A 57671-nucleotide genomic window follows, 5' to 3' on the forward strand; every position below is an offset into this window, starting at 1 on the left:
GTGCAGGAAAGCGGCAGCGTGGAGCTGATTACGTGTGCAGCCACTCATGCCTTTCTTCCGTTTGTCGAAACAGAGGAAGCTATCAGGGCTCAGCTCCAGATAGGCATCGATACGCACGAGCGCGTTCTCGGGCGACGTCCGAATGGCATTTGGCTTCCTGAGTGCGGATATACCCCAGGTGTGGATCGACTGTTAAAGGAGGCAGGACTTCACTTCTTTTTCGTAGACAGCCACACAATCAACCATGCGACTCCAACTCCACGAAGAGGCTTGTATGCACCGCTGTTTACTCCACATGATGTAGCTGCCTTTGCTCGCGATGAGGTAGCATCCCGTCAGGTTTGGAGCTCATTTGATGGCTATCCGGGCGATTACGATTATCGGGAGTATTACCGTGATATCGGATTTGATCGGGAAATGGACTACATTGAGCCTTATATTCATCCAGCTGGAATCCGCGTACATACAGGCCTGAAATATTATCGGATCACTGGACCAAACGAACATAAGGATTGGTATGAGCCTGAATGGGCGCGTGAAAAAGCAGCGTCTCATGCGGGACATTTTTTGTACCATCGAGAACGACAGATAGAGGAAGCGTCTGCCTGGATGGACCAAAAGCCATTGGTCGTCGCCACTTATGATGCCGAGCTGTTTGGGCATTGGTGGTATGAAGGTCCACAATTTCTGGATTACCTCTTGCGAAAGACGGTTTGTGATTCCAAGCACGTGACATTAATAACGCCCTCCGAATATTTGGCACGCTATCCCAATCAGGATCGGGCCCATCTACCCATGTCTACGTGGGGACGAAATGGCTATGGAGAAGTGTGGTTAAATGAGCGGAATAGCTGGATTTATCGTCATCTGCATCAGGCAGAAAGAGACCTGATTGAAGCTATTTCCAGTCTGTATGAAACGTGTGTGCCGGATGCCAGCAGCAATCAAGTCAAGAGTCGTTGTCTCAAGCAGGCTGCGCGGGAGCTGATGCTGGCGCAGAGCAGTGACTGGGCATTCATTTTAGACGGTCAAACGGTTGTCGAATACGCAGTTCGCCGTATCCACAATCATTTGGTGAGGCTTCGAGAATTGCTTGCGCTGTTTTATCAAGAGCAGCCCGATGAGGAGCGCCTAGTCGAAATGGAAGCAGCCTATCCATTGTTTCCTGGCCTTGATGAGACGTACTATTTGCCGAATCGTGCGCATAGAGTGAACGTATCGCGTCAAATGGTAGCGGCAAGCCAATCCCAGCAACCGGAGAGAAGCGTACTGGTGCTGAGCTGGGAGTTTCCGCCTCATGTAGTAGGAGGACTTGGTCGGGCCGTTTATGATCTGTCCCGTCATCTGGTCAGTCAGGGAATTGAGGTGCATGTTCTGACAGGCGCGGCTGATTCAGTGGCAAAACAGGAGCAAATGGACGGTGTGCACGTGCACAGACTCCCGACGTATGTCCCGAGTGAGCGGGAAGACTTCATGCAATGGGTGTTCCAGCTAAATCTCGCGATGGTGGATGCAGTAGAGGCGCTCATGCAAAATGGACTCAGAGCAGATGTAATCCACGCACACGATTGGCTAGTTGGTTGGGCAGCCATAGAGCTGAAGCAAAGGCTTTCTATACCGCTAGTCACCACGATTCATGCCTTGGAGCATGGTCGACACCAAGGCATTCATACTCCGCTGCAACATCGCATTCACGAGTGCGAGCGGATACTGACGGAGGCTTCGGATCGTGTCATTGTTTGCAGTCACTATATGGGAAATGAGGTCAAGAAGCTCTTTCATGTAGCGTCTGAAAAACTCACAGTTATCCATAACGGTGTCGAAGCAAAAATGGCATACGAAGTCGAAAATCAAGAACTCAGACAACAATTATCACTTGGCGATGGGCCTATCCTTTTTTTCGTCGGACGCTTGGTTCGTGAAAAAGGAGCTCATTTATTAGTAGAAGCAGTGGCGCGACTTATTCATGCTTATCCTGCCCTGCAGCTCGTTATTGCAGGAAGAGGACCGATCCTGGAGGATTTGAGGCAGACAGCTGCACAAATGGGAGTCACCCACCACGTACGTTTTTTAGGCTTTGTCGATGACGAACGCCGAGATCAATTGTTTCACCTGGCAGACGTTGCTGTTTTTCCGAGCTTGTATGAGCCGTTTGGCATCGTGGCACTCGAAGCGATGTCTTTTGGTACGCCGCTCGTAGTCGCAGACACCGGAGGCTTACGAGAAATTGTACGGCATGGAGAAAACGGGGCAACCGTTTATGCGGGTGATGTGGAATCCTTGGTCAATCAATTGCACTGGATGCTGGGAAACCCCGACAAGCGTCTTCAAATGGCGGCAGCTGCAAGAAACGATGTACTGGAGCATTATGACTGGACGATGCTTGCACAACAGACTATCGAGCAATATCGCTTGCTGACGAAGTCTTCACATGAGGTAGGAGTCGGATCAACTTAGGAAATGTAGACGATGAAGGAGGAACTAAGAAAGATGAAGGCAGTAATCATGGCTGGCGGTAAAGGTACCCGTCTACGTCCGTTAACATCCCATACTCCAAAACCAATGGTGCCATTGTTAAACCGTCCTTGCATGGAGTACACGATTGATCTTCTGAAAAAACACGGAATTACAGAGATTGCAGTGACACTCCAATATCTGCCTGATGTCATTCGCAATACATTTGGCGATGGTTCTCGCTACGGCGTATCGCTCGTATATTTTGAAGAGACGACTCCGCTTGGAACAGCAGGCAGTGTAAAAAACTGCGCAGATTTCCTGGATGAGCGGTTTATTGTTATTAGTGGAGACACCCTGACCGATATTCATTTGTCAGACGCTATTCGCTATCACGATCAAAATAACGCTCTTGCTACGCTGATCATGACGAAGGTAGAGACGCCACTGGAATTTGGCGTGGTGATGACCGATGAGAGTGGACGAATTACCCGTTTTGTAGAGAAACCGAGCTGGGCGGAAGTGTTTAGTGATACCGTCAACACTGGCATGTACGTATGCGAGCCGGAAGTCCTCTCTTATATATCCGAAGATCGAGAAGTCGATTTCAGCAAGGAAGTGTTTCCGCTCTTTTTACAGGAAGAAAAACCACTCTATGGCTACTTGGCTGAAGGGTATTGGTCGGATATCGGTTCATTAGAAGTATATCGTCAGGCACAATTTGATTTGTTGGATGGTCGCGTAAATCTGGAGATCAAGGCACAGGAGATCGCCCCGCGAATTTTTCTTGAAAACCATGTACGCGTTGATTCCTCTGTCCGACTGGAAGGGCCTGTATACATTAGTGAGAATGTTCATTTGCAAAACGGGGTAGCAGTAGGCCCGTATTCTGTGCTAGGTGCGAATACAAGCGTCGCTACAGGGACTAAATTATCGCAGGCAATCGTCTGGGAAAATACCGTCATTGGAAAAAAAGCAGAGATCAATGGAGCGACACTTTGCCGCAATATCCGCGTTGGTGAATGCGTCATACTCGGCGAGGGTGCAGTTATTGGGGATCATTGCAAAATCGGTTCCAAATCCGTTGTCAAAGCCGGTGTAAAAATTTGGCCAGATAAAGAAGTAGAGGAGAGTGCGACGGTCCATACTTCCCTCATCTACGGAACCCGCCAAACCAAAAATTTGTTCGGTACAAATGGCATTAAAGGGATCGGGAATGTCGAGATCACCACCGAGTTTGTCACTCGACTGGCCGCAGCCTACGCTTATTTGCTCAGACCAGGCAGCAAAATTGCTCTTTCTGCATGCTCGCATCCTTTTGCACAGCTGCTCAAGCATAGCATGATGACAAGTCTATGCTCTTCTGGAATCGACACCGTTGATTTTGGCATGGGGAATGCTCCCTTGATGAGGTATGGTGTACGGGGTTTGCAATGCATTGGTGGTATTCACCTGTACATGGCTGAGCCGCTGGAAGAAAAAGAGATAGTCATTCAGTTTATCGATCATGCAGGTTTGCCGATTTCACGAGACATGGAGCGAAAGATTGAAAATGCCTACTGGCAAGAAACGTACGTACGGAGCCTGCATCATTTGGGAGAATTGCATGTAGAGCACCAAGTGCAGGAGGCCTATTTGCGAGCGATGGCAGAGCAAATAGATGTCGCGCGTATCCAGCGCCAACGATTCCACCTTTTGATAGATTGCGAGACTCGCTTTATGCCGGCCTTTTTGACACCGTTCTTTCAGGCTCTAGGGATAACGGTCGTGTACGGACCGATTCAAGAAGGTGTAAGCAAGAACGGGGCAGATCTGGGGATTCGACTTGATAAAAACGCAGAGCAGTTCTCTTTGTTCACAGAACAGGGACAAAAACTGTCAGCCGAACAGCTTTTAGCTTTGCAGCTTTTAGCGTGCAGTGGACATCACAAGCGTATTGGTTTGCCAGTAAGCGCCCCGATGGAGCTGGAGCATTTGGCGCAGCTTTTGCAGCTGGAGGTCGTTCGGACAAAGGTTGCCCCACGCTCCATGATGGAGGTTTCTGTAGAGGAACGCTTTCATCCCATGTTTGATGCGGTGTACAGCCTGATGAGAATTCTCTCTTATTTGTCGCGGGAAGAAAAAACGATGAGTGTGCTGCTTGAGCTTTTGCCAGCATGCCATATGGAGAAAAAAACGGTATTTTGCCCGTGGTCGTCCAAAGGAAAAGTGATGCGCAAGGTGCTGGAGGAAAATAAAGGGAAGCTATTAGAGCTGGTTGACGGGATCAAGGTCTACGACGTCAACGGATGGGTTCTGATCTTGCCGGATTCGGAAGATTCACATGTGAAAGTCATTTCCCAGGGAGCTACTGCAGAAACGGCAGCTACGCTTGCTTCTTCCTATGCTAGACGGATTGCAGAATATCAATAATGGCTATTTGGCGTGAGCCTGCGAAAAGGACGTGAGGGTATGCCGAGACCACTCGTCGTAGGGAACGGAAGACTGCTGATCAATTTTGATGACAGGCTTCATATGCGCGATTTGTACTATCCGTATGTCGGACAGTTGAACCATGTAGGCGGACACTTTAGCAAGCTGGGCGTATGGGTGCAGGGGCGTTTTTCCTGGGTCGATGAGGACGGCTGGAATCGCAAGCTCGGATACGGGCGGGAGTCGCTGGTTACCGATGTTCATGCCCGTCATGAGCATCTGGGATTGTCTCTTCATATAGCAGATGGGGTACACCAGCGAGACCCGATCTATTTGAAAAAGGTTCGTGTCCACAATCTTGCGAGTGAAGCGCGTGAAGTGCGTTTATTTTTCAACCATGATTTCAGTTTGAATGAAACAGAGGTAGGCGATACAGCCGTTTACGATCCGATACTGCAAACCGTGTACCACTACAAGCGAAACGTGTACATCATGATCAACGGGAAGACGCCAGAAGGTGGAATCGATCAATTCAGTACAGGAATCAAGCGTTTTAACTATGCAGAGGGGACATGGCGTGATGCGGAGGATGGCCTATTGTCGGGTAATCCCATTGCACAAGGCTCCGTGGATAGTACGGTGTCATTTCGCTTGATGCTGCAGCCACTGGAAGAAAAAACGCTATCTTACTGGATGTGTGTCGGGGATTCCTATGAAGCTGTGAAAGCGTTGAATCAGTATGTGCTCGATAGTGATCCGGAGCGTTTGCTAAGCAGAGTCGCAGTATATTGGCAGCGCTGGGTAAACAAGGAGCAGCGAGATTTTGCCGACCTACCAGCCGAGGTTGTGGATTTGTATAAGAGTAGTCTGCTCCTCGTCCGTACGCAAATTGATCAAAACGGTGCCATTCTCGCCGCCAATGATTCCGATATTCTGCAATACAACCGCGATCATTACAGCTATATGTGGCCGCGTGATGGTGCTTTAATCGCAAGTAGCATGGCCAAGGCAGGATACACTGGAGTCGTCGCACCGTTCTTCCGCTTTTGCGCTAATGCTCTAAACGAGGAAGGGTATTTGCTACACAAGTACAATCCTGATGGCTCGGTCGGATCGAGCTGGCATCCGTACATCGTCGATGGTGAGGTTCAACTGCCCATCCAAGAGGATGAGACGGCTCTGGTGCTGCATGCCTTGTGGGAGCAGTACAAGAGTGGTAAGCAGATTGAGGATTGTCAGGCCCTGTATCCTACGCTGGTTCGTCCTGCTGCTCGCTTCCTGCTCGAGTATGTGCACCCTGAATTGCAACTGCCGAAGCCCAGCTATGACCTATGGGAAGAGCGGAGGGGGATTTTTACCTTCACCTGCGCGACTGTTTTTGCTGGACTTAAAGCGGCTGCCCGTTTTGCCCAGCTGTTCGGAGATGATCGCCGTTACAGACGCTACGATGAAGGGGCAGAGCGAATCCGTACTGCCATGATCAAGCATTTGTACGATCCGGAAATAGGTCGATTCCTGCGCGGGATTTATGTCCGTCCGAACGGGAAGATCGAGAAGGATTTCACGGTAGAAAGCAGCTTGTTTGCCTTGTTTGCACTGGATGTACTCCCGGCAGATGATCCACGTGTCATCAGCACGATGGAGGCAGTAAAACGGGGCCTACGTGTGGATACGGAAGTGGGTGGCTTCGCTCGTTACCAAGGTGATTACTATTTCAAAAAATCACATGATACAGCAAAGGTTCCCGGAAATCCATGGATCATTTGCACGCTGTGGGTAGCAGATTGGGAGATCGCCATTGCGAAATCGAGAGAAGAGCTAGAGGAGCCAAAGCGCAGGCTGTCGTGGGTAGTTCGCCACGCATTACAGAGCGGCGCCCTTTCGGAACAGCTGGATCCATATACAGGAGCTCCCGTGTCAGTTGCCCCCTTGACATGGTCACATGCTACGTATGTTGCTACTATTTTACGTTATTTGGAGAAGGTGAACGAGTTACGGTAACGAGAGGAGAGCTGAGGAGATGAAAGCAATCCGTTTTGGAACGGACGGCTGGCGCGACATCATGGCAGACGGGTTTACGATGGAAAACGTACGCATCGTCGCACAGGCTATTGCCAGTTATACAAAGGAAACAGGACAGCAGGATGAGCCCATTTTGGTCGGGCATGACACGAGGTTTTTAGGTCGGCGATTTGCGGAGGAGATTGTTTCTGTCCTGACGGGCAACGGGATTCGGACCTATTTGGTCAACGAAGCGGCGCCTACTCCAGCGGTTGCCTTTGGTGTCAAGCACTTCGCTGCGAGTGGTGCCGTGATGGTAACAGCCAGTCACAATCCTCCCGAATATAATGGAATCAAGTACATTCCGGAATATGCAGGACCTGCTACACCAGCGATTACGAAACGTCTGGAAGAATGGATTCAAAAAATTGGGAAGTCCGGTGAAGTAATCACGACATCATTGGCAGAAGCCGTCAACCGAAAGCTGATGCAGGTTATTGTCCTGCGTCCCCATTATGAGGCGCATTTACGTCGTATGATCAATATGGATGTGCTCAAGTCGTCCTCCCTGCACGTAGTCGTAGACGCTATGCATGGCTCTGGAATGGGCTATGTCAGTGGTCTTTTGGCAGAGGCAGGTGTCAATACAGTCGGCATCAGAGAAACACCAGACGCAGCCTTCGGAGGCGACCTGCCCGAGCCGAATGATCAGCATTTAACCTTGCTAAAAAAAGAGGTTGTGAACCGACAAGCAACGCTGGGGCTTGCCAATGATGGGGATGCCGACCGTTTTGGAGCTGTAGACCGCTTTGGCAGGTATATCCCCCCTAACGACGTGTTGGTCCTCTTAACGTATCATTTGAAGAAAAATCGAAAGCTCTCAGGCAGGATTGTCCGAACGGTTGCAACGACGCATTTGTTGGACCGAATGGCAGAAAGGTACGGACTGGAGCTGGTAGAGACCCCCGTTGGGTTCAAGTATATTGGGGAACAGATGAGAAAAGGGGACGTTCTGATCGGGGGAGAGGAAAGTGGTGGAGCAAGCATACTCGGCCATATCCCCGAAAAGGACGGCGTGCTGATCAATCTATTGCTAGCTGAAATGTGCGCATCTGAAGGTAAAGAGATCGACCGAATTTTGCGGGATGTCTATGATGAGTTCGGCGAATTGTTCCATACGCGTCTCGATATGCGCCTGCAGGAAAAGCAGCAGTGGATTGAGCAAATAGTTACCTCGCCCCCTGAGCATGTGGGACCTTACCGCGTGCAAGGCGTCAATCGCATGGATGGCATCAAGCTGCTGCTTGAGGAGGGACACTGGGTACTGATTCGACCTTCGGGAACGGAGCCGCTTGTGCGTATTTATTGCGAAGCGACCCATGCTACTGCGCTGGACAAAATCAAGGAAGCCATCCGTGAATGGTTTCAGGAAATCAATGTATGACAGAGGAGAGAACCTGCCTTTATGGTGAGGTTCTCTTTTGCTGCAAGCTGATTGCCACAGGTGTTTGTAAAGTGTTTGATTTGGGGGTTTTTTATAAAAAAACATTTTGCTAGAATCAATATATGTGTGAAGTCGGTATCTAGATGAGAGATGAGGAACTATGCGTATAGACCAACAAGTATTGCAGTCTTTTTTACAAGAAGTAAAGGTAGAAAGCCAGTCGCCAGATGACCCGGTTGTTGTTCTCCATACACCCTATCCGTGGGAGCTGGTGGGAACTGGAAATTACGCTGCTGTCTTCGCTCATCCTGACTACCCGCCTGTAGTTATTAAGCTGTATGCTCCAGGACGTCCTGGCTGGGAAAATGAAATCGAAGTGTATCGCAAGTTGGGGGAGACGCGCTCGTTCCCCATATGCTACGATTCGGGAGAAGGCTATTTGGTGATTAAGCGTATGAATGGCATATCGCTGTTTGATTGTGTGCGTTTTGGCATCCCAATCCCCCCAAGAGTGATCGAAGACGTAGAAGAAGCGCTGGAGGAGGCGCGCAAAAAAGGCTTGTTTCCACACGATGTTCATGGGAAAAACGTCTTAATGAATCAGGGACGAGGCTATCTGATCGACGTGTCAGACTACTACAAAAACATTCCAGATAGTAAGTGGCGTGATTTACGGAAGGCATATTACAAGGTATACCTGCCTTTTTTAAAGGATCGAGGATGGAAAATTCCTCTGTGGGTACTGGATGGGGTACGCAAAGGATACCGTTTGTATAAAAAAGCATGGCGCTTGTTCCGATAACCTTACTCTGGTAAAATGAACATTTGACAAATGTGATTGCTAGGCTGATCGAGTCAGATGAAGGAGGATATTCCATTGTTGTATTATCTCATTGCTGCAGTCATTATTGCGCTTGATCAGTGGACCAAGCATCTCGTATTGAATTACATGGAGCGAGGAGAATCAATTCCGTTGATCGCTGATGTATTTCATCTCACCTCACATCGAAATATGGGAGCAGCCTTTGGTATTTTGCAAAACCAACGCTGGCTGTTTATCGTCATTACAGTCGCTGTAGTCGTCGGAATCGTGTTCTCCCTGATTCGCATTGGAAAAAAACAACCACGCGCTTCCCTCGCACTGTCATTGGTACTGGGTGGAGCCATTGGAAACTTTATTGATCGTGCCACTACTGGCCAGGTTGTTGACTTTCTCGATTTCACCTTGATCCATTTTCCGATTTTCAACGTGGCTGATATGGCGATTACAATCGGGGTAGGCCTTTTGCTTCTCGACGTTCTGCTAGATGGTAAGAAAAAAGACCGGTAATGGAAGAGTCTGTTTTCGTTGATACTAACGAGCAGATGCTTACATAGTTACCTAATGAGGAGACAAGCATGAACGACACGCAATTATTTGAACGTTATGATTGGAATGTAGAGCCCGCCGATGTAAGTGAGCGGATCGACAAATATATTACCCTGCAAAATGAAGACTGGTCGCGCTCGCAAGTCCAAGCCTGGATCAAGGAAGGGCGCGTAACAGTTAACGGCGAACCAATCAAAAACAATTACAAGCTACAAGCTGAGGATGAGGTTACCCTGCGTGTTCCGCCGCCAAAGGAAATGACGATCGAACCAGAGCCAATGCCTCTAGAAATCGTCTATGAGGACAGTGACGTCGTCGTTGTGAACAAGCAGAGAGGTCTGGTTGTCCATCCGGCACCAGGCCACTACAGTGGTACACTCGTGAACGGCTTGCTGGCGCACTGCAAGGATTTATCAGGAATTAATGGTGTGCTGCGTCCTGGAGTTGTCCATCGTATTGACAAGGATACATCGGGCTTGTTGATGGTTGCTAAAAATGACAAGGCACATGTCGGACTGGCTGAACAACTGAAAGAGCATACTGTGGATCGCAAATACGTGGCGATAGTTCATGGGGTTATTCCGCATGAAATGGGAACCATTGATGCCCCTATCGGTCGCGACCCGAAAAATAGACAGCAAATGGCCGTCGTATTTGAGAACAGCAAGCCAGCGATTACTCATTTTGTTGTGCTGGAACGCTTCAAGGAGCATACTCTTGTTGAGCTCAAGCTGGAAACGGGACGTACACACCAAATTCGTGTGCATATGAAATATATTGGCTATCCACTTGCAGGTGATCCCAAGTACGGACCAAAAGATACACTTGATCTGGACGGACAAGCCTTGCATGCGAAGACACTTGGCTTTACCCATCCGCGGACAGGCGAGCGGTTGGAATTTGAGGCGCCGATGCCTAAAGAATTGGTTGATACGATGCAATTCCTACGACAATAATAAAGCTGGAGGAATCGTAAATGCTTAAGCGGTTAGCTCATGTGACGTTGTATGTCCACGATTGTGAGGAAGCGCTCCAGTTTTACACAGAAAAACTCGGTTTTCAAAAACGGATGGATTCCAAAATGGATGACGGCTCTCGGTGGCTTACCATCGGGTTGCCTGATCAAGAGCTGGAAATCGTGTTGCATGATCCTACGCACTGGCACCGGGAAGACGTAGCACAAGCCATGCTCCAGCAGGTAGGCAAAAATCCAATGTGGGTATGGCAAACCGAGGATTTTCAAGGTACGTATGAGACCTTCCAGCAGCGTGGGGTGAAGTTTATCAGTGAACCTCATGAGGTGATGTACGGAAAGGAAGTCATTTTTGAGGACCTGTACGGAAATCGTTTTTTGCTACTGCAACCGACAACGATGTGAGGCTTACATAATGAGTATGTGAACGGAAAACGCTAGTAGAGAGCAAAGAGCTTTCTTCTGGCGTTTTTTACAATGAGGAAGTAGGGAGGAAATGACAGATGCATAAGGGATGGAGCAGACTTATTAGCATAGCCAGTACGTTTGCCATGCTGATTGCAGGGGGTAGCCAGGTTATGGCTGCTGAGATTGGGAATATACCAGAGCGAGTAAACAAGAACGTGAGCGTTCCAGCGAACATTGCTTTCACTAGTCACCAGCAGCTTTATTTACTGGATGGAAGCAAACAGGATGTAGCTCCCAAACAAATTACGACGAAAGGATTCGCAGAGATCGTTGATTGGTCGCATGATGGAAAGTGGCTGTTGTACCTCCAATACAAAGGAAATGACAATTACTCGACGCCTGGCTATTTGTGGGCGGTAAAAAGCGATGGGAGCGGGGCCATCCAAGTAGACGAAAGCCCCGTCATGGAAAAACCGAAATGGTCGCCAAAAGCAAACACATTCGCCTATACAATCAACATCGGAAGCAATGAAATGCCGACTTCGCAGCTTGTCCTCAAAACCATTTCAGATAGTGGTCAGCTCGCACTGCAAAGTAAAACGATAGCAGATATCATTGATTTTACATGGATGCCTGATGGTGAAAAGCTGCTGGTCTCCACGCCAGCAGAGAAGGATCGGGCGATGACACTTGTAATTCAAAGCCTTGCGGGAAAACCGCTAGCTACCTATCCTGTTGCTAAGCCACCAAAAGTGGAGGAAGGGATTTATCCTTGGGCTCCCGAAGGCTTGACTGTATCTCCTGATGGTACACGCGTTGCTTTTTTTGTTCGCTATAACTCCGGTTCCCTGTCAGCAGATGGCGTACCGATCCAGTTATTTAATTTGACACAGCCAAATCAGCTTCCAATAGAGCTTGGAACAGGTCTGGCGTATCCAGAATGGCTGGCCTGGTCACCCGATAGTAAATATCTCGCATTTATAGAGGGAGCTGAACGTATTGCCACGATGAACAAACATCTGAATCTGGCAGATCGCGGGGGCAAGGTCATGCCAGCCAGTCAAAAAGAATGGGTGGATACACTACCTGTCTGGACAAGCAAAGAACAAGGTGCGCTCTACTTCGCGCGTGGAAAGGGCACTGAGTATGCCTATGATCCGAAAAAAGTGATGGTGCCCGGTCAACGTATATGGATGTGGACAGGAAATGGTGAGCAAAAGCAGGTGACACAGGGAACCGAGCAGACTGCTGATTACTACGCGATACCTTCCAAGGATGGTACACAGCTGTTGTTCATGAGAATGAATACAGCACAGAGTGGGTCATTGTATTTGAAGCAAGGAAATAAGGAAGTTGAGCTTATCAAAGGCATCACAGGAGACATCGGATATTACGCCAATTATTTGCCACCGTGGATTCGTGTCTATTGGAATAGTTAGATTTCTTTTGATTCCATTGACACCTGTCTTGTTCCATGACATAATTCAACATGACGAATGGAACCTTTAAATCCAGTCCAGTGAGGCTGGCAAGGGCACGGAAGAGACATGGTAGCAGTAAGAGGGGGAATCCTCCGACAGCTAACCTTGTCCAAACGGCTTCTTGTCTCCTGACAAGGAGCCGTTTTTCTATAAGTCCACTGTTCCCGTCGAGGAGGGAAAAGCAGATGATCAACAAAAGTGTCATCATGGATGAAGCAGCAATTCGCCGGGCGCTCACACGAATTGCACACGAAATTATTGAACGAAACAAGGGTGTCGAGGACTGTATCATTGTCGGCATCAAAACCAGAGGGATTTATTTGGCACAACGTCTGGTGGAAAGAATCGAAATGATCGAGAATGTGAAAGTACCAGTCGGTGAGCTGGATATTACATTCTACCGTGACGACTTGCAGCACAAGTCAGAAGATGCCGTCTTGCAGGGCTCGTCCCTCCCATCCCAAATTACGGGTAAAACGGTTATTCTCGTAGATGATGTACTTTACACCGGACGTACGGTACGAGCTGCGCTTGACGCACTTATTGACAACGGACGTCCGCGGATGATCCAACTGGCTGTACTGGTCGATCGCGGCCATCGCGAGCTACCCATCAGACCCGATTTCGTAGGAAAAAATGTTCCGACAGCCCGCACTGAAATTGTCGATGTGCAGCTGGATGAGGTTGACGTGATGGATATCGTATCGATCCGGCAGCTCCTGTAAAAATTGAATGATTCCTCTTTAAAAACGATCCCGTGAGGTCGGCAAGAGGCAGGAAACTTCCCACTTGATGATGGAGAAGCTAGCCTCTTTGTGCCCACACAAAGAGGCTTTTTGTATGAACGAAAGAAAACAGTAGCACAGGGGGAACATAGGGTCATGAGCCAAAAAAACTTTGTAGACGTAGACGAAACTCCACATATATCTCGATTGCTGCCACTTAGCATCCAGCATCTGTTCGCCATGTTTGGTTCGACTGTACTCGTACCGATCCTGACTGGACTGGATGTAGCCACTGCCCTGTTCACGAGCGGTATTGGAACGCTGCTGTTCCTGTGGATTACAAAAGGAAAAATACCGAATTACCTCGGTTCCTCATTCGCCTTCATCGGACCAATCATTGCGGTAACAGCATCACATGGTGTAGGAACGGCGCTTCTGGGCTGCTTCCTCTCCGGGATTGTGTACATCATCGTCGCGGCGATAGTGAAGAAGGCTGGAGTCAAGTGGCTTGACAAGGTACTGCCTCCCGTCGTAATCGCATCGGTTATCGTAGTAATCGGACTCAGTCTTGCAGGCGTAGCAGTAGATATGGCAACGAAAGTGACCGTAGACGGTCAATCACAAATGTCGCTTACATCCATAGAAATCTCACTGGTTACCATGATCGTGACCATTCTTGCAGCGGTTATGCTGCGCGGGTTCTTCGGACTGATTCCAATTCTGATCGGAATTATCGTAGGGTATGTGTACACCCTCTTGCGCCACCCTGGCTTGATCGACTTTCAAAAGGTAGCTGACGCGCCTGTGTTCGTAAGCTTTGGAGAAATGTTCAGTACTCACTTCAAGTTCGGTGCAGTAGCAGAAGTCATCACGCAGCCATCTGCTTGGATCGCAGCACTGGTTATCGCTCCGGTAGCGTTTGTAACACTCGCTGAGCACTTGGGTCACCTGCTCGTAACGAGCAAGGTTATGGACCGCGATTTGATGAAAAATCCGGGTCTGCACCGCAGCTTGCTCGGTGATGGTATTGCTACATCACTGGCTGCCTTTATCGGGGGACCACCAGCTACGACGTATGGAGAAAACATCGGCGTACTCGCCATCACACGGGTTTACAGCCGAGTGGTGATCGCACTGGCAGCAGTAATGGCCATCTTGTTCGCCTTCATCGGCAAAATTAGCACGCTGTTGATGAGCATTCCGACCCCGGTCTTGGGTGGAGTCTCCATCATCCTGTTCGGAATTATCGCAGCACAGGGTCTGCGGATGTATGTTGAAAACAAAGTAGACTTTGCCAATAAACGCAACATGATCGTCGCCGCAGCGATTCTGGTTACAGGAATCGGCGGATATAAAATCAGCTTCGCGGGCTCAGGAGTCTTAAGCGATTTAACCATCGACAATATCGCCTTCTCTACCTTCCTCGGCATCATCCTGCATGTGATTCTGCCAGGCAAGGAGTCAGCGATGGGAGAGGCAAACCGCGAGCAGGAACAAAATACAGAAACAGCTTGATACGTTCCTCATTCCTTTAAATCCAGTCCCGAGAGGCTGGCAAGGCATAGAACGCTGTTTAACGACGCCAAAAATCGGCGGACTACACAGCTTCTTGTCTCGCTTGCCCTCTCATCGGCAACGCGATTCAAGAAGCTTTTTCTTTCGACCTGGAGCGAATGAAATCTTTCCGCTTAAACGCGGTCGCTCCACCGTGAACAAGCCTCGGTAGAGGTTTTCTTATAAATCAGAGAAAACGGAGGAATGCAAGATGAACAACATGGCGCACCTGATTGGCTTGAAAGATTTAACCAAAGAGCAGATGATTCGACTGCTGGACCGTGCAGATTACTGGGCGAATCGCCCTGCCGAGCAAGCAACTATTTTGCACGGGCGCTTTGTGGCAAATCTGTTCTTTGAAGCAAGCACCAGAACCCGCTTCTCTTTTGAAGTAGCCCAAAAGAGACTGGGAGCCCACGTGTTAAACTTCATACCTGAAACCTCCTCTGCTGTAAAAGGTGAGACGGTGTATGACACCATCCGCACGCTGGAAGCGATGGGAGTGGAGGCAGCTGTCATCCGCACGAAAAAAGAAGGTTTGCTGCAAGAGCTGGCAGAAACAGTCGACATGAAGCTGATCAATGCAGGCGACGGAACAAATGAGCACCCGACACAATGTTTGCTCGACCTGTTGACGATGAAAAGACAGTTCGGCAAGCTGGCAGGACTCACCGTCTCGATTATCGGCGACCTGCGGCACAGCCGCGTGCTTGGCTCACATTTGCACGCGATGCCGAAGCTCGGTATCAATCTGCTTCTCTCTGGACCGACCAGCATGATGCCGGCTCACGTGCCCGATGGCGTGAAAATCGTCAGCATGGAAGAAGCAGTTCAGACGGCGGATGTTGTCATGATGCTTCGTGTTCAACTGGAGCGCCACGCTGAATCACTCTACATTTCCAAGGAAGAGTATCATCAGGCACATGGACTGACACTGGAACGAGCAAAAATGATGAAGGCTGGCGCGGTGATTATGCATCCGGCACCAGTGAATCGTGGCGTAGAGATTCATACAGACTTGGTAGAGAGCGAGACATCACTGATTCAAAGACAGGTAACCAACGGAGTGGCAGCACGCATGGCAGTACTAGAAACTTTGCTGAAAGGGAGCGAAATGACATGGGAACCATCCTTGGCAACGGCAACATACTAAATCAAGCGGGAGAGCTTATCCCGGTAGAAATATTGGTTGAAGAGGGACAAATCAAAGCAATTGGCGAGGCGATAACGCGAGAAGGACACGAATGGATCGACTGCAAAGGCGGCATGATCAGCGCAGGACTCATCGACGTGCACGTTCATTTGCGCGAGCCTGGATTTGAACATAAAGAAACAATCGAAACAGGAGCAAAGGCAGCTGTAAAAGGGGGCTTTACAACCATCTCCTGCATGCCTAATACGCGCCCATCCATTGATAGCGTGGAGACAGTGAAGTACATTTTGGACAAAGCACGCGAGGCTGGTATGGCACGTGTGATTCCATACGGCGCGATTACGATTCGCCAATTGGGGAAAGAACTGACCGACTTTGCTGGATTGAAGGAAGCAGGAATTTTTGCCCTGACAGATGACGGAGTAGGAGTACAAGCTACTGGCATGATGAAAACAGCGATGAAAGCAGCGGCTGAGCTCGGAATCTCGATCGTTGCTCACTGCGAGGATGAAGACTTGTTGATCCCGGGTGCTGCTTTGCACGATGGAGTTGTAGCTGCCCGTCATGGACTGCCTGGTATCCCATCTGAATCGGAATCCATCCACGTAGGACGCGACATCTTGCTGGCAGAACAAACAGGTGTCCACTACCATGTATGTCACATCAGTGCAAAAGAATCTGTCCGTCTTGTACGGGATGGCAAACGTGCAGGAGTGAACGTTACATGCGAAGTGACACCACACCATCTGCTCTTGTGTGACGAGGATATTCCAGACAATCTCGATACAAACTGGAAAATGAATCCGCCGCTTCGCTCCCGTGAGGATCGCGCTGCGCTCATCGCAGGACTGAAGGATGGCACGATTGACATGATTGCAACTGACCATGCACCTCATACAGCAGAAGAAAAAGCAAACGGCATCAACCGCGCACCGTTTGGCATCGTCGGACTGGAGACAGCTTTCCCGCTGCTCTACACTCATCTCGTTCAAACGGGTGAGCTGACACTGAAAACACTGGTTGAGCTGCTTACGATTAAACCTGCCGCTGCTTTCGGACTGCCATACGGTCGTTTGGAAGTAGGAGCACCTGCAGACTTGACTGTTATTGATCTGGAAACAGAAAAAACGATCGATCCGACCACCTTTGCGAGCAAAGGAACCAATACACCGTTCACTGGCTGGACATGCAAGGGCTGGCCAACCCTGACACTGGTAGATGGCAAAATCGTACATCAAGAGGATTAGAAAAAGAGAGAGCAGCCAAGCAAACACAGGCGGGCCAAACGGGTAAGGCATAGTGTCTTACCCGACACAGAAGGAGGAGCGTTAGATGCGTGCTAGATTGATCTTGGAAGACGGAACAGAGTTTATCGGTACAGCTTTTGGGGCGACGAAGGAATCCTACGGGGAAGTCGTGTTCAATACGGGCCTTACGGGTTATCAAGAGGTTTTGTCAGACCCATCTTATTGTGGACAAATCGTAACGATGACATATCCGTTGATCGGAAATTACGGAATCAACCGGGACGATTTTGAAGCTGTGCGCCCATACATTCACGGCTTTGTAGTACGAGAACACTGTGACATGCCAAGCAACTGGCGCAACACCAACACACTTGATGAGCTTTTGAAAACATATGACATTCCGGGGATCGCCGGAATTGACACGCGGATGCTGACCAGAAAAATCCGTTACCACGGAACGATGAAAGGCATGATTACAACCAGTGAAGCTCCGCTGGCCGAGCTGGTTGCGGCACTGACAGGCACACAGCTGATGACGGACCAGGTATCACGCGTCTCAACTAAAAGCGTCTTTTGCTGCCCAGGCACCGGACATCGTGTTGCACTGGTGGACTTCGGCTCCAAGCACGGAATCTTGCGTGAGCTGACAAAGCGTAACTGCGACGTGGTGGTTGTTCCTTACAACGTAACAGCAGAAGAAATTCGCCGTATCCAGCCGGATGGCATCCTGCTCTCGAACGGACCTGGAGATCCAAAGGATGTGCCAGAGGCTGTAGAGATGATTCGCGGGATTTTGGGAGAGTACCCACTGTTCGGAATTTGTCTGGGGCACCAATTGTTCGCACTCGCATCTGGCGCTGATTCCATGAAATTGAAATTCGGACATCGTGGTGGAAACCATCCGGTGAAAGAATTGCCAACAGGCAGAACCTACATTACTTCGCAAAACCATAGCTACGCGGTCCAGGAAGAATCGCTGGCTGGCACTGAGCTGGAAATTACACATATCGCACTAAATGACGGGACGATTGAGGGACTTCGCAATCTGTCGAAGAACGCTTTCTCCGTCCAATATCACCCGGAAGCAGCGCCAGGCCCTTATGATTCCGGCTACTTGTTTGACCAGTTTCTTGCAATGATGGATACCGTTAAGGAGGAGAAAACTCATGCCAAAACACGCTAATCTAAAAAAGATCCTCGTGATCGGTTCCGGTCCTATCGTTATCGGGCAAGCAGCTGAGTTTGACTACGCAGGTACGCAAGCATGCGAAGCTTTGAAAGAAGAGGGAATGGAAGTTGTTCTGATCAACTCCAACCCAGCTACTATCATGACTGACACCAATATGGCTGACAAAGTGTACATCGAACCAATCACGCCAGAATTTGTGGCGCGTGTCATTCGCAAAGAAAAGCCAGACGGACTTTTACCAACGCTGGGGGGCCAAACAGGTCTGAACATGGCAGTAGCGCTTGCTGAAGCAGGCGTACTGGAGCAAGAAAATGTCAAGCTCCTCGGCACCAAGCTGGAGTCGATCAAGCAAGCAGAGGACCGTGAATTGTTCCGCTCCCTGATGAATGAGCTGGGCGAGCCAGTTCCTGAATCGGTGATTGTAAGTACAGTTGAGGAAGCGGTAAACTTTGCAAATGAAATCGGCTATCCGATCATCGTACGTCCAGCCTACACCTTGGGTGGAACTGGCGGCGGTATTTGTGACGATGAAGAAACTCTGCGTGAAATTGTCGCGAGCGGCTTGAAATACTCGCCGATCACCCAATGCCTGATCGAGAAGAGCATTGCGGGCATGAAGGAAATCGAGTACGAAGTGATGCGCGATGCCAACGACAACTGCATCGTAGTCTGCAACATGGAAAATATCGACCCTGTTGGCGTTCATACGGGAGATTCGATTGTAGTAGCACCGAGCCAAACACTCGCTGATCGCGAGTACCAAATGCTGCGCTCCTCCGCACTGAACATTATCCGTGCACTGGGAATTGAGGGTGGATGCAACGTACAATACGCACTCGACCCGCACAGCTTCCAATACTATGTGATCGAGGTTAACCCGCGCGTGAGCCGTTCCTCTGCGCTTGCTTCTAAAGCAACTGGTTACCCAATTGCCAAAATGGCTGCAAAAATCGCGATTGGCTACACCCTGGATGAACTGAAAAACCCGGTAACAGGCCAAACATACGCATGCTTTGAGCCAACACTGGACTACATTGTTAGCAAAATTCCTCGCTGGCCGTTCGACAAGTTCCAATCTGCCAACCGCAAGCTCGGAACACAGATGAAAGCGACAGGCGAAGTCATGGCGATCGGACGTACGTTTGAAGAATCGATCATGAAAGCAATCCGCTCGCTTGAGATCGGCAGCTACCATATCGAAATCAAGGAAGCAGCAGACATTCCGGCTGAAGAACTGAAAGCACGGCTCGTACAAGCAGACGATGAGCGCTTGTTCCTACTGGCAGAAGCGCTGCGTCGCGGCTGGACAATCGATGAGCTGCATGCACTGACAAAGATCGACCTGTTTTTCCTGCACAAGTTCCACAAGCTGGTTGCTTTTGAAACCGAATTGGCTCAAGGCTTGACGACTGAAAAGCTGTATGAGGCAAAACGCATGGGCTTTACAGATAGAAAAATTGCAGAGCTCTCCGGTCAAACAGAGGATGCAGTTCGTGAACTACGTAATGCAAACGGATTTGTTCCGGTTTATAAAATGGTTGATACTTGCGCAGCTGAGTTCGAAGCGCAGACACCATACTACTACTCCAGCTACGAGACTGAGGACGAGCGTATCGAAACAGGCAAAAAACGCGTAGTCGTGCTGGGCTCCGGTCCTATCCGGATCGGTCAAGGTATTGAGTTTGACTATGCGACCGTACATGCTGTCTGGGCGTTGAGAGAAGCTGGCTATGAAGCAGTCATCGTCAACAACAACCCGGAAACGGTTTCAACTGACTTCAACACCTCCGATCGTCTCTACTTTGAACCGCTGTACATCGAGGATGTGATGAACATTCTGGATGCAGAGAAACCAGAGGGTGTCATCGTACAGTTTGGCGGACAAACGGCAATCAATCTGGCTGACAAGCTCGCTGCTCGCGGGATCAAAATTTTAGGAACGAGCCTGGAAAACATCGATGCGGCAGAAAACCGCGAGAAGTTCGAAGCACTCTTGCGCGAGCTGAACATCGCTCAACCACCAGGAAAAACCGTGACTTCTGTAGAACAAGCTGTGGTCGCAGCAGAAGGCTTGGGCTTCCCAGTCTTGGTTCGCCCATCTTATGTCCTCGGTGGACGTGCGATGGAGATCGTCTACAACCAGCCTGAACTCTTGGAGTACATGGAAAAAGCAGTAAAGGTCAATCCTGATCATCCGGTACTCGTAGACCGGTACATGGTAGGAATAGAAGCCGAAGTAGATGCGATCTGCGACGGCGAAAACGTCCTGATTCCAGGCATCATGGAGCACATTGAGCGTGCAGGGGTTCACTCGGGTGACTCGATTGCGGTATATCCACCACAATCCTTGTCGCAAGCGATCAAGGATGAGCTGGTCGAAATGACAACCAAGCTGGCTCTCGCGTTGCAAATTAAAGGCTTGCTCAACATCCAGTTCGTTATCTACAAAGATCGACCATATGTCATCGAGGTAAATCCTCGCTCTTCCCGTACGGTGCCATTCCTCTCTAAAGTGACAGGAATCCCGATGGCGAATATCGCAACCAAGGCGATTCTCGGACACTCGATCGTGGATCAAGGCTTTACACCTGGCTACCATCCAGAAGAGAAAGTAGTTTCGGTGAAAGTGCCCGTATTCTCCTTTGCCAAGCTGCGTCGTGTAGACATCACGCTCGGTCCTGAGATGAAGTCTACTGGTGAAGTGATGGGACGTGAGAGCACGCTGGCAAAGGCGCTCTACAAGGGTTTGGTAGCAGCTGGCATGAATATCCCGACACAAGGAACACTGCTCGTGACGGTAGCCGATAAAGACAAGGAAGAAGCACTGGACATCGTAAAACGATTCCGTCAGCTGGGCTTCAAGCTGATGGCGACTGCTGGTACCGCAGATTATCTGGAACAGGCAGGACTGCCAGTAACGCGTGTAAACAAGCTGTCTGAAGGCACGCCAAACCTGCTGGATGTGATCCATACAGGAGAAGCAAACATCGTGCTCAATACGCTGACCAAAGGAAAAACACCACAGCGTGACGGCTTCCGTATTCGCCGTGAAGCAGTGGAAAACGGAGCTGTGTGCCTGACCTCTCTGGATACGGCATCTGCCTTGCTGCACGTACTCGAGACCATCACGTTCTCGACAGAAGCGATGCCAGCCCAAATGGCAGGAGCAAAAGTAACGGTGACCGTTTAACAAACCGAGATGTTTCGGTACAGATAAGGGGAGAGTAGTGTGCAACCACAAACCATAGATATTCGTGAGCGCATGATCGTTGCGCTCGACTTTTCCACACTGGAAGAGATCAAGCAGTGCCTGGAGCCATTGCAAGGGCATATCCGCTATGTAAAAGTAGGCATGGAGCTCGCTTATGCAGAAGGACCAGCCATCGTATCTTATCTGAAGGAAAAGGGATTGAAAGTGTTTCTTGACCTCAAGGTACACGATATCCCGAATACGGCCAAAGGTGCGATGAGAAGTCTGGCTCGTCTCGGTGCGGACATGGTGAATGTGCATGCAGCAGGTGGTGTTGCGATGATGGCAGCGGCGAGAGAAGGATTGGAGCAGGGGACAGCGGCAGGTGCTGCTCGTCCCATCCTGATCGGGGTCACGATGCTCACCTCTACCGGACAATTGTCAATGAACCAGGAATTGATGATTCCAGGCTCGGTTGAAGACGTGGTCGTACACTATGCCATGATGACAAAGCAGGCTGGTTTGGACGGGGTTGTCGCTTCACCACTTGAGGTTCCTATGATTAAAAAGGCAGCAGGTGATGCATTCGTGACCGTGACACCTGGTATTCGTCCAATCGGAGCTGATCAGGGAGATCAAACCCGAATTACAACACCAGAAGAGGCTTTCCGTTTGGGAAGCGATTATCTCGTGATTGGTCGTGCGATTACGAATGCAAAAGATCCAGTGGCTACTTGGCAAAGTATCGTGCAAGCAGTTGAAGCGGATCGAAAATAATGAATCACCTGGAGGGAAGAATGAAAATGACGAATACGATTGCTAAGAGCATCGCGGGCAGCTTGCTTTCGATCGGTGCCGTTCATCTGCGACCAGATCAGCCTTTTACATGGACATCTGGAATGAAATCTCCTATATATTGCGATAATCGAATCACCATGTCTCACCCACAGGTTCGTCGCGAAATCGCTCGTGCATTTGCAGAGCTGATTCGTGAGCGCCATCCAGAAGCACAGGTAGTAGCGGGTACAGCGACAGCTGGTATCCCACATGCTGCATGGGTAGCCGAGCTGCTTGATCTGCCGATGATTTATGTGCGTGACAAGGCAAAAGGCCACGGTCGTCAAAATCAGATTGAGGGTGCTTTGACTGCTGGTCAAAAAGTAGTGGTTATTGAAGATCTGATTTCCACAGGCGGCAGCTCGCTCAAGGCAGCACAAGCTGTTCAAGCAGAAGGCGGAGAAGTTCTCGGAGTCGTAGCGATCTTCAGCTATCAGTTCCCAGACGCAGAAGCCTTGTTTGCCGAAGCGGGTGTACCTTGCACAACCATCTCCAACTATACGGCGCTGCTGGAGGCGGCATCCGAACAGGGGGTCATCACTTCCGAGCAGGAGAAAATTTTGGGAGAATGGCGTAAATCCCCACGTACTTTTTTTGAATAAAAACGAAATAGGCATGCTCCAAAGAGGTGGATACGATACTAAAATCGTCTCCACTCTTTTTTGGGACAGATAGAAATTCGGGTCCATACTGGGGTATGCAGCAGAAGGCTTGGACATGCTTTTATTGGCTTTTGTACTCGTTTTTATTATCGATGAATTTGGTTTATCTCCTGTTCAAGCAGGAAATCTTACTCTTGTTACGACGATTGGTATTTTGATTGGTTCTTATCTATTTGGTTTTCTCGCGGATATTTACGGACGCATTCGCATTTTTACGTTAACGATTTTACTTTTTTCCATTGCTACAGCATTAACTTACTTCGCAACCGACTATGCGCATCTGATGATTCTTCGCTTTTTGGTTGGTCTTGGCGTCGGTGGTGAATTTGGAATCGGGATGGCGGTAGTAACGGAGACATGGTCTAAAAAGCAACGGGCCAAAGCGACTTCGGGTGTAGCACTCGGATGGCAGCTTGGCGTACTCGCTGCCTCGGTATTGCCAGCTATTATTGTTCCGACTTTTGGATGGCGCGCAGTCTTTCTGTTTGGACTATTGCCTGCAGTGTTTGGTATTCTCGCTGATAAAATCGGTCGCAAAAAGACGTTTTCGATTTACTACATCGGGGGAACGATCGCTTGTGTGCTGTACTTCTTTGTTTTTAAAGAGGAAGCGGTACTGCTGTGGGGCAGCGCACTCCTAGGGTTTTTTGTAAACGGAATGATGGGTGGTTTTGGAGCCGTGCTTGCGGAAAACTACCAGGCAGAGGCACGTTCCACAGCGGAAAACTTTATTTTTGGTACAGGCCCTTTACCCGGATTGTAATGGATAAGAAAGATCCTTCATCCATCGTACCCGTTGATGAAATAGCCGAGAAGCTGATCATCAGATTGTGTCCATGGGCGAGTGTATGTCTCAACTAAGTCAGCATGGATCGCAGTTTTATCCCCACGATGCAGCATGACAGCATGAGCTATTTGCTTCATGTCATTCATCTCTTGCTGGAATTGGGTCTTCGGCATCGGAACGCCGTGGGATTCTACATAGGTATCCGCTTCAAATGCTTCAATCTTGTCCATCAGCTCTAAAAATGCGGCAGGAGTATAGCTCCATTCACGAGCGTAAATATCGGGTGCCAAGCAATCACCGAGGAATAGCGTTTTCGCCTCTTTGACATACAAAACAATCGAGTCTTGTGCGTGGTCCCCACCTACGTGCTGCAAAATACAGGTGACCTGCCCCAAATCGATTTCCAGTCGATCCTCAAAAACTACGGTAGGCGGCACAATGGAAATTTCACTGCGGAGTGATCCAGGTAGCTCCTTTTTGATCATCTTTGCGCAAAAGGAAATCTCAATGCCTTCCTCAACACGCTGATCAAGCGCCTCATCTGTCCAGTCAATTCCAGCCAGCTTCTCCATCTCGTATTTCGTTTGTACATGTGCGATGGAAGGCAAATTCATGTAGCTCAATCCGAATATATGATCCCAGTGCCAATGAGTCAGTACCACCATTTCTGTACGTGGAAGGTCATATGTTGACAATCCCCTTAGAAACTGAGCTGCATGAGTGGGGGAGTTGCCAGCGTCCATAATAAGCGTGCGGTTCGTGCCTGATATGGCGGCCAGAATCGGGCGATCTGTATCGTGACTGGCAGGCAGATAGAGAATATGCTCATGTAGCCGAGTGATTTCCTGCTTTTCTCTAGTCTGCATTCCTTGATCGGGAAGTGGTGTGGAAGTTAAAAAAGTGTAATAATGTACTGGTTTTCCCAGCTGCTCGGCATACGCGATTTCTTTCGAAGTACTGCTCCCGATATAACCACCAACGTCAATGACTACGATTTCGTCGGCCATGTCGATTTTTTTCGCATGGATTTTTTCAAACAGTGCTTCCTGCTCTGAGGTAACAGCCATGCCCTCGCTTTGCTCGAAGAACCCTACGCTGAGCACGATGTTTCCTTGCAAGGTGAGAGTCGCTTCCATCTCACGAAATTGTTTCTTGAATCGGGTTGATCCACATAAAGTGATGACGCGCAATTAGGTTCGCTCCTATCCTAGGTTCAATGTATTACTTAGATCATTAGAGAAGCTTGTAGAAAAATCCTTCTCCTATCATTTCCGCTTATGGAATATTGACAGTCCTTTCAATATTCTATAGTCTGGAAATATTTAAACGAAAGATTCTGAACGAAACAAAAAGGAGGACGCATGAAACTCTACGATATTTCCCGCCCACTGAAACGAGGAATGCCGACCTGGCCAGGAGATACCCCATTTCAATATGAAGTAAGCTGGCCGAAGTCTGATAGTGGCTCTGTAAATGTAGGGAAGCTGACGATGAGCATCCACACAGGAACTCACGTAGATGCCCCGTTTCATTTCGACGACGATGGCAGAAAAATAACGGATCTCGATTTGAACTTATACGTAGGTCAAGCCAAGGTCATCGATGTAGCTGGCAAGATGAGCATTGGCGCAGATGATTTGGCCGATATTGATCTGACAGGCATTACGCGTCTGCTGATGCGCACGTCCTCCTGGCGTGACCACGACCAGTTTCCAGAAACCATTTGCTATCTGCGACCTGATCTTGCTCCCTTTCTCGCGGAAAAAGGAATTCGGTTGATTGGCGTAGATGTTCCTTCGGTAGACCCGCTGGATAGCAAAGAATTGCCAGCCCACCACGGATTACATCAGAACGATATTCACATTTTAGAGGGATTGTGGCTAGAGGATGTGGAGCCAGGAATCTACGAGCTGATCGCTCTCCCTTTGCAAATTGAAGAAGCAGACGGCAGTCCGGTACGAGCAGTTCTGCGCCGCTGAACCAGTTGTCCTGCTTGTGCGAAAGAAACAGCGAAAAACCGTCCATGCCGAGCAGGCGCGAACGGTTCTTCTTTCTATACTCAACTTACGATCTACTTGATTTGCAATAGCGGCGAGGTTTTTTCAATGACATCCCACGCCATACCCCGAGCTTTGAGTTTATCCAAAAAAGGGATAGGATCAATCAGCTCAGGAGGGATGCACCCTGTGGTGGTTATAAGCCCCTCCGCAATCATGTCCACAGCAACTACAGGTGGGATTCCTGTTTGCCAGATCGTCGCCTGGAATTCGGTTTTATAAAAAACCTCGTCATGATTCGCGATCGTGTAGACGTAAACTTCTTTTCGCTTGTCATCCTTCCTGCCCTTGACGAGTGCGCCGACGCTGGAGTATCCATGTATTTTCCCGGCGAGATCAACCGGCTTTGGCATCGACGTCACGACAACATCACGAGGGGAGACACGCACACCTTTGACATCAATCTCCTCGTCACTGTCTAGCCCCAAATAACGCAGCACTTTTAATGTGTTCACAAAATCGGGATGCAGCGCGTATTTGAAGTCAACGTATTTGCAGCCTTTGGCCCGGCCGATCGTCTCCCCCAATGTCGTAGCTTCTTCGTGCTCTACGTTATAGCAATCCAGCCAGCCAATCGGCTCTGGGAACTCAAACTCTTCCTTATTAGCAAAAGGGGAGGGGAAATATTGCTCCCCTTGGTCTGCAGTCCAATAGTTCGGTTTAGCCAGACATTCCTGGATCGCAGTCTGTGGACTGAAATAGGAGCAAAAGCCATCGTAGTCGGCAACCGAATTGTCGCCATCACGAATCAGAATGGCATCCACCTCGTCCAACTGGTCAACAGCGTAGCGGGCGGCAATATTGGAGAATCCTGGATCACATCCAAGCCCCATGATCCCGAGGATGCCGGCTGCGCGGAACTGATTATTCCAAGACAGCTGTTTCCGCAGCCATTGTGGACCGGATGAGGCGGTGTCAATATAATGTGTTTTTGTATTCAAGCAAGCCTTCATTACATCAAAATTGTTTTCGGGTAGCCCGATATGAAGCAGTAGATCGATGTCGCCGAGTATGGCTTGCACACTTGACACATCACGGGCATCCACCCGTTTTACCTGAATCTCCACATCTGTTTCCCTGCGCAGCTCTGCAGCCAGCTCCTCCGCAGGACCAATCGAAATATCGGCTAATACCAGCTTGGTTACATAACGAGATTTGATCAGTTCGCATGCACTTACTTGTCCGACTCCACCAACGCCTACGATTGCGACTCTCATAGAGTCCTCCTCCCTGATGGGCACATCGACTATCTTCGTATTCGGAACAGCCATTTTTCCAGAAACAATTCCTTGTGAGCAAGACGATCTGTCACAATCATCACTTTCGGGGCATCTGTCACCGTGCTGGCACCATGGCTGCTGTGCTCTGGAGGGCGTAATCTCAATTTCAATTTCATGGATACCTCCTTGGAAAAAAAGAATGGGTTTAGTATCTATGTATATGATTCTCCTCAGACGTCCCATGCGCAAAGAGCATATGAAAAACATGTAAATGATCTGCTTGATAATAGGCTCATTTTCTCTAATAATAACTGATGTATAGATCGAGCTGCGAAGAAAGCTATGCCAAGAAGGAAAAGGGAGAACATCGATGGAAGCAATGACGATTGTGCTGTTTGGTGCAACAGGTGACTTGGCAAAACGAAAAATATTCCCGGCCCTGTTCAATCTGTATGTCGATCATAAGCTGCCGGCCTCCTATTCGATCGTGGGGGTAGGCAGGAGAAGCTATGCGGATGCTGATTTTTTGCAAAGCGTAGAGCAATCTATCCGCGAGGTGGCACAGAGCAGGGAGATTCCTTCCGCTACAATCCAGACATTTTTGTCAGCGATTCGCTACATAGCAGTTGACGTGACGAAAAAAGAAGCTTATCAGGCATTACATGATCTCGTCACGTCGCGTGAACGGGAAAAGAGTCTTCCGCAAAATCGCTTATTTTATTTGTCTGTAGCTCCAGAGTTATTTGACGCAATTGCGATGAATATAAAAGCGAGCGGGCTTGGAGAAACGGAAGGCTGGAAAAGACTGATCATCGAGAAACCATTTGGGCATAATCTCCAATCAGCACAGGCTTTGAATAATAAGCTATGTGAGTCCTTTACAGAAGAAGAAATCTATCGAATCGATCACTATTTGGGAAAGCCGATGGTGCGCAATCTGGAAGCACTCGAATTTGCAAACCCCATTTTTCAAGCCATATGGAACAACCAATATATCGCTAACGTTCAAATCACTGCAAGCGAAACTGTCGGTGTAGAAGAAAGGGCCGGGTATTACGACCACGCTGGAGCGCTCCGAGACATGGTACAAAACCACATGCTGCAGCTACTCATGATGATCGCCATGCATTTGCAAAATCGCATAAATGCAAAGGAAATTCGCAAGGAAAAGCGAAAAGTGATGGAAGCGTTACGCCCGATGACAAAAGAGGAAGTAATGAGGAGCATCGTTCGCGGGCAGTATCGCGCAGGGGAGATTCATGGGCAGAATGTCGTTGGGTACAGGGACGAGCCTGGGGTAGGGACGTTTTCGATGACGGATACGTTTGTTGCTCTGCGGGTTTGGATTGACGACCCACTCTGGTCAGACGTTCCCTTTTATATACGTACAGGCAAACGGATGAAAGAAAAATTAACGAAAATCGTGATTGAGTTTAAAAATCCGCAGGACTACCCAGGGCAACAAGCAATGGCACCGAATCTACTCATTATCAGCATAGATCCTGAAGAAGGCATCTCTTTGCAGGTGAATCAGAATAATGCAGCCCACAACGGCAAGCTAGAGCCTGTCACCGTCGATTTTTCAGCAGATACAGACAGAGTCCCAGAAGCGTATGAGCTGTTACTCGATGATGCACTCCGAGGCGACTCGACCTATTTTGCACATTGGATGGAGGTCAAGCTTGCGTGGATGTGGGTAACGCCGATTTTGGAGGCATTTGCACAAAATCTGCTTCCCCTGCATTCTTATCCGGCGGGTTCTTATGGTCCACAGGAGTCCGCAGCGTTATTGCAAGAGCATGGGTTTTCGTGGTGGCAGGACGAGGAGCGCAAAGCTGAGCCGCTGGGTGCACTCTCATGATCAAAGAAAGTGAGGCGATGAGAAATGAAGGTCGGCTTAATCGGATTGGGTAAAATGGGATTGAATCTCGGACAAAACTTGCTGGAGCATCATCACCAGGTCATCGCATTCGATGTCAATGCGAACAATGTTGAACAGCTGGAGCGCTATGGAGCTGTTGGAGTAGCAAGTCTAGGCGGGCTGATAGAAGCATTGGAAGCGCCTAGGGTAGTCTGGGTGATGGTACCACATGAAGTGGTGGATAAGGTGCTAGAAGAAATCACGTCCTTGCTATGTGAGGGCGATATTGTTATTGAAGCAGGGAATTCTCACTACAAGGAGTCCATCCGTAGATACGAGCGGTTAAAAACGTTTGGAATTCGCTACATGGATGCGGGAACCTCAGGAGGTGTAGAAGGGGCACGTCACGGCGCATGCTATATGGTCGGGGGAGACAAGGAAGCATGGGAGCTGGTAGAGCCCCTTTTTCGGGATACGGCTGTAGAAAATGGATACTTGTATGCGGGCAAAGCTGGCAGCGGGCATTTTTTGAAGATGGTTCATAACGGGATTGAATACGGCATGATGGCTGCTATCGGAGAAGGCTTCGAGGTATTGGAAAAAAGTGAATTTGAATACGATTATGAGAAAGTGGCACAAGTATGGAATCACGGCTCAGTCATTCGTTCCTGGTTGATGGAGCTGACAGGACGTGCTTTTTCAAAGGATGCCACTCTCGAAGGCATCAAAGGAGTCATGCATTCATCAGGCGAAGGAAAATGGACGGTTGAAACCGCGTTGGACCTGCAGGTAGCAACACCTGTCATTTCTATGTCGCTGCTGATGCGCTATCGCTCCCAGGAGACAGATACCTTTACAGGCAAAGTGGTTGCTGCCTTGCGCAATGAGTTCGGGGGACATGCAGTCGAGAAAAATGAAAAAGCGTAAAGGGGAGTGGTCAGGATGCGATTTGGCGTCATCGGAACAAACTGGATCACCGAAGAGTTTATACGAGCAGGCCAGGAGGTAGAGGGCTTTTCGCTGGAGGCTGTTTATTCGCGTACGATCGATCGCGCCAAAGAATTCGCAGAAAAGTTTGACGCTCCGCATATCTTTACAGAAATAGAAGAGATGGCTGCAAGTAAGCAGATTGATGCCGTTTATATTGCCAGTCCCAATTCCTTTCACGCTGAGCAGGCGATTCAATGCATGAATCACGGGCTGCATGTGTTGTGCGAGAAACCGTTTGCCTCCAATACAGCCGAAGTGGAAGCGATGATTCTGGCAGCGCAAAAGAATGATGTCTTGCTCATGGAAGCAGTGAAATCAACGCTTGCGCCGAATTTTTTCGCCATACAGGAAAATCTGCACAAGCTGGGGAAAATCCGCCGCTACGTAGCGACCAACTGTCAATATTCATCACGCTATGATGCTTACAAGGAAGGGGCGGTTCATCGTGCTTTTGATCCGCTTTTTTCTAACGGAGCGCTGATGGACATCGGTATTTACTGTCTTTATCCATTGGTCGTATTGTTTGGCAAACCGACTGGAATCAAAGCCGAGGGGATTTTGCTCGAATCAGGAGTAGATGGGGAAGGAAGCATCCTGCTGAAGTATGCGGAGCATGATGCCGTGATCAGCTATTCCAAGATCACGACCTCCTACCTTCCCGCTGAAATACAGGGCGAGGAAGCTACCATGGTGATTGATAAAATCAATCATCCGCAAAAGGTGGAGATTCGTTATCGGGATGGACGAATCGAAGACGTAACGAGAGCGCAAACACCGAAAACGATGAATTATGAAATCAGAGAATTCATTCGCCTGTTCCAAGCAGGTAAGAAGGAATCAGCGACAAATTCTCACGCTGCCTCACGAGCTACGATGCAGATCATGGATGAAGCAAGAAGACAGATCGGACTTGTTTTTCCAGCAGACCAGCGGGGAGGAAATCAGGGATGAAAATGTACGATGTAACCGGGGCGATTTTTGAAGGGATGACCGTATACAAAAATAAGCCGAAAAAGCAGCCTAGCTTCAAAACTGTCACGACTGGCTACGTAACAGAATCGAGAATCGAGCTGGATGTTCATACGGGTACGCATGTAGATGCCCCTCTTCACATGGTGGCGAATGGAGAAACAATGGAGAGTATTCCGCTAGACAAACTGGTCGGAATGTGCAAGGTGCTGGACCTGACTCATCTGGAGGATCGAATCACACGGGCTGACCTGGAGCAGCTTGAGCTTCAGAAAAATGATTTCGTTTTGTTCAAAACAAGAAATTCGTTTGAAGAGGCGTTTTCCTTTACGTTCGTGTATTTGGCTGAAGACGGGGCGGATTATCTAGCGCAAATCGGAGTAAGAGGGATTGGGACCGATGCGCTGGGAATTGAGCGAAGTCAGGAAGGGCATCCCACGCACAAGAAGTTGTTCGCGGGTAATGTGATCGTTATGGAAGGATTGCGCCTGCAGGAAGTACCTCAAGGGAAGTATTTCATGGTTGCAGCTCCACTCAAGCTCATCGGGACTGACGCTGCTCCAGCAAGAGTGCTGTTATTCGAAGGTATTACCGTATCATCCATACAGTAATGGAAAAAACGAACCCAGTCCAAAGCACGCAATCGAAGTGCTTCGGACTGGGTTTTCTTTGTGTTTCAAACTTACTGGGGAATGGATATTTCTTTAGATACCTGGATGAGTCTTCTGATGCCTTCTCGCATTTGTTGATCATTCAAATAAGAATAGCTCATGCGTATCCAGGAAGTCAGTTCTCGGTGCGGATCACAAATGGAACCAGGGACGAAGGTAATGGATTGTTCGATGGACCTCTTGAGAAATAGATCCATCGGAGTTGATTCGGACAGCTTGATCCATAAATTAAAGCCACCGGTCGGGCTGGACCATTCCCAGCCAGTACCCGACAGCTCTTCCTCCATGATCTCCTTGCGTATGGCGAGAGCAGTCCGTAGCTTCGCCAAATGCTGCTGCATCCGTTCGGAAAAGAAGTAATGTAAAAAAATCTTTTGATTAAGTAATGGCGCTCCACTGTCTGATAATGATTTTGCCCGGATGAGATAATCCATATAAGCGTGGCGACAAGCTACCACTGCGATGCTCAGACCGGGGGCTACGTATTTGCTGAAGCTGCGTATATAAATGACGTATCCTGCTGTGTCATAGGTAAAAAACGGAGGAGGCGGCTCCTTTTCAAAATACATATCGCGTCCAGGGTCATCCTCTATCAACAGACAATGATACTTTTCGGCTAGCTCCACCAATCTCTTCCGCTGCTCTGCCGGGACAACATAGCCCGTAGGATTGTGAAAGGTAGGATTAAGGTAAAAAAGTCGCGGCTTATATTGCTGCATGAATTGTTCTACCTGCTCCAAATCATAGCCAGATGGATGAATCTCGACCGCGATGGTGGTAGCGCCTTGGCGCCTGAATACATCGATGGCGGGACTATAAGTAGGTCTTTCCAGCAGGACCACATCTCTATTTTTAATCAAGACTCTTGCAAGCAAATCGATCGCTTCCTGTGAGCCGGATGTAATCAATAGCTCGCTGGGGGAGAGGAAGAAGCAATTGCGAGTGGTAAAGTAGCGGCAAAGTGCCTCGCGCAGCTCCAGATCTCCCTGTGTAGTAGAATAAGTACCCAGCACTTTTGGATACAAATCAAATACTTTTTTGACATACTCTGAGAAATATAGATTAGGCAGAAGGTTAGGATCGAGCAAAGCTTTGGAAAACTGATATGTCGCCTCTACTTGATGAATTTCAGAGAGATGGCTTTTGTGCACGTAGGCAGAAACGATGGGATCATTTGACGAAGCCGCTTGCAGTATACTGTTTGGCAAAACGTAATAGCCAGATTTATCTTTAACAGAAACATGTTGATTTTGCTTGAGTAATTGATAGGCTTTGAAAACAGTGAGCCGATGTACGTTCAATTCGGTGGCTAACGCTCGCACGGAGGGAAGCTTATCGTTTGCTTGCCATTCTCCGCGCCGAATTCGTTCGAGTAAGTAATCATAGACCTGCTCGAATAGCTTATCTGAAAGAGCGCCGGAAGATACCTCTCTTTTCATTTATGTCCCCCTCCTTTCCCCTAGTATAACTGACTCCATTTGCAATCTGTTCTGTTATATTTAATCTGTTCTATTCCTCCCCGTTTATGATGGTCAAAAGGAGGAGTAGGAAATGATACTGTTCAATTACATCGTGATGTGTGTAATCTTCGGGACCACTTTTTTGGCAATCAAGGTAGGGATTGATGCAGGGGCACCGCCTTTTTTCTCAGCGGGCATTCGTTTTTTCCTTGCAGGTGTGATTCTTTTTTCCATCATGGTGTGGAAAAGAAAAGCTAGCATATCGCTGCTATTTAAAAAGGAGATGTTTCTAACTGGCTTTGCTTTGACGTTCGGGGTTTTTGCGACTTTGTATTGGGCAGAACAGTATTTGAGCTCAGGTATCGCCGCGGTGTTATCAGCAACAGCACCACTCATGATATTGCTGCTTCAAACCACGATTACTAGGCAAAGTCTTCCCGCTGTAGCCTGGATCGGCTGCTTGGTAGGGTTTGCGGGTGTGCTTTTGATGCTGTTGCCTGGGCTTACCGTCACATTCAGTACAGTCTGGCTGCTTGGATGTGTCGTTGTGCTTTTTGGCCAAGTTTTTTATTCCGCTGGTACTGTATATTCACGTCGTGTAATTCAGCGATTTCAAGATAGTTCGCCCATTGCTTTGAACGCAGCCCAGATGATGTACGGTGGAACGCTGCTGCTTATTTTGTCACTGTTTACAGAGAATGTGGGCGTCCAGTCGATGGTTACGCCAGCTGCAATCGTCTCCCTGTTTTATTTAATCATCGTTGGCTCGATGATGGGACATACGATCTTCTACTGGCTCGTAGCGAAAACGAATCCTGTTTTCCCTGCAACGTGGCTCTACATCTCTCCATTAATTGCTCTTACCCTGGGAGTCATTTTGTATCATGAGCCATTATCAATACTGTCATTAGCAGGCGGAATCACTATTATAGGCGGAATTATTTTGATCAACATAAATAGCTTGAAGCAGTTGCTGGAAAAAAGGCCAAGTATGTTGGGGAAAGCAAGCCATCACCGGTGAAAAAGGAAGAGGGAAGTCTATGAAGGAAAGGGAAACCCCGCCTCATAAAAAGAGAGACGGGGTGACCTCGTTCTTACTGGGTTTGATCTAAATAATAATCAATGCATTCATCAAGCGCTGTGTTCATGTCCTTAAAGGAGAAGCCGGCGGCAATTGCTTTTGTCATCAGCATGGAGAGAGAACCGCCAACATCATAGGGAGAGCGAGATTGGGGATCGTTCGGCTCTACGATGGTAGTGCTTTTGCTGGCATGTGCAGCCTCACCCATGCGATCGAGCAGCTCCTGTCCGGACAAATCACCTGATGATCCCGCATTGTACGGTCCAACCAGCTTTTCTTTTGCAGCAAAATGCAAGAAACGGCCAGCATCCTCAGAAGTAATGAAGCTGAGGCGATCCTCGGGATTGGAGTGTCCGATTGGTTCTCCGTTCATGACCCGGCGTACATGGAACTGAAAGCGGCCTGTATAGTCATCTGGCCCGATAACGAGGGGAAAGCGGACAGCTGTAGCGGAAAACGGTGCTGCTTGGAACAGAACAGCCTCTGCCTGGCGTTTTGCTTCGCGATATCCTGACATACCTGTGTAATCTTTGCGTGAGCGCAGCAGGATTGGATAAGTATATGGATCATAATCCGTTTCCAGCTTATTTACCCCGTAGTCGTATACCGCCATCGTAGAAGTGAAAACATAGTGCCCGACTCTGCCACTGAGCACCTCGATTACATCCGCAACCTCAATTGGAGAATAGCACGTCTGGTCAAAAACGAAGTCCCAGACTGTATCAGTTGAAGCAAAGGCAGCTTGCAAAGTTCGTTTGTCTTCGCGGTCAAGCTGAAGTCGATGAACCTGCTCACCAAAGGAGTCGGGCGTTTTTCCACGCGTCGCAATCGTCACTTCATAATCCGTATCCAGTAAATTTTGTACCAGTCGTTTTCCGAAAAATTGTGTACCGCCAAGCACCAGTGCTTTCTTCATGACGAGCGCACCTTTCCGATCAAAATATTTTTATTAAAAGACTCCCTTTATCATAATTAAATTATTTAGACTTTTCAACCTATATAGATGATTCTTTCGCCTGAAATGGTATAATCTTGTAGTACAAAACCAAGGAGGATGACAACATGCTCAGTAGACCTACTGCCGATGAACACGGAAGCTATTATTCGCTTTATATTGACAAAGTACCAGAGGGCGATTTGTTTTCGATCCTAATAGAGCAAATGAAAGATACTGTCGCCCTGTTATCCTCCCTTGTCGATGCGCAGGTGGATTATCGCTATTCCCCAGGCAAATGGTCAGTTAAAGAAGTTTTGGGGCATATCAGTGAAACGGAGCGGATCATGTGCTATCGCTTACTGCGTGTCGCTCGAGGTGACCAAACGCCTTTGGCTGGTTTTGACGAAGAAGCCTTCGTACAAAAAGGTTGTTTTCATGCGCGCGGCATGACTGATTTGCTGGAAGAGTTCACATCCGTGCGCCAAGCCACGCTTACCTTGCTACGCGGTGTGCCAGAGGAGGCATGGACGCGAACTGGAAATGTCAATAACGGCGTGCTGTCTGCCAGAGCCTTGGCCTACGTCCTCACAGGTCACGAAAAGCATCATGTCCAAGTGCTGAAAGAGAGATATTTGTCTGCACAGACATAAACGAAAAAACGAAAATACTCGCAAGCCGCCTTGTTACAAGGTGGTTTTTTCAGATTGGTAGACTATAATAGCAAGAATGAAGATGAATCTGTGCCCGATCCTTGGTAAAGTGGGAGACAAAACAGGACGGGAGGGAAAGAGAATGGAGCAGATCCAGCTGACCTTTGATGAAAAATGGAAGATCATTCTTGCATGTGACCGTGCATACGATGACGTATTCCTCACGGCGGTAGATATCAGCCTGATTCGAATCAGACTCCGCAGATGAGTGTAGTCCAAAGCGTGAAGACATTTTTGATTGACTCCTACAAGCAAAAAGTTGTTCTTGATGACATTGCTAAGCATGTGGGCATGAGCGCCTTTTACCTGGATCGATTGTTTAAGCAGCATACATCAGTAACGCCTCGCTCGTATCTAGAAAAAATTCGAGTAGATAAAGCGGCTCATCTGATTCATACAACCCGCTTATCGAATTTGGAAATAGGCTATGAGGTAGGATTTCAGAGTCCATCTCACTTTTAACGTATAGAAATTTATAAGCGTGACGCTTATGAATTCCGGAGCGCATGAAAACTTTCCGCTAAACGCGGTCGCTCCTCATTGAGGAAGCCTCGATAGGGGTTTTCTTATCAGGCATTTCGCAAAGGAAAGCGGTGCTCCCTGGGAGAATATCGCAAAAAGGCAAAGTAGGAAGGAGGCAAGCTGATGCCTGTGTCAACGATGGAAATAGCAGTACCCGATTGTTTTTCATTCTTTGAATGCTTGAGCTTTTTGGGTAGATCCGACCTGGAAGTATTGCATCGTATTGAGAATGGCTGCTTGTATAAAGCATTGATGGTGCAGGGGGAAGCTATGTTGCTCAAGATAAGCGCAGCTACGCCCAAAAGTCCCCGAACGATCCAGATGCTGCGAATTGAATTTCTCGTTGGGACACCTTCCGATGAGATACGCAGCGAAGTGATGATCTACCTGGATCTATTATTTGATTGGAAGCGTGATTTGACGCCTTTTTATGAACAGGTAAAGCAGGATGAGATTATGCGGCCGCTTGTAGAACGATACTACGGCTTGCGGATTGTTGGCATCCCGGATTTGTTCGAAGCACTGACGTGGGCGATCATTGGTCAGCAAATTACGCTCAGTTTTGCCTATACGATGAAAAAACGCTTCGTCGAGCAGTTTGGCGAGAAGGTGATGTACGCAGGAGAAGCGAGTTGGCTCTACCCAACGTTTCAAACTGTAGCTTCCCTGCAAGTAGATGACTTGCGAGCACTTCAATTTACCACTAGAAAAGCGGAGTACGTGATTGGAGTCGCTCAAAAAATGGCGTCAGCCGAACTGAGAAAAGAAAAGCTGCTTACCATGCAAGAGCCAGGGCAGATGCATGCAGCCCTCACTTCAATTCGAGGTGTGGGGGCGTGGACAGCCGACTACGTCATGATGAAATGCTTGCAGCAAGCGTCTGCTTTTCCAATTGCCGATGTAGGCTTGCATAACGCGCTGAAAATCCAGCTTGGCTGGCAGGAAAAACCGTCGCTGGCACAAATCAGGCAGATGGCCCTGAAATGGAAGGGCTGGGAAGCATACGCTACGTTTTATTTATGGAGGTCACTGTATGACGACATTTTATAAGCTGGACTACCCATCGCCAATCGGGGTGCTGGAAGATCATCGGGACAAAAGAGGCCATTCGCTCGATCATGTTTGCAGAAAGAGAAGAGCCCCTACCTGCAGAGCACAAGGAGGAGCTACCGCAAGTATTATGGGACTGCTACCAGCAACTTGATGAATATTTCAAGGGGACACGAAGCGCATTTTCATTTCCGATCTACATGACTGGGACAAGCTTTCAAAAAAGCATTTGGAATATTTTAGAGACGATACCGTATGGAGTGACAACCTCGTATTCAGCGATTGCCCACACCGTCGGCAATGAAAAAGCTGTGCGAGCAGTAGGCAATGCGAATGGAAAAAATCGCTTGAGCATCGTCATTCCTTGTCATCGGATCATCGGGGCAAATGGCAGCCTAACTGGCTATGCGAGTGGATTGTGGAGAAAGGAATGGCTTTTGCAGCACGAAAAAACATATGCCGCTCCCCAAAACCACCGAAAGTAAGATAAAATGAATCTACTGGACAAGGTTGAAAACTACATAACTGGGAACAGGTTCCTTGGGAGGTATAAAAACCAAGGATAATAGGGAAGCTCGGTGAAAATCCGACACGGTCCCGCCACTGTAAGAGGGGAGTCAGTCACAAATGCCACTGATCCGATATGGATTGGGAAGGTAGCGACTGATGATGATCCCTAAGTCAGGAGACCTGCCTGTTTCGACAACACTGATCGACCTACGGTAGATAGGGAGGTGTTAGAAACCGGCTTGCATAGTAGCAGATGTTTTCTTTTCTGCTTTTCTCTGGCATTTCTAACGTTCGATTCGATCGTGAGAAGTGTCTTTTTGCGTTGGGCTAAAACGATAAGGCAAGGAAATAATGAGAGGACAAGTACAAACAGATCGGGGGGTAATCATGAACGAGCTGTTCATTTGTCAATGGTGTGGCTATGTAGAAGAAATCGTCATTTCGGATGAGAGTGCCCCAGGTTTGCTCCAATGCTCGTGTTGTAGCAAGGAGGAGGTAGAAAGTTTATTTGCGGAGTAAACACAGGAAAATCATTTCAAATATGTGAAAATTATGCTAGTATTGTCTGCTAAAGCAGCTGAATTGAATAAGGTGGAAACAGGTGCTCTACGTCAGATGACGGAGCTTAATAGGGAAGCTCGGTGAAAAACCGACACGGTCCCGCCACTGTAACAGATGAATCAAGTGCAAAAAGCCACTGATCACTTCGGTTGGGAAGGTGCTACTTGATGGTGATTCTGGAGTCAGGAGACCTGCCTGTTTTGACGACACTGATTTAACCTACGGAGAATGGGGAGGTGTTAAAGACGGCCGTGTTTGGATTGTATATAAAACATAGGGGCATCTTTTCCTTGCATTCATAAAAAGGGAGGGATGTTTTTTTATTTGCTACCGTGAGTTTTTGATGATGGTAAACAGGAAAGAGAGGAAAAAGCATGCTGCACACAAAAAATCGACAGAAGATACAAACGATTGGGTTATGGCTGTTATCACTTTGCCTCGTCTTCACATTAATCGGATGCGGAGCAGCTCCTGAGCAGGCAACGTCAGAACCAGCTGCATCACAAAAAGCGAATGAAGCAGCATCAGATGCAATCGAAATCAATCCAGAAGAAGTGGTTCTTGCAGCCCCGCGCGATTTGGCTCCAGGGGCACAGGACGCGTACTATACAAGCACCATTCTATATGTATGGGAACCCCTATTGACAGCTGGAGAGAACGGAGAACCGGCACCAAAGCTTGCGAAAAGCTGGCAGATGTCAGATGACGGCAAAGAGTGGACTTTCACCCTGCAAGAGAACGTTCTTTTTCATGACGGAGAAAAGCTGAATGCGGATGCGGTTATCGCTAACTTTAAACGCTATGAGCAGGTCAGCCCGAAAAGCTCTCCCTTTTACACGCTGGATAGCAAAAAATCGTACCCGGGCTTAAAGGAAATCGTCAAGGTGGACGAGCATTCGTTCACGCTCAAATTCGAAAATCCGCAGCCTACACTGCTCTATGCGATGGTAAATTTCTCAAGTCCCATCTACAGCCCGAAAAATTTTGATGAAAAAGGGGATTTTAACGGTCTGCCTCAAGGCACTGGCCCCTTCAAGCTGGTTGCCCATGAAAAGGATCAGTATGCGCTGCTAGAGGCATTCGATGGGTATTACGGCGAAAAAGCGAAGAGCAAAAAGATTCGCGTGCGCGTCATTCCTGATCCAGATACAAGACTTTCGGCATTGAAATCTGGTGAGGTCATGGGTGTGATGGATTTGGGAGCAATCCCGCCGTCTCTCGCAAAGGAACTGCTAAAGGATGATCGCTTCGAGATTTCTACTGCCAAATCGACAATCTCGCATTACTTGCATCCGAACGGCAAAAAAGCTCCACTCAACAATCCTGCCATGCGAAAAGCAGTCAGTATGCTGATCGACCGAGAGCAATTGGTACAGGAGCTGTATTTGGGCTACCCGACTGCTACAGCAAACCTTCTCAATGCGACCTCGCCGTTTTACAAGGATTTTCCGATCGCGCATAACGTAGATGAAGCCAAAAAGCTGGCAGCAGAAGCACTCGGCGGCAAGCGCGAGAAAATTGATTTGATTGTGCCAACCTACGGGCTGAATCGCTACCCATACAAAGCACAGGCAGAATGGCTCCAGGCGGTCCTGTCCGAGCTGAATCTCGAAGTGGAAATTCGAATTTTGGATGGGGCGGCATTCAAAGACGCACAGGCAAAGGGTGAGTACCACCTTGCACTGGCTACCCAAGGCTTGCCAAACGCCGATCCGTATACGATCTTTACCAACTATATCGCCAGCGATGGTTCGAGCAACAAGAGCTACAGTCTCGGCTACAAAAGTGAGCGGGTAGATGCTCTCTTGGGACAAGCAAAGAACACGCTTGCGATGGATGAGCGAAGAAAGCTTTATGATGAGCTTCAAGCGATTTCCGTTGAAGAGCTGCCTACGATTCCACTGTTTAACGATGCGAGTCTGATCGCCTACAACAAAAAAATTAAAGGCTATCAAGCGACCATCTACGGAACGACACTCCCGCAGCTAGAGTGGGCGAAGTAATATGCTGTATGTGGTTCGCCGATTGGCTGCGACTATTCCTATCTTGATCGGGATATCCTTGCTTGCCTTTCTTCTTAGCGTCATTTCGCCGGGAGATCCTGCAGTGGAAGCACTTAGCATGAGTGGAATCAGCGAACCGACTGAGCAAGAAATCGAGAAAAAGCGTGAAGAGTTGGGATTGAATGAATCGCTTCCTGTTCAATATGGGACGTGGCTCGTTAAAGCCGTTCAAGGCGACTTGGGCGTGTCCTATATGACAAAGGAGTCGGTGAGCGGTGAGATCATGCGTCGCTTGCCTGTCACGCTCTGGATCTCCCTTTTGGCGGTTCTGTTTGCTGTAGGCTTGGGAGTTCCGCTTGGGATGCTCATGGCACTGAAAAAAAACTCGTGGCTGGATCAAGCAGGGCGGTTCCTTTCACTTTTACTCGTTTCGATCCCTGGTTTTTGGCTGGCGATCTCACTCATTACCGTGTTTTCAGAACAACTGGGGTGGCTTCCAACAAGCGGGTACGGGACTTGGCAGCATCTCGTCATGCCTGCCCTGGTCCTAGCTTGCGGCACATGCGCCATTTTGATGCGTTTGACACGAGCGGCGCTGATGGAGGCACTGAATCAGAACTACATTTTGACTGCACGGGCAAAAGGATTACGGGAGCCAAGCATCCTCTCATTTCACGCCTTGCGCAACTCACTGATCCCTCTCATCACCGTTATTGGGACCTATTTTGGTTCGATATTAGGAGGCTCGGTTATTGTGGAAGTGATTTTTGCATTGCCGGGTATCGGCATGTTTGCCATGGATGGCATCTTCCGCAGAGATTACCCTGTCATTTCGGGCTACGTTGTTTTTACAGGTCTGGTTTATGTGGTGTTTAATCTGCTTGTCGATCTATCCTATGCCTGGATCAATCCGCAAGTAAAGCTGGGAGTGAAGCTGAAATGATCCGACTTCGATTCTTCCTTCACTCTCTGGGCCCCATTGGGGTCATAGCCATCGTGATTCTGATCGTGCTACTCGGCAGCAGCTTGCTGGCACCGTGGCTCGCTCCCTACGATCCGAACCAAATACGGATGTCGGACAGACTGGCGCCGATTTCAAGCGAGCATTGGCTGGGGACAGATACATTGGGACGAGATGTACTCAGCCGAGTGCTGTACGGGGGAAGAGTCTCGATCATGCTCGCTCTTGCTGTAACTGCCGCAACGATGCTGATTGGCCTTATTATCGGTACTCTAGCGGGTTATTTTGGAGGCTGGCTGGATGATGTCACACAAACAGGTATTCATATTTTTCAAGGCTTGCCCGGACTCAGCTTCATGATTGCCATCGGAGGGACGCTCGGACCCGGTGTGGAGAGCATGTTCATCGCATTGGTGGTCACTTCCTGGGCGGACTTTTCCCGAGTCGTCCGTGGCGAGGTCATGAAAATACGGGAGGAGTCCTACATAGAGGGCATTCGGGCGATCGGAGGCAATCACATGTATACGCTGATCAGGTACGTGATTCCAAATATGATCGGACCGATTATCGTCCTGTTCACAGTGCGTATCGGGCGAGTTATTTTATCGATTGCTTCACTAAGCTTTCTTGGACTTGGCTTGCAACCGCCGACACCTGACTGGGGCGTTATGGTGAACGATGCCAGGCCGTTTTTTCGCAGCTATTTTCACCTGATCCTTGCTCCTGGTCTATGCATAGCCTTGATTTCGTTTGCGATTAACTGTATCGGTGATGCCCTGCGTGATGCACTTGATACAAAAACAGAAAAAGCGGGCTGGTTATCGTGAAGAGGATGGAGAAGGGGGTGCCGTCATGGAACCATTGTTGTCGATAGAACAGCTGACAGTCACGTTTCACACGCCAAAGGGGAAAGTAAAAGCTGTAGATGGTGCCAGCCTGACCTTGCACAAGGGACAAATCGTCGGACTCATCGGAGAAACAGGGAGTGGGAAGTCTGTACTGGGTCTCTCCATTCCAGGGTTGTTGTCCAGCACAGCAGAAGTATCAGGAGCGATTCGATTCAAAGGGCAAGATTTGCTCCACCTCCAGAAAGACAGCTTGCGAAAGCTGCGAGGGACCGAGATCGCATTTGTCCCGCAAAATCCCGCTACCTCGCTCAATCCAGTGATGCGAGTTGGTCTTCAGATCACAGAGGCGATAAAGGCTCCTTTTTCACGAAAACAAAAAAGAGCGCATGCTGCCCACTTGCTAGAGGAGTTGAACATGCCAAAACCATGGGACACGCTCCAGCAGTATCCGTTTCAATTGAGCGGTGGGATGAAGCAGCGCGTACTGGCTGCCATCGGAGCAGCTGGACAGCCCTCGCTCCTGATTGCAGATGAGCCGACAAAAGGACTAGATGCACTCGTGCGTGACCAGGTTGTAGGTCTTATCCGTCATGTCGCAACTCATACTGGTGCAGCCATTCTTGTGATTACGCATGATTTATATGTGGCAAGGTCATTATGTGATGCAATCGGCGTCATGTACGCTGGAGAGATTGTCGAGAGTGGACCAACCGAGCAGCTTTTCACAAAGCCGAAGCATCCGTATACGAGTGGGCTGATTCGCTCCATGCCAGGAAAAGGAATGATTCCGATTCCGGGGGTCAGCCCGAGTCTCATGGAGGAGCATCGTGGCTGTAAATTCCAATCGCGCTGCTCGCAAAGGCTGGGGGAATGTGAGTGGAAAGCCCCTCAGCTTTTCGAGATTCAGGATCAGGATCGTAAAGTGAGGTGCTTTTTGCATGATTCGAGTCGAGCGCGTGAGCAAATCGTTCCAGAGCGGATGGTTGCGACAGCGGACGCATGAAGCAGTCAAACAGGTGTCTTTTTCAATCGGAAAAGGAGAGACACTGGGTTTGATCGGTGAGAGCGGCTGTGGCAAATCGACTTTGTCTCGATTAATGGTAAAGCTGCTACCTGTTGATAAAGGGAAGATTTTTTTCGAGGATACAGACATTACCGATTACACGATGAAGCAGATGTTTTCACTGCGCACCAAAATGCAAATCATTTTCCAGCATCCGGACTCGGCTCTTCATCCTCGTCAAACGATTCTACAAAGTTTGCTAGAACCGTTATTGCTTCATCAAATCACGGACAGAAAGCAAGCGATTGAGCGTGTACAGGATCTATTGGCATCCGTCGGTTTAACCGAAGACATATTGTCGCGTTATCCCCACCAGGTCAGCGGAGGACAAATACAACGTGTGGTCATCGCGCGTGCACTGACACTGGAGCCGCGCTTTATCGTCCTGGATGAACCGACCTCCATGCTGGATGTTTCTGTGCAGGCACAAGTCATTGATGTCTTGAAAACGATCCAGAAGCAGTTTGATTTAACGTACTTGTTTATCTCCCATGATCTCGATTTGGTGGCACATGTCAGCGATCGAATTGCCGTGATGCACAAAGGAGAGATCGTCGAGCTGGATCAGAGCAAGAAAATGATGGGTGAGCCTGTCCATACGTATAGTCAGAAGCTTGTTAAGGCTTTTCGCACGTATCAGATGAATGGATAAAAAGAGGAGGAAATAGGATGAGCGATAGACCGAATTCCATGACTGCATCCGCTTTTTGGGTCGCGGCGTGGGAGAGAGCCGTACAAACTGATTTGCGAGTGAGTGACGATACCGAAGAAGAGAATTTTTGGGAAGAGTATGCGCCTATGTACGATGAGCGCAATCCGCTCGCACCGTATACTGAGGCTTTGATGGAGGTAGTGCATTCTCACCTTGCTCCCGATGATCATCTGCTGGAGGTAGGTCCGGGGACGGGGGGCTTTACACAGCTGCTTGCCCCGCACGTTGGAAAGATTACGCTAGTGGAGCCGTCTGCATCGATGTATACGGAATTTCATTCCAACTGGCAAAAGACAGCGTATGCGCTGCCAGAGGTCTTGCCTGAGAAATGGGAGGATCTGGAGGCGGTACATGCTGATGTGCTATTCAGTGCCAATGCGGTGTACCGCATCCGAGATATGCAAGCAGCCTTGCTCAAGATGAATCAAACGGCGAAGCGCCACGTCTTTCTAGTCCAGTCAATCGGTCGTCCTTTTGCCGGACCTCTCTCCTTTTCATGCAACGATCAAATGTATGAACGAGAGAGAGCAGTGGCGATTGCGGAAATACTGGACGAGCTGGAGATTCAGCATACTTATCGTACATTTCCGGTTGAACGGAAGAACGGCATGACTCATGAGGTTGCTTTGATTCACTGGAAGCCCAAACACTAATTTTGTTCCGTTGTCCAAAAAATTCACAAAGTGTTCACTTATGAAGAACATCCCTCAATCCTTATGATTAAGAGCGTAATAAAGAAGGGATGATGGAAATTGCCAACAACGAAGAAAGAAAGTGTTTATTTTGGACTGATGATGTGTTTTGGGATGGTTTTATTTATGACATCCTATAATTTATGGACGAATGGATTGCTTGGTATGATTTCGTTTAAAGAATTACTCATCCAGTTTATTCTGGTATTTATAATCGCCTTTTTATTGGAATCATTCATCGTCGGTCCAATCGCAAAGAAAATAGCTTTTGCACTGCCATATGACAAGTCAAAGAAAGGACTTGTGATTTTGTCCATGGCATTTTTTATGGTGTGTGGAATGGTTCTTTGCATGTCACTTTACGGCTTGGGAATAGCATACTATTTTCATAGCATAGATGGGGGATACCTACTCCCGAGTTACTTTTCCATGGTTTGTAAAAATTTTATTTTTGCTTTTCCGCTGCAGCTTCTCATAGTAGGACCGATTGTTCGGTACTTGTTTACAAAATTGGTTCAGAGAAAAGGAATCACGATCAAGCATTTTTCATAGTCATGAAAGTAATTGTAGACAAAAGTCTAAAAAAGGTGATACTATACCTTCAATCTTAAAAACTGAAGGGAGATTAGACTTATATGCTTAAACTTATTATCGCAAATTAAATTCGAATGAGTTTAATAGGAGGGTTATTCTATCATTCATTGATCGGTTTGTTTGATATGCCCTTTTGCGATAATGAAGAGAAGCGATATAATGTCTAATCTATACAAGCAGAAAAATAAATGGTTGTAATCAGGCTAAAGGCAGGCGCTTGCTTCAGGCTGGTTTACTTTATTTTTTGCGTATACAAAGACTTTATGAGTTTATTCTCATAAGGTCTTTTTCTGTTTTTAGGAGGTGATTTATTTCCATAAATATACATGCTGTGTACGAGAGTGATTAAAATATATATGGAGGGAATCTACATGAAAAAATACGAATTAGTAAGTAATTATCGCAATAACGAAAGCTTGAAGGAGAGCTTTAATTCCTTAGCAATAAAAACCTTCAAATTAGATTTTCGAGGCTGGTATGACAAAGGGTATTGGAATGACAATTATATTCCGTATTCCTTTGTTGATAAAGGCAAGGTTATCGCAAACGCCTCGGTCACTAAAATGTCGGTGATTATAAATGGTCAAACGCATAAAGCGATTCAGGTTGGTACAGTCATGACAGATGAAAATTATCGCAATCAAGGCTTGGCTAAGCAATTAATGCAGCACATTCTGAGGGAACATGAAAATAGATGTGATTTCATGTATCTTTTTGCGAATGAAACGGTTTTGGATTTTTACCCGAGGTTTGGCTTTACACGCCTACATGAAAGTGAGTTTAGCATAGATCTGGCGAAAAGCTCGATTCAAATGAATACAGCATCGAAAGTAAAGCAGCTCACTATTGAATATGATCTTGCCTTACTTGAAAAATTTGCGAAAAATCGCCATGTCAACTCAAGGATCTTAGATGTGGAGCAAAATGAAAGCCTATTACTTTTTTATTTCACATTAGTATTTTATGAGGCTTTGTTCTATGTGGAAGATTTAGAAACGATTGTACTCATGGAGGAAGAAGAAGATATTCTGCGTATTTTCGATATCATTTCGTTACAAGCACCAAATGTTGAAGCAGTACTTGCAAGCATTGTGAAGGAAACAACGAAAAAAGTAGAATTTTGCTTCACTCCTGATTTTACAATCGAAGGGATGACAGCAACCATTATGCCAAATGATGATGATGCCCTATTCGTCTTAACAAAAAAGCCGCTGCTGAAGGGAAACTTTATGTTCCCGTTAACATCACATAGTTAATTGACAGGTAAATGAACTGCTATATTCAAGGGACGCTAATGAAAAGAAAACCTGGTGCCACTGCTTGGCTGGCACTAACCAAATTCCTTTTTATTGAAAAGAAAGAATTTTGTTGACGGATGGTATGGAATTTCTTAGAATAAAGCTCAACAGAATACACTATTCTTATCCAGAGAGGTGGAGGGTCTGGCCCTATGAAGCCCGGCAACCGTCACGATTAGGTGACAAGGTGCCAATTCCTGCGAGGCGACCTACGTCTCGGCAGATAAGAAGCGGGTGTCGCGTAAGCGTGATTACGAACCTTCTTCTTAGTGAAGAAGGTTTTTTTATTCCTAGAAGTACCAAAATTCATATTTTTCTTTATCCAGAGAGGTGGAGGGACTGGCCCGATGAAGCCCGGCAACCGTCATGCAGTATGTGACAAGGTGCCAATTCCTGCAGGACATAGGTTCCTGGGAGATAAGGAGAAGGGGAGCAGCGATGCCCAAGAGCCTTCTTCTTAGCGAAGAAGGCTTTTTCTTTTTCAATTATGAGGATGGAGTGGTTAACATGAGCGCTGGCGTAATTCGAGTAGGGTTGTTGGGACTTGGTACTGTAGGGGGAGGCGTCATCAAAACGATACGCTCTCAACAAGAAAAGCTGTCTTCTCGATTGGGGAAACGCATTGAAATCGTGAAAGCACTGGTTCGCGATTCCGATAAGGAGCGTGCAGTTCACGTTGATGCGTCTTTATTGACGACAAACTTTGAGGATATATTGCAAAGTGATGTGGATATTGTCGTAGAAGTGATGGGCGGTGTCGAGCCTACTTATGATTACGTTCGAGCGTTGATTGAAAAAGGCTGCCATGTCGTAACAGCGAACAAAGAGCTGCTGGCAAAACGAGGCACAGAGCTTGTTGAGCTGGCGAATCAGCATCAGGTACATTTGGCATATGAAGCGAGTGTTGCGGGTGGAATCCCGATTTTGAGTGTGCTGCGCCAATTTTTAAGAACCAATGACATAAGCGGTGTACTCGGAATCCTCAATGGCACGACCAACTTCATTCTGACCAAAATGGAAGCGGAGCAGCTGTCCTACCAGGAGGTTTTAAAGGAGGCGCAAGAGCTCGGTTATGCTGAGGCAGACCCGCGTTCTGACGTCGAAGGCTTCGACGCGATGTACAAACTGTATATTCTCGCACAGTTGGTGTATGGAGAATCGCTCCCGCTTTCAGATGTGGTGCGAAAAGGGATTTCTGATCTCTCTGCAGGGCATATTCGCATTGCCAGCGAGCTTGGCTATCGGATCAAGCTGATTGCCCAGGCTTATCAAACGGAGCAAGGCATTCGACTTTCCGTTGAACCGACAATGTTGCCAATCGCTCATCCATTGGCGCAGATTCAGGATGCTTTTAACGCAGTTCAGCTCTCCGGAAATATTGTAGGTGATTTGCTGTTTACAGGAAGAGGGGCAGGAGAGCTTCCAACGGCTAGTGCGGTTGTCGAGGATTTGGCGTATTTGTTGACACAGCCATTTACACCTCACCCAGCATGGAAAGAAATTGCCGCTGCGACCGCGGAGGTAAGTGAAGAAATCCAGCGTACGTTGTGTTATCTCGAAGGTTCATGCTCATCTGCAACACCGGATCGCGTCCTGCACTTTTTACGTAAAGCTGGGGTTACAATCAGTAAACTAAAAGTTCAATTTGACCTCGGAGGCGTTTTGCGCGCTGGTCTGATCACAAACGGATTAACAGAAGACCATGAAGCAGTACTAGGGAGCGACTTTGGGCTGTCGGTACGATGTTTCCCAGTATTGGAGTCGGCGGAATAAAAAGAACAAGCTTTTTCTTTTCCCATCTTTCTGTTGGAAAAAGAGGGATCAACTTCTTTTTCTCAAATATAGGTAGTAAGAAAAAAACTTGCTGCTCTAGGCAGAATAGACAAGGAAAGAGAGGTGAAGCAGATGACACCTGCAGAAAAGCGTTACGTGCTGGCTATCGATCAGGGTACGACCAGCACGCGTGCCATGCTTTTTACTCGCGAGGGGAAAATAGCGGGAGTTGCCCAAAAAGAGTTTACCCAGCATTTCCCGAAGCCAGGCTGGGTAGAGCATGATGGGCTTGAGATTTGGTCATCTGTGGTTGCTGTAATTGGGCAGGTACTGACGAGCCACAATATTTCTGCAAGCGAGGTAGCAGCGATTGGAATCACGAACCAGCGCGAGACTACGTTGGTGTGGGATAAACAGACCGGGGTTCCGATATACAATGCCATCGTCTGGCAATCACGTCAAACAAGCAAAATCTGTGAAGAGCTGAAGCAGCAGGGGAAAAATGACTGGGTTCGTGCCAAAACAGGACTATTAATCGATGCTTATTTTTCGGGAACCAAGGTCAAGTGGATTCTGGATCACGTACCAGGGGCACGGGAGCGCGCGGAGCGGGGCGAGCTGTTGTTTGGCACGATTGACACCTGGCTGATTTGGAAGCTGTCTGGTGGCGTGGCACATGTGACGGATTATACCAATGCATCGCGTACATTGCTCTTTAACATTCATGATCTGATCTGGGACGAGGAGCTGCTTGCTCTGCTCGATGTGCCCAAAGCGATGCTGCCAAAGGTTTGCTCTAGCTCAGAAGTCTATGCCTACACGGATCGGAATTTATTTTTTGGTGCAGAGGTACCGATTGCCGGGGCGGCAGGTGACCAGCAAGCGGCATTGTTTGGGCAAGCATGCTTTGAGGAAGGCATGGCGAAAAATACATACGGAACAGGTTGCTTTATGCTCATGAATACAGGGTCCAAAGCTGTTTCCTCACAGCATGGCTTATTGACGACAATTGCGTGGGGGCTAGACGGACGTGTGGAGTACGCACTCGAAGGTAGCATATTTGTGGCGGGATCAGCTATTCAGTGGCTGCGTGACGGGATGCGGATGCTGAAATCGGCAGCAGACAGTGAACAATACGCGACACGAGTCACCTCTGCCCAAGGCGTGTATGTCGTGCCTGCTTTTGTCGGGCTGGGAACGCCGTATTGGGACAGCGAAGTACGTGGTGCGGTATTTGGTCTTACACGTGGAACGAGCAAAGAGCATTTTATTCGTGCGACGCTCGAATCTCTTGCTTACCAGACGCGGGATGTACTGACTGCGATGGAAGCTGATGCAGGTCTTCCGTTAAAAAAATTGCGGGTAGATGGTGGAGCAGTCACAAATAATTTTCTCATGCAGTTCCAAAGTGATCTGCTCAGTGTCTCTGTTGAGCGCTCAGAAGTTAGTGAGACCACTGCTTTAGGAGCCGCCTATCTCGCTGGGCTGGCGGTTGGCTTTTGGAATAGTCGGCAGGAAATTGCTGATAACTGGAGAGTAGAACAGACGTTTGACGCGCAGATGGCGCAAACGGAACGCGAGGAATTGTATGCAGGGTGGAAAAAAGCAGTGCAGGCAGCACGCGCTTTTTCGTCATGAAAGCTGCTCGCTGCCTGCACCTGTTTATTTCTGATGAGTTGGATCTTGTTGATCCTTGCCATTTTGCTGGTTGCCTGGAAAAACTGCTTTTTCCCATTTGGTCAGGAAATAACCGGAGAGGACAAAGATTCCGATCGCCGCTACTGTAATGATCAATCCTGTCATCGCTCTCACTCCTTGTGTGGTTACCTGTTTCTTATTATGTGATACGAATCAGCAAGAGGAGAGTTTCGTAATGAGAAGAAAATCAGCGGTCTTATTTTTATTTGGCATGAACCGTACCGTCACTTTCGATTTGCACATTTTCCGAAATCGACTCGATGCGCCTCAATAAAGCGGCCCCGTCGTGATCATTCATCGGTACGGCTTGCCCCAGCTCAGCATAGTAGGGCAGCATCTTCAGATGACAATCACCTGTTTTTGTACAATTCGCTTGCAGCACCATGCTGTCCCACGTTTTTGGTTCGACAGCGCGAGTGAAAATAAAATTACCCATACTGTAGGCAACCCATTTGCCGCGATACTGTTCAAAGCCTTGCAGGACGTGCGGGTGTCCCCCGACGATCAGATCGGCTCCAGCATCAATATAGGTGCGGGCCAATGCCTGTTGATAATCGACGGGAAAATCCACTTTTTCCTTTCCCCAATGGGCGATGACGATGACCAGGTCAGCCTCTTTCTTAGCTTCCTGAATCGCTTGTACTGCGAGTGCCGGATCATAGGTAGCAGCAAGGCCGGGCTGATCTTTACCAGCGTACCAGCTTACCTGCGGAATCACGCGGCTAAACCCAAACAAGGCGATACGGATGCCTTTTTTCTCTACATAGACGGGAGCGTACGCTCTTTTGGCGTCTTTGCCTGCACCGACATAGGCAATCTGATGAGCATCCAATGCTGAGAACGTATCGAGTAACCCTTCGATTCCTTGGTCCATGGAGTGGTTATTAGCCAAATTAACCGCATCGATGCCAGCATCTTTCATGGCGGGAATCGCTTCTGGAGATGACTTGTAGACAAATTCTTTGTTTTCCGATGGCGTGCCCCGCAATGTTATCGGTGTCTCCAGATTGGCGATCGTATAATCATCTTGCAAAAATAATGATCGAACATGCGCAAAGGGGAAGTCAAAGCCTTTTTCCAGCAATCGTTTTTCAACGTTGCCAGACATCATGACATCCCCTACAAATGTCAAGGCTACAGTAGGCTCTTCCGGTGGATCTGCATGATCTGTCGCAGGTTGGGTAGCAGGATCCTCGGTAGGGCTTCCGTTTTTCTTAAACGAATCTACAGCGAAATACAAGCCGGCTGCCATAACGGCCAGCATACTGAAAACAAGCATGTTCTGCCCCATCTGGATCCACTTGCTTCTTCTCCTTTTGCGACGAGACCTTACCCGGTTTGTTCTAGTCTGATTCATTTCTCCCCCTATTTATCGAATACAACATGATTTTGGAACATTTGAAAGTCCTCGATAGAGGTTTTCTTATTATACCATTTGTGGATAGGCTTTTCTTCTTGAGACAATTCACTAGGCTGTATACGAAAAGGGGCAAACAATATGCGACTCGTATTTGATCATTTGGTACATTTTCTTGATCGAGCACCTGCGGAAGCGACGGAGAAGTTCCATCAAGCAGGCTTTCATGCCGTTGCCGGTGGTCGCCACGAGGCTTGGGGTACGTGGAATAGCCTTAGTTACTTCGGACTTTCTTATGTGGAGTTTCTATCGATTGAGGTGGAGGAGCTTGCTTGGCAATCAAATAATCCGTTGATTCGCCAGCTTGTCGGAGACCGTAATTTAGGTGCGGGTCTTGGGCAGATTGCACTGCGGACGCAGCAGATGGATGAGTGGGCTCGGAAACTTATAGAAAAGGAATTGATTGTACACGGTCCTGTTGCTGGCAGTCGCAAACGAGAGGACGGCTCGCTTTTGAGCTGGAGAATGCTGTTTTTTGAAGATCCGAAGAGTCAGCTACGCCCACCTTTTTTAATCGAATGGCAGCAAAGTGATGAAGAACGTGTAGCGGATTTGCGAAAAAGAGGAATCGCCCGGCCCCATCCGAATCAGGCAACCGACTTGCGAAGTGTAGGGTATGCTGTTCTTGATCTGGAGGATGCGGTGAATACGTGGAAGCGGTGGCTGGATTGTCTGGTGAGCGGTATATGGGTGGATGAGCGTCTTGGAGCGCGATGCCAGGCGCTAGAGCTAAGTGGGCAACGCATAGTGCTTTGTCAGCCAGTTACAGAAGGGCTCGCATCACAGGCGCTGGCAGCACGCGGGCAGAACCCTTTTTTCGCCTCCTTTACCGGTGAGTCAGAGGGAAGCGATGATTTGTTTGGAGCGACCTATATTCGTACGAAACAATAAAAAACGAGCAGTTCCTCAGTAAAAGAGGACTGCTCGTTTTCTTTGTTTTTAGGTCCCAAACGTTTTCTTTGTCAGTTGGCGATACATGTACAGCATAGCGATTCTCCACGGTACTAGCATTCCGAATGCCAGCAGGAAGAAAAGACCGCCTGTTTGAACGGGTGTAAAAGAGTCGTTGATGATCAGCTTGATGATCAGACGAATCACCAACAATCCCGCCAAAATAAAAAAGAACGCTCGCGAACGCTTCAGATAAACATCCTGACCGATAATCTCAAAGCGAGAGGTCAAGATTAGCGGAATGGAGAAGACCAGTCCGACGAGAAAAGCGCCAACATCATACATGGGGGGCGTCGCTGCTTCCGGCAAGAAAAACATGGCAAAGCCTGTCGCCATAAAAAACGGTGGGAGAATAATGCTTTTTGCAGAAACCGGTTTTTTCTGACGTTTCATTCTCAAAAAGATAACTGCAGTCGCCATCAACAGGGGGACTAATACCCCCAAAGCGGTTGAAGATAGTATTTGCATGGAAGAACCCCTCCATTAGTTTTAAACTCTTTGAACTACCTCCTTTAGTTTACACCAAACCAAGGATAGGGGAAAGTATTATGCCGCTGCCTCGTCATTGGCACGTACATCGAGCTTGTGCTTTTTGCTGTAAACGAAGGTCACGACTGCAAACATCAAGGTAAGGGAACCGATAAACAGCAAGTAACCGCTGACGCCTAGTAAGTCCAGACCTGCGCCAGTAATACCCAGAGCAACCAGGAAGAAGCTGCGATCTAACATGCTTTTAAAAGAGAAGAATCGTCCCTGCTGATGTGCAGGCAGTCTCTTTTGAAATATCGTTGAAATCACCGGGAAAAAGAACGCGACAACAAAACCAAAGACGGCAAACGAACCAAGAACCATCATCTTGTTGTCAGCCACAGACATCCCGTACTGGGAAATCGCAAAAAATACAAGCATCAGTGTAGAGGCTGCAACCAGATTGTTTTGACCGATCCAGCGCTTTGCGAGCAGGCTTCCGATCAGAATGCTGACGCCCTCAAAAGCGTAAATCCAGCCCATCAATTGTGGTTCCTGATGGATTTCGCTAAAGTTTAAAATCATCAGATTGATACCGCCTAAAAAGAGGGTAATCAAGCCGTTGTTAATTAATCCGACCATGAGTGCAGGGTCTTTTCTCGTAATGGTCAATACCTCGCGAAACTCGACTTTTTCCTTGAGTCTACGGGATGTTACCTGTGGAATTCGGAGAAAAACGGTTACTACTGCCAAAACGGCGTAGGCGATGATTGAGCATACGTAGAGCATTTGCAAATTCATCGAGACGACGAGCACACCACCTAATGCGGTTCCACCGATACGGGATAGGGTAGAAATATTCAGATAGACGCTGTTTGCCTTGAGCAATTCGTCTTTGTCCAGTATGGCAGGCAGGGATGCTTGCACGGTCGGAAAGTAAAAGGCTGCGGAGCATTGCATGAAAATGAGGGAGACGATCATCCAGAGGATAGAATCATACGCAATAGCAGGGAACATGAAAACAGGACTCAAGCATCGTACCAAGCTTGCAAGCATCATCACTTTGCCTTTGTCATACATGTCAATTACGACGCCAGCTTTGGGAGAAAGCAAGATGCTGACAACCAGTCCGCTCATCAAAATCAGTGCTTTTACCGTTTCGGATGGGATCAAGCTCTGCATGAACTGTAGATTGGCGATGATTGAAATCCACATGCCCGCTCCTGCGACGATCTCCCCGGTCATTAAGAGGAGAAATGTTCGGTTTCGCCACAACATGAGAGCCACTCCATATCAAATTTTTTTTGCTAAGCAAAAGGTATCACTCAGTATAGCATCTCCATCCAAAATTGTATATTTATTGTCTTTGTGGGTATGCACAGCTTTCATAAAGGACAACCTATACCGATACGAAGCGGCCATTACGCAAAAGAGGGAGCTAATCCGTATGACGCGAAAACGGTCGTTACTTTTACTGATTGGCTATGGTTTCGCAGCCACCTTATCGATTTTTTATGGACTAATTGAGCGGCACAGTTTGTTTGTCACGTTTGTGTCGTTTCATTTACTAGTTTGTTTATGCATCCCTTTTCTGCATGGCTGGTGGGAGGGGACGCTGCGGGAAAGCTGGAGTCATGCATGGGGCCAGTTTGACAAGCGCGGGGCATTTTACGGACTTGCTTTGGGCTTGTTTTTAATCATTGGAGTGCTTGCAGGCGCTTGGCTTCTTCTACAAACGGAGGGCAGATCCGATAACATCCGGCGAATCCTAGTGGATTGGGATCTCAATGATCGATGGATATGGCTGTTCAGCTTTTATTTAGTCTTTGTGAACTCGCTGCTGGAGGAATTGTTTTGGCGTGGCTTCGTTTTGCAACGGATACGGCGGTCATTGTCACAAGCGATGGCCATTATTTTATCCAGCTTTTTTTATACGCTTTATCACTTGATTGTGGCAACGGTGATGTTTGGACTAAAGATAGGGCTAATGATTACCTTCCTAGTCTTTGGTGCAGGAATGATTTGGGGCTGGATGAAAGGCTTGTTTCCTGCAATTTACTCGACGTGGTTTAGTCATATTTTTGCGGATTTAGGGCTTGTGGTGGCTGTACTCTTGTGGATTTATTGAGTGGTGCTGTTGGTGCTGTAGGGGAAAAGGAAAGGGGCTATGGCTGTGCACGAGGAAGAGCTGCGCTTGCGTAAACGATTACTCAGTATTCTTCGGCAAAATAATGAGCACGTTCAGCTTTATTTTGATACATACGGATATACACCTGTGGGGCCAATGCTTGCCTACCTGCGAACATTAAAGGGCTGTGCGCTGGTGAGTCGCTCCGATTTATGGCAGGTCGTAGAAAATGACCCCGGAAAACAAATCGAGTGGGACGGTGGCGCTTTAATACGAGTAACTTATGGATTTCTGCCAGCGATAAGCCGTGGCAGACTGACAGAGATGGCTCCTCCTGAGCTGCTTTATTACGGAACCCACCGCAAATTAATACCGCAAGTGCTTTCTGCTGGCTTGTTACCCATCGCGAGTGAGTTTGTTCAGTTAGCAAGAAGCCCCAAAGATATCGGTATGCCAGTGGACGCGTTGTCCCTTCTGAGCGTGAAAGCACAGGAGGCACATGAAGCAGGCGTTCCTTTTTATCAGGTTAACGACCACTACTTTCTGTGCGAAACACTTCCACCAGCATACTTATTGCCATACACCGACTAGTCGGCTTGGCTTTTTCGGCGTTCCTCTCGAATTTGCAGCTGACGGCTTCTTTCGGCAAAGACATCGCTGCGATCACGCAATGTATGCTTGTTTAGTAAATAGAAATCCTCCATGTTGCTCGCGGTGTCTTTTGGCGAGTTGCGGCGCAGGCAGGCTTCGTCATACGCTTGCTGCAAGCGGCTATCTGCAATAGGCAAAGACAGGCTGTGATAGGCCTTGCCTTGCTTCAGCTCCTCAAGCCGTCGAACGAGCTGCTCATTTAAAACAGCGCTATCCAAGCCGAGCTGACGAATATCGCTTTGATGCTCATTCACAAGAGCGAGCGCACTCGTGAGCATTTTGATCGCTCCGTTATGGTTCCCGCGTCTTTGGTGATAAAGCCCTACAGCAATTTGAATCAACCCCACCCAAACAGGCTTGCGTTCGTTTGGAGGAGCGCTTTTCCAATATTCTTCAAGAATTTCGTGACATTCAAAATAATCGCGTTCAACATGAAACTGAACCAAATAGTCCAGGTATGGTTGTGGATACATGTGGTCACCTCATTGCTTGGTTTTCAACTGTCAGGTTATATACTATTATAAAGCAAAGAGATGAGAAAATGAGGTGCGAAACTATTTATGACGAGAGAAGAACTGATGGCAGTATTGGAAAAAAAGCGAATGACAGAAATTATAGAGCTGATCGAGGACGCAGAGAAGGGTGATTTGGAGGAGCTGGAGCTTGTAGAAAGCCTGGGGCTTTTGATGGATCGGGAATTAAACCGGGAAGTCATCCAGCTGTTGGAAAGCCTCGGGGTTACGATTATCTACGTTAGCGGAGATGAGGAAGACTTCGAGGACGAAGATGACGAAGAGGATGAAAATGATCAGTAATAAAAAGAACCAACCCTCGTGAAGGTACGAAAGGTTGGTTCTTTGCTATTCAACTACTTTTGTGTCCAAACCCGGTTTTTATTGCGGGTCGCCGGGAACTTTTCTCCCTTGGCAAGCTCGATGATCATTGGGTCCTGTACCCCTGCTCCTGACTCACCGATTTCCATGTATACAGCGTTTTTTGGAGATTTTTGACCTTCGTGAAAACGGCTGTGTTCTCCCAAAAGGATTCCTCCTTCAAGCTTTGTTATATCGAGCTTAGTATTTCGTAAGTGGATAAGCTTCATGCTGGAAAAACCGTGACAGACGCTGATTTTCCCACCAGAATAGACAAGTGCCCCGTGCCAATGAACCATCACCTACATACCTTGTAGATGTACCGATCAAGAGGGGGTGAGGTTCAATGGGTTGCGGATGCAGAAAGTCACATTGCAAATGCTACTACAAGAAGTGCTGCAAGAAGAAATATTACCAAAAGCATTGCTACTATAAGCCATACTACAAAATGGAGTGCAAGAGTGGTCACGGAAGCTGCGGTCATGGTCATGGACACGGTTATGGTCATGGTCATGGAGGATATGACCACGGTTACGGCTACGGCGGGTCCTCTATGGGTGGTTACGGTGGGTCTTCTATGGGTGGCAAATATTAATAGCGAAAAAGCGCCTTTCGGGGCGCTTTTTTCGTTTTTTCGCAACTTTGCTGCAATTTCGTCGTACACTAAAAATAATCAGATTATAGGAGGAATCATAATGAGTTATCTGTCTGGAAAAGAGGAGCGCATGTGGGCTGTAATCGTACATTTGTCAGCCCTCATCGGATTCATCATTCCGCTTGGTAATGTGCTCGGTCCGCTGATTATCTGGCTAGTAAAACGTGAGGAAGGGGCCTTTTTTGACGCACATGGAAAAGAAGCACTGAACTTTAACATCTCCGTTACGATTTACGCGGCGATTTCAAGTCTTTTACTCGTTATTTTTATCGGCGCATTACTGTTGATCGCCTTGTTCTTATTTTGGATTATTTTGGTCGTCATGGCAGCAGTGAAAACGAATGAGGGGAAAGTATTTCAGTATCCACTGATTTTCCGTTTTATTAAGTAAATAAGCACGAC

The 57671-nt window shown here is 48.1% G+C and carries 54 protein-coding genes, 1 pseudogene and 4 riboswitches (1 of these 59 cut by a window edge); of the genes and pseudogenes, 44 read left to right on the forward strand and 11 right to left on the reverse strand.

All coding sequences use genetic code 11. From position 1 onward, the window contains the following. The 18 genes and pseudogenes from SB752_RS10925 to SB752_RS11010 all read left to right on the forward strand — a co-directional run. Window positions 1-2457, forward strand: the 3' portion of a protein-coding gene (locus SB752_RS10925) for a 1,4-alpha-glucan branching protein domain-containing protein (protein WP_410715677.1). Its footprint begins 402 nt before the window's first position; the window shows 2457 of its 2859 coding nt (coding positions 403-2859); the start codon falls outside the window, past its left edge; its stop codon occupies window positions 2455-2457. Between the two features lie 33 nt (window positions 2458-2490). Further along, on the forward strand, window positions 2491-4866 hold the full coding sequence (locus tag SB752_RS10930; RefSeq protein WP_410715678.1) for a sugar phosphate nucleotidyltransferase: 2376 nt from the start codon (window positions 2491-2493) through the stop codon (window positions 4864-4866). Window positions 4867-4905: 39 nt separating this feature from the next. Continuing rightward, window positions 4906-6867: a glycoside hydrolase family 15 protein gene (locus tag SB752_RS10935; RefSeq protein WP_410715679.1), complete on the forward strand. Its 1962-nt coding sequence runs from the start codon at window positions 4906-4908 to the stop codon at window positions 6865-6867. 19 nt (window positions 6868-6886) lie between these two features. Then, window positions 6887-8311: a phosphoglucomutase/phosphomannomutase family protein gene (locus SB752_RS10940; protein WP_410715680.1), complete on the forward strand. Its 1425-nt coding sequence runs from the start codon at window positions 6887-6889 to the stop codon at window positions 8309-8311. Window positions 8312-8471: 160 nt separating this feature from the next. Next, window positions 8472-9113: a serine/threonine protein kinase gene (locus SB752_RS10945; protein ID WP_410715681.1), complete on the forward strand. Its 642-nt coding sequence runs from the start codon at window positions 8472-8474 to the stop codon at window positions 9111-9113. 75 nt (window positions 9114-9188) lie between these two features. Then, on the forward strand, window positions 9189-9641 hold the full coding sequence (lspA, locus tag SB752_RS10950) for a signal peptidase II (protein ID WP_410715682.1): 453 nt from the start codon (window positions 9189-9191) through the stop codon (window positions 9639-9641). Window positions 9642-9709: 68 nt separating this feature from the next. Next, window positions 9710-10636 (forward strand): RluA family pseudouridine synthase, encoded by a 927-nt coding sequence (locus tag SB752_RS10955; protein WP_410715683.1) that lies wholly within the window; start codon window positions 9710-9712, stop codon window positions 10634-10636. A gap of 20 nt (window positions 10637-10656) precedes the next feature. Continuing rightward, window positions 10657-11058 carry a VOC family protein gene (locus tag SB752_RS10960; protein ID WP_410715684.1) on the forward strand — a complete coding sequence of 134 codons (402 nt, stop codon included), beginning with the start codon at window positions 10657-10659 and terminating at the stop codon, window positions 11056-11058. A gap of 98 nt (window positions 11059-11156) precedes the next feature. After that, window positions 11157-12500 carry a hypothetical protein gene (locus SB752_RS10965; protein WP_410715685.1) on the forward strand — a complete coding sequence of 448 codons (1344 nt, stop codon included), beginning with the start codon at window positions 11157-11159 and terminating at the stop codon, window positions 12498-12500. Window positions 12501-12727: 227 nt separating this feature from the next. Further along, window positions 12728-13267 carry a bifunctional pyr operon transcriptional regulator/uracil phosphoribosyltransferase PyrR gene (pyrR, locus tag SB752_RS10970; RefSeq protein ID WP_049738567.1) on the forward strand — a complete coding sequence of 180 codons (540 nt, stop codon included), beginning with the start codon at window positions 12728-12730 and terminating at the stop codon, window positions 13265-13267. A 156-nt stretch (window positions 13268-13423) separates the two neighbouring features. Continuing rightward, entirely contained in the window at window positions 13424-14782 is a 1359-nt protein-coding gene (locus SB752_RS10975; RefSeq protein WP_410715686.1) for a solute carrier family 23 protein, read from the forward strand. Between the two features lie 250 nt (window positions 14783-15032). Beyond that, the gene (locus SB752_RS10980) at window positions 15033-15974 is read left to right on the forward strand and encodes an aspartate carbamoyltransferase catalytic subunit (RefSeq protein ID WP_410715687.1); all 942 of its coding nucleotides are present in this window, start codon (window positions 15033-15035) and stop codon (window positions 15972-15974) included. Beyond that, on the forward strand, window positions 15941-17221 hold the full coding sequence (locus SB752_RS10985; protein ID WP_410715688.1) for a dihydroorotase: 1281 nt from the start codon (window positions 15941-15943) through the stop codon (window positions 17219-17221). Before SB752_RS10980 ends, SB752_RS10985 begins: the two co-directional genes overlap by 34 nt. A gap of 85 nt (window positions 17222-17306) precedes the next feature. Further along, the gene (locus SB752_RS10990) at window positions 17307-18404 is read left to right on the forward strand and encodes a carbamoyl phosphate synthase small subunit (protein WP_410715689.1); all 1098 of its coding nucleotides are present in this window, start codon (window positions 17307-17309) and stop codon (window positions 18402-18404) included. Beyond that, complete coding sequence (carB, locus tag SB752_RS10995) at window positions 18388-21600, forward strand: carbamoyl-phosphate synthase large subunit (RefSeq protein ID WP_410715690.1); 3213 nt, start codon at window positions 18388-18390, stop codon at window positions 21598-21600. The genes SB752_RS10990 and carB overlap by 17 nt, the downstream gene beginning before the upstream one ends. Window positions 21601-21660: 60 nt before the next feature. Further along, window positions 21661-22377 carry an orotidine-5'-phosphate decarboxylase gene (gene pyrF / locus SB752_RS11000; protein WP_410715796.1) on the forward strand — a complete coding sequence of 239 codons (717 nt, stop codon included), beginning with the start codon at window positions 21661-21663 and terminating at the stop codon, window positions 22375-22377. Between the two features lie 20 nt (window positions 22378-22397). Further along, on the forward strand, window positions 22398-23039 hold the full coding sequence (pyrE, locus tag SB752_RS11005) for an orotate phosphoribosyltransferase (RefSeq protein ID WP_410715691.1): 642 nt from the start codon (window positions 22398-22400) through the stop codon (window positions 23037-23039). A 76-nt stretch (window positions 23040-23115) separates the two neighbouring features. Then, window positions 23116-23841, forward strand: a pseudogene (locus SB752_RS11010) (MFS transporter); the annotation flags it as partial. Between the two features lie 38 nt (window positions 23842-23879). Here SB752_RS11010 and SB752_RS11015 read toward each other — a convergent pair. Continuing rightward, window positions 23880-25076 (reverse strand): MBL fold metallo-hydrolase, encoded by a 1197-nt coding sequence (locus SB752_RS11015; protein ID WP_410715692.1) that lies wholly within the window; start codon window positions 25074-25076, stop codon window positions 23880-23882. A 171-nt stretch (window positions 25077-25247) separates the two neighbouring features. Here SB752_RS11015 and kynB point away from each other — a divergent pair, with 171 nt between their 5' ends. Next, the gene (kynB, locus tag SB752_RS11020; RefSeq protein WP_410715693.1) at window positions 25248-25865 is read left to right on the forward strand and encodes an arylformamidase; all 618 of its coding nucleotides are present in this window, start codon (window positions 25248-25250) and stop codon (window positions 25863-25865) included. Window positions 25866-25957: 92 nt separating this feature from the next. Here the strand turns inward: kynB and SB752_RS11025 are convergent, their stop codons facing one another. Together SB752_RS11025 and SB752_RS11030 are read right to left on the reverse strand one after the other, a co-directional pair. Then, entirely contained in the window at window positions 25958-27160 is a 1203-nt protein-coding gene (locus SB752_RS11025; protein WP_410715694.1) for a saccharopine dehydrogenase family protein, read from the reverse strand. Window positions 27161-27189: 29 nt separating this feature from the next. Continuing rightward, window positions 27190-27339, reverse strand: coding sequence for a hypothetical protein (locus SB752_RS11030; protein ID WP_410715695.1), 150 nt, complete (start codon window positions 27337-27339; stop codon window positions 27190-27192). 194 nt (window positions 27340-27533) lie between these two features. Between SB752_RS11030 and zwf the strand changes: the two genes are divergently transcribed. Genes zwf through SB752_RS11050 form a run of 4 tightly spaced genes read left to right on the forward strand, consistent with a single transcriptional unit; the run spans window position 27534 to window position 31594 of the window. Beyond that, window positions 27534-29024, forward strand: coding sequence for a glucose-6-phosphate dehydrogenase (gene zwf, locus SB752_RS11035; RefSeq protein WP_410715696.1), 1491 nt, complete (start codon window positions 27534-27536; stop codon window positions 29022-29024). Window positions 29025-29048: 24 nt separating this feature from the next. After that, the gene (gene gnd / locus SB752_RS11040) at window positions 29049-29951 is read left to right on the forward strand and encodes a phosphogluconate dehydrogenase (NAD(+)-dependent, decarboxylating) (protein ID WP_410715697.1); all 903 of its coding nucleotides are present in this window, start codon (window positions 29049-29051) and stop codon (window positions 29949-29951) included. A 15-nt stretch (window positions 29952-29966) separates the two neighbouring features. Then, on the forward strand, window positions 29967-30965 hold the full coding sequence (locus SB752_RS11045) for a Gfo/Idh/MocA family protein (protein ID WP_410715698.1): 999 nt from the start codon (window positions 29967-29969) through the stop codon (window positions 30963-30965). Then, window positions 30962-31594 carry a cyclase family protein gene (locus SB752_RS11050; protein WP_410715699.1) on the forward strand — a complete coding sequence of 211 codons (633 nt, stop codon included), beginning with the start codon at window positions 30962-30964 and terminating at the stop codon, window positions 31592-31594. The genes SB752_RS11045 and SB752_RS11050 overlap by 4 nt, the downstream gene beginning before the upstream one ends. Before the next feature lie 71 nt (window positions 31595-31665). Here the strand turns inward: SB752_RS11050 and SB752_RS11055 are convergent, their stop codons facing one another. After that, window positions 31666-33093: an aminotransferase-like domain-containing protein gene (locus SB752_RS11055; RefSeq protein WP_410715700.1), complete on the reverse strand. Its 1428-nt coding sequence runs from the start codon at window positions 33091-33093 to the stop codon at window positions 31666-31668. A gap of 112 nt (window positions 33094-33205) precedes the next feature. Between SB752_RS11055 and SB752_RS11060 the strand changes: the two genes are divergently transcribed. Continuing rightward, window positions 33206-34135: a DMT family transporter gene (locus tag SB752_RS11060; protein ID WP_410715701.1), complete on the forward strand. Its 930-nt coding sequence runs from the start codon at window positions 33206-33208 to the stop codon at window positions 34133-34135. Window positions 34136-34208: 73 nt separating this feature from the next. Here SB752_RS11060 and SB752_RS11065 read toward each other — a convergent pair whose 3' ends face one another. Continuing rightward, the gene (locus tag SB752_RS11065; protein WP_410715702.1) at window positions 34209-35111 is read right to left on the reverse strand and encodes an NAD-dependent epimerase/dehydratase family protein; all 903 of its coding nucleotides are present in this window, start codon (window positions 35109-35111) and stop codon (window positions 34209-34211) included. A 146-nt stretch (window positions 35112-35257) separates the two neighbouring features. On the opposite strand from SB752_RS11065, the gene SB752_RS11070 reads away from it, so the two are divergent. From SB752_RS11070 to glpK, 15 genes are all read left to right on the forward strand, one after another. Then, window positions 35258-35782, forward strand: a complete 525-nt coding sequence (locus SB752_RS11070; protein WP_410715703.1) for a DinB family protein — start codon at window positions 35258-35260, stop codon at window positions 35780-35782. A 142-nt stretch (window positions 35783-35924) separates the two neighbouring features. Next, window positions 35925-36050, forward strand: a complete 126-nt coding sequence (locus SB752_RS11075) for a hypothetical protein (protein WP_410715704.1) — start codon at window positions 35925-35927, stop codon at window positions 36048-36050. After that, window positions 36047-36304: a helix-turn-helix domain-containing protein gene (locus SB752_RS11080; RefSeq protein ID WP_410715705.1), complete on the forward strand. Its 258-nt coding sequence runs from the start codon at window positions 36047-36049 to the stop codon at window positions 36302-36304. The genes SB752_RS11075 and SB752_RS11080 overlap by 4 nt, the downstream gene beginning before the upstream one ends. Before the next feature lie 183 nt (window positions 36305-36487). Next, a complete protein-coding gene (locus SB752_RS11085; protein WP_410715706.1) occupies window positions 36488-37414 on the forward strand; it encodes a DNA-3-methyladenine glycosylase family protein in 927 nt (308 codons plus the stop codon). Between the two features lie 68 nt (window positions 37415-37482). Then, complete coding sequence (locus tag SB752_RS11090) at window positions 37483-37899, forward strand: methylated-DNA--[protein]-cysteine S-methyltransferase (RefSeq protein ID WP_410715707.1); 417 nt, start codon at window positions 37483-37485, stop codon at window positions 37897-37899. A 31-nt stretch (window positions 37900-37930) separates the two neighbouring features. Beyond that, window positions 37931-38126, forward strand: a riboswitch (cobalamin riboswitch). A 380-nt stretch (window positions 38127-38506) separates the two neighbouring features. Continuing rightward, window positions 38507-38698, forward strand: a riboswitch (cobalamin riboswitch). 161 nt (window positions 38699-38859) lie between these two features. Beyond that, window positions 38860-40488 carry an ABC transporter substrate-binding protein gene (locus SB752_RS11095; protein ID WP_410715708.1) on the forward strand — a complete coding sequence of 543 codons (1629 nt, stop codon included), beginning with the start codon at window positions 38860-38862 and terminating at the stop codon, window positions 40486-40488. Between the two features lies 1 nt (window position 40489). Next, window positions 40490-41431 carry a nickel ABC transporter permease gene (nikB, locus tag SB752_RS11100; RefSeq protein WP_410715709.1) on the forward strand — a complete coding sequence of 314 codons (942 nt, stop codon included), beginning with the start codon at window positions 40490-40492 and terminating at the stop codon, window positions 41429-41431. Then, the gene (locus SB752_RS11105) at window positions 41428-42276 is read left to right on the forward strand and encodes an ABC transporter permease (protein WP_410715710.1); all 849 of its coding nucleotides are present in this window, start codon (window positions 41428-41430) and stop codon (window positions 42274-42276) included. The genes nikB and SB752_RS11105 overlap by 4 nt, the downstream gene beginning before the upstream one ends. A 25-nt stretch (window positions 42277-42301) precedes the next feature. Then, on the forward strand, window positions 42302-43300 hold the full coding sequence (locus SB752_RS11110; RefSeq protein ID WP_410715711.1) for an ABC transporter ATP-binding protein: 999 nt from the start codon (window positions 42302-42304) through the stop codon (window positions 43298-43300). Next, the gene (locus SB752_RS11115) at window positions 43236-44012 is read left to right on the forward strand and encodes an ATP-binding cassette domain-containing protein (RefSeq protein ID WP_410715712.1); all 777 of its coding nucleotides are present in this window, start codon (window positions 43236-43238) and stop codon (window positions 44010-44012) included. Before SB752_RS11110 ends, SB752_RS11115 begins: the two co-directional genes overlap by 65 nt. A gap of 17 nt (window positions 44013-44029) precedes the next feature. Then, on the forward strand, window positions 44030-44725 hold the full coding sequence (locus tag SB752_RS11120) for a class I SAM-dependent methyltransferase (protein ID WP_410715713.1): 696 nt from the start codon (window positions 44030-44032) through the stop codon (window positions 44723-44725). 99 nt (window positions 44726-44824) lie between these two features. After that, the gene (locus SB752_RS11125) at window positions 44825-45316 is read left to right on the forward strand and encodes a DUF2798 domain-containing protein (protein ID WP_410715714.1); all 492 of its coding nucleotides are present in this window, start codon (window positions 44825-44827) and stop codon (window positions 45314-45316) included. Window positions 45317-45729: 413 nt separating this feature from the next. Next, window positions 45730-46614 (forward strand): GNAT family N-acetyltransferase, encoded by an 885-nt coding sequence (locus SB752_RS11130; RefSeq protein ID WP_410715715.1) that lies wholly within the window; start codon window positions 45730-45732, stop codon window positions 46612-46614. Between the two features lie 162 nt (window positions 46615-46776). Then, a riboswitch (SAM riboswitch) is annotated at window positions 46777-46886 on the forward strand. Window positions 46887-46971: 85 nt separating this feature from the next. Continuing rightward, window positions 46972-47080, forward strand: a riboswitch (SAM riboswitch). A gap of 14 nt (window positions 47081-47094) precedes the next feature. Next, window positions 47095-48429, forward strand: a complete 1335-nt coding sequence (locus SB752_RS11135; RefSeq protein ID WP_410715716.1) for a homoserine dehydrogenase — start codon at window positions 47095-47097, stop codon at window positions 48427-48429. 132 nt (window positions 48430-48561) lie between these two features. Further along, window positions 48562-50067, forward strand: a complete 1506-nt coding sequence (gene glpK / locus SB752_RS11140; protein WP_410715717.1) for a glycerol kinase GlpK — start codon at window positions 48562-48564, stop codon at window positions 50065-50067. A 24-nt stretch (window positions 50068-50091) separates the two neighbouring features. Here the strand turns inward: glpK and SB752_RS11145 are convergent, their stop codons facing one another. Together SB752_RS11145 and SB752_RS11150 are read right to left on the reverse strand one after the other, a co-directional pair. After that, window positions 50092-50232: a hypothetical protein gene (locus tag SB752_RS11145; RefSeq protein WP_164684821.1), complete on the reverse strand. Its 141-nt coding sequence runs from the start codon at window positions 50230-50232 to the stop codon at window positions 50092-50094. A 97-nt stretch (window positions 50233-50329) separates the two neighbouring features. Then, window positions 50330-51484 carry a CapA family protein gene (locus SB752_RS11150; RefSeq protein ID WP_410715718.1) on the reverse strand — a complete coding sequence of 385 codons (1155 nt, stop codon included), beginning with the start codon at window positions 51482-51484 and terminating at the stop codon, window positions 50330-50332. Window positions 51485-51625: 141 nt separating this feature from the next. Here SB752_RS11150 and SB752_RS11155 point away from each other — a divergent pair, with 141 nt between their 5' ends. After that, window positions 51626-52435: a VOC family protein gene (locus tag SB752_RS11155; RefSeq protein WP_410715719.1), complete on the forward strand. Its 810-nt coding sequence runs from the start codon at window positions 51626-51628 to the stop codon at window positions 52433-52435. A 48-nt stretch (window positions 52436-52483) separates the two neighbouring features. Here the strand turns inward: SB752_RS11155 and SB752_RS11160 are convergent, their stop codons facing one another. Continuing rightward, on the reverse strand, window positions 52484-52963 hold the full coding sequence (locus tag SB752_RS11160) for a CcdC family protein (protein ID WP_410715720.1): 480 nt from the start codon (window positions 52961-52963) through the stop codon (window positions 52484-52486). 78 nt (window positions 52964-53041) lie between these two features. After that, complete coding sequence (locus SB752_RS11165) at window positions 53042-54241, reverse strand: MFS transporter (protein WP_410715721.1); 1200 nt, start codon at window positions 54239-54241, stop codon at window positions 53042-53044. 169 nt (window positions 54242-54410) lie between these two features. Here SB752_RS11165 and SB752_RS11170 point away from each other — a divergent pair, with 169 nt between their 5' ends. Then, window positions 54411-55091: a CPBP family intramembrane glutamic endopeptidase gene (locus SB752_RS11170; protein WP_410715722.1), complete on the forward strand. Its 681-nt coding sequence runs from the start codon at window positions 54411-54413 to the stop codon at window positions 55089-55091. Window positions 55092-55130: 39 nt separating this feature from the next. Further along, window positions 55131-55682, forward strand: a complete 552-nt coding sequence (locus SB752_RS11175) for an RNA 2'-phosphotransferase (RefSeq protein ID WP_410715723.1) — start codon at window positions 55131-55133, stop codon at window positions 55680-55682. Here the strand turns inward: SB752_RS11175 and SB752_RS11180 are convergent. Further along, complete coding sequence (locus SB752_RS11180) at window positions 55679-56215, reverse strand: DUF309 domain-containing protein (RefSeq protein ID WP_410715724.1); 537 nt, start codon at window positions 56213-56215, stop codon at window positions 55679-55681. The genes SB752_RS11175 and SB752_RS11180 overlap by 4 nt on opposite strands. 87 nt (window positions 56216-56302) lie before the next feature. Here SB752_RS11180 and SB752_RS11185 point away from each other — a divergent pair, with 87 nt between their 5' ends. Then, a complete protein-coding gene (locus SB752_RS11185; protein WP_410715725.1) occupies window positions 56303-56557 on the forward strand; it encodes a hypothetical protein in 255 nt (84 codons plus the stop codon). A 53-nt stretch (window positions 56558-56610) separates the two neighbouring features. Here SB752_RS11185 and SB752_RS11190 read toward each other — a convergent pair whose 3' ends face one another. After that, entirely contained in the window at window positions 56611-56781 is a 171-nt protein-coding gene (locus SB752_RS11190) for a YjzC family protein (RefSeq protein WP_410715726.1), read from the reverse strand. Window positions 56782-57075: 294 nt separating this feature from the next. Between SB752_RS11190 and SB752_RS11195 the strand changes: the two genes are divergently transcribed. Beyond that, window positions 57076-57660, forward strand: a complete 585-nt coding sequence (locus SB752_RS11195; RefSeq protein ID WP_410715727.1) for a DUF4870 domain-containing protein — start codon at window positions 57076-57078, stop codon at window positions 57658-57660. Window positions 57661-57671 lie beyond the last annotated feature (11 nt).

Source organism: Brevibacillus sp. SIMBA_040, assembly GCF_046535075.1.
Lineage (GTDB): Bacteria > Bacillota > Bacilli > Brevibacillales > Brevibacillaceae > Brevibacillus.

Excerpts from the sequence above, each read along its gene's own strand:
- SB752_RS10930 (WP_410715678.1), top strand. The coding sequence starts at position 2,491 with ATGAAGGCAGTAATCATGGCTGGCGGTAAAGGTACCCGTCTACGTCCG.
- SB752_RS10935 (WP_410715679.1), top strand. The coding sequence starts at position 4,906 with ATGCCGAGACCACTCGTCGTAGGGAACGGAAGACTGCTGATCAATTTT.
- SB752_RS10940 (WP_410715680.1), top strand. The coding sequence starts at position 6,887 with ATGAAAGCAATCCGTTTTGGAACGGACGGCTGGCGCGACATCATGGCA.
- SB752_RS10945 (WP_410715681.1), top strand. The coding sequence starts at position 8,472 with ATGCGTATAGACCAACAAGTATTGCAGTCTTTTTTACAAGAAGTAAAG.
- SB752_RS10955 (WP_410715683.1), top strand. The coding sequence starts at position 9,710 with ATGAACGACACGCAATTATTTGAACGTTATGATTGGAATGTAGAGCCC.
- SB752_RS10960 (WP_410715684.1), top strand. The coding sequence starts at position 10,657 with ATGCTTAAGCGGTTAGCTCATGTGACGTTGTATGTCCACGATTGTGAG.
- SB752_RS10965 (WP_410715685.1), top strand. The coding sequence starts at position 11,157 with ATGCATAAGGGATGGAGCAGACTTATTAGCATAGCCAGTACGTTTGCC.
- pyrR (WP_049738567.1), top strand. The coding sequence starts at position 12,728 with ATGATCAACAAAAGTGTCATCATGGATGAAGCAGCAATTCGCCGGGCG.
- SB752_RS10975 (WP_410715686.1), top strand. The coding sequence starts at position 13,424 with ATGAGCCAAAAAAACTTTGTAGACGTAGACGAAACTCCACATATATCT.
- SB752_RS10980 (WP_410715687.1), top strand. The coding sequence starts at position 15,033 with ATGAACAACATGGCGCACCTGATTGGCTTGAAAGATTTAACCAAAGAG.
- SB752_RS10985 (WP_410715688.1), top strand. The coding sequence starts at position 15,941 with ATGGGAACCATCCTTGGCAACGGCAACATACTAAATCAAGCGGGAGAG.
- SB752_RS10990 (WP_410715689.1), top strand. The coding sequence starts at position 17,307 with ATGCGTGCTAGATTGATCTTGGAAGACGGAACAGAGTTTATCGGTACA.
- carB (WP_410715690.1), top strand. The coding sequence starts at position 18,388 with ATGCCAAAACACGCTAATCTAAAAAAGATCCTCGTGATCGGTTCCGGT.
- pyrE (WP_410715691.1), top strand. The coding sequence starts at position 22,398 with ATGAAAATGACGAATACGATTGCTAAGAGCATCGCGGGCAGCTTGCTT.
- kynB (WP_410715693.1), top strand. The coding sequence starts at position 25,248 with ATGAAACTCTACGATATTTCCCGCCCACTGAAACGAGGAATGCCGACC.
- SB752_RS11025 (WP_410715694.1), bottom strand. The coding sequence starts at position 27,160 with ATGAGAGTCGCAATCGTAGGCGTTGGTGGAGTCGGACAAGTAAGTGCA.
- SB752_RS11030 (WP_410715695.1), bottom strand. The coding sequence starts at position 27,339 with ATGAAATTGAAATTGAGATTACGCCCTCCAGAGCACAGCAGCCATGGT.
- zwf (WP_410715696.1), top strand. The coding sequence starts at position 27,534 with ATGGAAGCAATGACGATTGTGCTGTTTGGTGCAACAGGTGACTTGGCA.
- gnd (WP_410715697.1), top strand. The coding sequence starts at position 29,049 with ATGAAGGTCGGCTTAATCGGATTGGGTAAAATGGGATTGAATCTCGGA.
- SB752_RS11045 (WP_410715698.1), top strand. The coding sequence starts at position 29,967 with ATGCGATTTGGCGTCATCGGAACAAACTGGATCACCGAAGAGTTTATA.
- SB752_RS11050 (WP_410715699.1), top strand. The coding sequence starts at position 30,962 with ATGAAAATGTACGATGTAACCGGGGCGATTTTTGAAGGGATGACCGTA.
- SB752_RS11055 (WP_410715700.1), bottom strand. The coding sequence starts at position 33,093 with ATGAAAAGAGAGGTATCTTCCGGCGCTCTTTCAGATAAGCTATTCGAG.
- SB752_RS11060 (WP_410715701.1), top strand. The coding sequence starts at position 33,206 with ATGATACTGTTCAATTACATCGTGATGTGTGTAATCTTCGGGACCACT.
- SB752_RS11065 (WP_410715702.1), bottom strand. The coding sequence starts at position 35,111 with ATGAAGAAAGCACTGGTGCTTGGCGGTACACAATTTTTCGGAAAACGA.
- SB752_RS11070 (WP_410715703.1), top strand. The coding sequence starts at position 35,258 with ATGCTCAGTAGACCTACTGCCGATGAACACGGAAGCTATTATTCGCTT.
- SB752_RS11075 (WP_410715704.1), top strand. The coding sequence starts at position 35,925 with ATGGAGCAGATCCAGCTGACCTTTGATGAAAAATGGAAGATCATTCTT.
- SB752_RS11080 (WP_410715705.1), top strand. The coding sequence starts at position 36,047 with ATGAGTGTAGTCCAAAGCGTGAAGACATTTTTGATTGACTCCTACAAG.
- SB752_RS11085 (WP_410715706.1), top strand. The coding sequence starts at position 36,488 with ATGCCTGTGTCAACGATGGAAATAGCAGTACCCGATTGTTTTTCATTC.
- SB752_RS11090 (WP_410715707.1), top strand. The coding sequence starts at position 37,483 with ATGTTTGCAGAAAGAGAAGAGCCCCTACCTGCAGAGCACAAGGAGGAG.
- SB752_RS11095 (WP_410715708.1), top strand. The coding sequence starts at position 38,860 with ATGCTGCACACAAAAAATCGACAGAAGATACAAACGATTGGGTTATGG.
- nikB (WP_410715709.1), top strand. The coding sequence starts at position 40,490 with ATGCTGTATGTGGTTCGCCGATTGGCTGCGACTATTCCTATCTTGATC.
- SB752_RS11105 (WP_410715710.1), top strand. The coding sequence starts at position 41,428 with ATGATCCGACTTCGATTCTTCCTTCACTCTCTGGGCCCCATTGGGGTC.
- SB752_RS11110 (WP_410715711.1), top strand. The coding sequence starts at position 42,302 with ATGGAACCATTGTTGTCGATAGAACAGCTGACAGTCACGTTTCACACG.
- SB752_RS11115 (WP_410715712.1), top strand. The coding sequence starts at position 43,236 with ATGATTCGAGTCGAGCGCGTGAGCAAATCGTTCCAGAGCGGATGGTTG.
- SB752_RS11120 (WP_410715713.1), top strand. The coding sequence starts at position 44,030 with ATGAGCGATAGACCGAATTCCATGACTGCATCCGCTTTTTGGGTCGCG.
- SB752_RS11130 (WP_410715715.1), top strand. The coding sequence starts at position 45,730 with ATGAAAAAATACGAATTAGTAAGTAATTATCGCAATAACGAAAGCTTG.
- SB752_RS11135 (WP_410715716.1), top strand. The coding sequence starts at position 47,095 with ATGCCCAAGAGCCTTCTTCTTAGCGAAGAAGGCTTTTTCTTTTTCAAT.
- glpK (WP_410715717.1), top strand. The coding sequence starts at position 48,562 with ATGACACCTGCAGAAAAGCGTTACGTGCTGGCTATCGATCAGGGTACG.
- SB752_RS11145 (WP_164684821.1), bottom strand. The coding sequence starts at position 50,232 with ATGACAGGATTGATCATTACAGTAGCGGCGATCGGAATCTTTGTCCTC.
- SB752_RS11150 (WP_410715718.1), bottom strand. The coding sequence starts at position 51,484 with ATGAATCAGACTAGAACAAACCGGGTAAGGTCTCGTCGCAAAAGGAGA.
- SB752_RS11155 (WP_410715719.1), top strand. The coding sequence starts at position 51,626 with ATGCGACTCGTATTTGATCATTTGGTACATTTTCTTGATCGAGCACCT.
- SB752_RS11160 (WP_410715720.1), bottom strand. The coding sequence starts at position 52,963 with ATGCAAATACTATCTTCAACCGCTTTGGGGGTATTAGTCCCCCTGTTG.
- SB752_RS11165 (WP_410715721.1), bottom strand. The coding sequence starts at position 54,241 with ATGTTGTGGCGAAACCGAACATTTCTCCTCTTAATGACCGGGGAGATC.
- SB752_RS11170 (WP_410715722.1), top strand. The coding sequence starts at position 54,411 with ATGACGCGAAAACGGTCGTTACTTTTACTGATTGGCTATGGTTTCGCA.
- SB752_RS11175 (WP_410715723.1), top strand. The coding sequence starts at position 55,131 with ATGGCTGTGCACGAGGAAGAGCTGCGCTTGCGTAAACGATTACTCAGT.
- SB752_RS11180 (WP_410715724.1), bottom strand. The coding sequence starts at position 56,215 with ATGTATCCACAACCATACCTGGACTATTTGGTTCAGTTTCATGTTGAA.
- SB752_RS11185 (WP_410715725.1), top strand. The coding sequence starts at position 56,303 with ATGACGAGAGAAGAACTGATGGCAGTATTGGAAAAAAAGCGAATGACA.